The following is a 55866-nucleotide window of genomic DNA, read 5'->3' as shown; positions in this document are numbered from 1 at the left end:
ACCTGGGGTTTTTTCAGCGGCCAGCTGGTTTCTCATGCCCCCTGGTAGCCGTGTAGGAGCCAGCTTGCTGGCCCCTACAGTACGTAGACGAAAACGAACAACCCGATCCACACCACATCCACGAAGTGCCAGTACCAGCTCGCCGCTTCGAAGCCGAACTGGTGCTCGCTGTCGAAGTGCCCGCGCATGACCCGCATCAGCATCACGAACAGGATGATGGTGCCGATGGTCACGTGGGCGCCGTGGAACCCGGTGAGCATGAAGAAGGTCGCGCCGTAGATGCCCGAACCCAGGGTCAGACCCAGTTCGCGGTAGGCGTGCATGTACTCTTCGGCCTGGAAGATGAGGAATGCACAGCCCAACACTACGGTGAGCGCCAGCCAGAGTTTCAGTGCGCCGCGATGGCCCTTTTTCAAGGCGTGGTGGGCGATGGTCACAGTCACACTGGAGCTCACCAGCAACACGGTGTTGAGCAGCGGCAGACCCCAGGGGCTGATGACCTCCTTGGGCGGCGGAAACAGTTTCGAGTCGGGGTTGTCCAGCAGCGGCCAGGTGAACTGGAAGTTCGGCCACAGCATGTGCGTGATGCCTTGGGCGCCTTCACCGCCAAGCGCCGGCCCGGAGATGTGACGCACATAAAACAGTGCGCCGAAAAAGGCGATGAAGAACATCACCTCCGAGAAAATGAACCAGCTCATGCCCCAGCGGAACGAGCGATCCATTTGTGCGCTGTACAAACCGTCGCGACTTTCCTTGATCACCGTGCCGAACCAACCGAACAGCATGTAGGCCAGCAGTAACCCGCCGACGAAAAAGATCAGTGGCCCGTGGGATTCCGGACGCGCCGCTTTCAGATCATTGAACCAGGTGGCCAGACCAAACACTGTGACGAACATGCCGACCGTGGCGATGATTGGCCATTTGCTCTGGGCCGGCACGTAATAATGTTCATGAGTTGCCATTTATTGTTCTCCTTATCGGGCACGCTCAGCCGCCAGTGTTTACAGCTACCGGTGGATGTCGGGCGGTGATATCGAACAGCGTGTAAGACAGCGTCAGGTGCTTCACATCCTTGGGCATGTCACGGTCAACGATGAAACGTACCGGCATCTCGATCCGTTGACCGGGCTGCAGCACTTGCTGGGTAAAGCAGAAACACTCGGTCTTGTGGAAGTACGCCGCCGCGGTGCTTGGCGCGATGCTCGGCACGGCCTGGGCACTCATTGGTTTATCGGTGGGGTTGTGGGCGATGAAGATCATCTCGTTCACCGCCCCCGGGTTAGCGGTCAGTTCGTCATGCTTGGGGTAAAAATCCCACGGCATATCGGCGGTATTGGTCGACAGAAACTGCACACGCACCTGCCGCGAGGTGTCGACCGTCTGCTCCCCCTCGTACTGCCCGGCGGTCTTGCCATTGATGCCGAAGGCCCTGCACATCACGTCGTAGATCGGCACCAGCGCAAACCCGAATACAAACATTGCTCCCACTACCAGCAATAGACGGGTGACCAGTTTCTTCAGCGAAATCGAGTCAGCCATGATTGCAAACCTCTACGCCAACCCCTGTAGGAGCGAGCCCGCTCGCGAAAAACCTGAGAGCGCCGCGGGGTATCAGGCCTCCAGCGTTATCGTTGACGACCATCGCGAGCAAGCTCGCTCCTACAAAGGGGCAGGTATTCATTTCACTTCCGGCGGCGTGGTGAAGGTGTGATACGGCGCCGGCGACGGGATGCTCCACTCCAGGCCTTCAGCCCCATCCCACGGTTTGGCCGGTGCTGGCGCGCCGCCGCGAATGGTCTTGATCACGATGAACAGGAAGAAGATCTGCGTGGCCCCGAACATGAATGCACCGACCGACGACACCATGTTGAAGTCAGCGAACTGCAGGTTGTAGTCCGGAATCCGTCGCGGCATGCCCGCCAGACCCACAAAGTGCATAGGGAAAAAGGCCAGGTTCATGCCGATGAACGACAGCCAGAAATGCAGCTTGCCGAGGGTTTCGTCGTACATGTGACCGGTCCATTTCGGCAACCAGTAGTAGGCCGAGGCGAAGATCCCGAAGATCGCCCCCGGTACCAGCACGTAATGGAAGTGCGCGACCACGAAGTAGGTGTCCTGGTACTGGAAGTCAGCCGGGGCGATGGCCAGCATCAATCCGGAGAAACCGCCGATGGAGAACAGGATCACGAACGCCACGGCAAACAGCATCGGTGTCTCGAACGTCAGCGAGCCCTGCCACATGGTACTGGCCCAGTTGAATACCTTCACACCCGTTGGCACCGCAATCAGCAGAGTGGCGTACATGAAGAACAACTCGCCCACCAGCGGAATGCCGACCACGAACATGTGGTGCGCCCAGACGATGAACGACAGGAACGCGATACTCGCCGTGGCGTAGACCATCGAGGTATAGCCGAACAGCGGCTTGCGCGAGAAGGCCGGAATGATCGAGCTGACGGCACCGAAGGCCGGCAGGATCATGATGTACACCTCGGGGTGGCCGAAGAACCAGAACACGTGCTGGAACAGCACCGGGTCACCGCCACCGGCGGCGCTGAAGAAGCTAGTGCCGAAGTGGATGTCCATCAGCATCATGGTCACGCAGCCCGCCAGCACCGGCATCACCGCGATCAGCAGGAACGCCGTGATCAGCCAGGTCCAGACGAACAGCGGCATTTTCATCAGCGTCATGCCAGGGGCACGCAGGTTGAGGATGGTGGCGATCACGTTGATCGCACCCATGATCGAACTGATCCCCATCAAGTGGATGGCGAAGATGAAGAAGGTCACGCTTTCGGGCGCATAGGTCGTCGACAGCGGCGCGTAGAACGTCCAGCCGAAGTTCGGCCCGCCACCGGGGGTGAACAGGGTCGACACCAGCATCAGGAACGCCGCCGGCAACAGCCAGAAGCTGAAGTTGTTCATCCGCGGCAGGGCCATGTCCGGCGCGCCGATCATCAGCGGGATCATCCAGTTGGCGAGGCCGACGAAGGCGGGCATCACCGCACCGAAGACCATCACCAGACCGTGCATGGTGGTCATCTGGTTGAAGAATTCCGGCTGGACGATCTGCAGCCCCGGCTGGAACAGCTCGGCGCGAATCACCATCGCGAACGAACCGCCGAGCAGGAACATGGAGAACGCAAACCACAGGTACAGGGTGCCGATGTCCTTGTGGTTGGTGGTCAGCACCCAGCGCATCAGGCCTTTGGCGGGGCCGTGGGCGTGGTCGGTGGCGGTATGAACATGTTCATCGATTACAGCAGTCATGTCCTGTCTCCTGCAAACAGATGGGCTGGGCAGGCCGGGGTGCGTAGCCCCGACCGGTTCCTTACGTGCGCAATAGACCGGGTCATTTGCTTTCCGCCTGTTTCAGCTCCAGCACTTCTTTTGGCGTGACCATGTCGCCCTTGTTGTTGCCCCAGGCGTTACGTTCATAGGTCACGACCGCTGCGATATCGACTTCCGAGAGCTGTTTGCCGAATGCGGCCATGGAAGTGCCAGGCTTGCCGTGGAAGACAATGCCCAGGTGATCTTCTTTTGGTCCGGTGGCGATTTTCGAGCCCTTGAGTGCCGGGAACATCGGCGGCAGGCCCTGGCCTTCGGCCTGGTGACAGGCCACGCAGGTAGTGTGATAGACCTTGTCGCCGCGCTCCTTGAGCTCGTCGAGCGTCCATTCCTTGCTGGTCAGCTCTTTGAGCTGCGCGGCCTCGACCTTGCGATCGGCCAGCCATTTTTCGTAATCGGCCTTTTCCTTGACCTCGACCACGGTCGGCATGAAGCCGTGATCCTTGCCGCACAACTCGGCGCATTGGCCACGGTAGATGCCGGGCTTGTCGATGCGGGTCCAGGCTTCATTGACGAACCCGGGTATCGCATCGCGCTTGACCGCGAAAGCCGGCACCCACCAGGAGTGGATCACGTCGGCGGAGGTCACCAGGAAGCGCACTTTGGTGCCGACCGGCAGCACCAATGGCTTGTCGACCTCGAGCAAGTAGTGCTCACTCTTGGCTTCCTTGTTGTGGATTTGATCCTGGGGGGTGGTCAGGTTGCTGAAGAACTCGACGTCCTGGCCCAGGTATTTGTAGTGCCACTTCCACTGGTAGCCGGTGACCTGGATATCGATCTCCGGCTCGCTGGCGTCGTACATCTTGATCAGGGTTGCGGTAGCGGGAACCGCCATGGCCACCAGGATCAGGAAGGGCACGATGGTCCAGAGGATTTCGACGGTGGTGCTTTCATGAAATTTGGCGGCCACCTGCCCGGTCGAGCGGCGGTGGAGAATCATCGACCAGAACATGGCACCAAAAACGATGATGCCGATCACCACACAGATCCAGAAAATGGTCATGTGCAGGTCGAATACTGCGTGACTGATTTCAGTCGCTCCAGGCGCCATATTCACAGTCCAGGCCGCTTGCGCCTGACTGAAAATCGACCACAACAGGAGGCCCATCCAGACATGTGGATGTCGCATCATTGCGGGTTCCCCTTATCGTTCTTGTTATCCCGCCGGCTTTCACCTGCGGCAAGGGAGCGGCTGCATCAGACTACGAACTTGAGCACCGGGCCTTGCTGCATATGCAGTCGGGCGTCATCAGCTAACTCCATTCCAACCCGAGTATAGACAGCACCACTGACCTCGCAATGCGAAGGCGTAAATCATCTGAAACAGCATTAACTTGCGTTGCAGGGCACGAATGGAGAAGGATGCAGACGAGTGGTGGCAAACCGATATAACGGAGCCGTCTCAAGGATGAAATAATTATGACAAATGCGTCTTAGCATTTTTCGTAAGCCAGCTAAGTTATGTCTTCCCTATTTCATTGCCTTGTTTCCTGGAGTTTTCATGAACACCGCCGCATTGCGCGAGCAGATCCAACAAGCCCAACAACACGAAGCCGACACCGGCCTGCTGACGCGTCAGCTGGAAAGCAAACTGCCTCACCTGCACCCGTCGATCCAGTTACCGGAAGCGGATGCCAATGGCGTGCTGACGCGTTTTGTCGCCGCCTATATCGAAGAAGTACCTGATCTGCTGGATGCAGCCAATGAAGTTGCCAGGGAAGCGGGCATCGAGTCACAGATCAAACCGGTGCTGAAAATCGCCGAACAGTACTTCCTCCAGCCGCCGACCGTCCTGAACGGTCACGTCGGGCTCGACAGCCTGCTGGATGAAGCCTACCTGGCGCACAGGTTTGTCGAAGAGGTCAACGACCTGTACATCAAGCATTTCGGCCAGCCACTGATCCCCTTGGACATGACTGTCGCCAACCTGATTGCTCACCAATTGATCGGAGAGGAGTTCGCCAACCAACTGGACGAGGTGGTGCATCACGCGGTGGACGAAATGCTCAACGACGAAAGCTTTGCGCTGGAGTCGGTGGAAGCCTATCGCGAGAAGCTCAGCAGCCCGGACACCGGCGCCGCATGGAAACGCTGGCCGTGCATGTCCCGCCGCCTGGGCGTAGGCCTGGAGCTGGATCAGCCAGCTGCCTGATCCCTGAAACCTGCGGGAGCGGGCTTGCTCGCGAATGCGGCGTGTCAGTCGACATAAACGTTGAATGATTGACCGTATTCGCAGGTCCGCTCCCACACAGGTATCTCAGCCAACCGCACCGATGCCGGTATTCGTCCGCACCCGCCCCTCAAGCCGACGCTTCAATCCCCGCGATTCGATCAACAGTTTCGAACCCTTGCCCGCATTGGCTCGCCCCCATTCCTCCAGTAACTCCAGACACGAGTGATCGATGTAGCTCAGGTTATTGAGCGGCACATGCACCGTCGTACCCACCGGAATGCTGCTCAGTACCTGGGTCAGCGCCGGCACTTTGAGGAAGGTCGCCGCGCCCGTCAGGCGCAACTCCATTTCCCCTTCCCGGGGCAGGTCGATCAGGCTGATCTTCAAGCGCGATGCTTTCAGCGCCAGTTTCACCAGGGTCAGGCCAAAGCCAATCAACACGCCCGTCAGCAGGTCGGTAAAAACGATGGCCAACGCGGTTGCCGCGTATGTGAACATCGGCGCCCGACCATACCGGCCCAAACCCCGAAAGACCTTGAGATCCACCAGTTTGAAACCGGTGTACACCAGCACGCCCGCCAGGCTTGCCACCGGAATGCTTTGCAGGACGCTGGACAGCAACAGCACGAACGCCAGCAGCCACAGGCCGTGGAATATGGTCGAAAACCGTGTGGTTGCTCCGGCCTGAACATTCGCCGAACTACGCACGATAACGCCGGTCATCGGTAGTGCCCCAAGCACACCGCACAGCATGTTGCCGATACCTTGCGCCGTCAGTTCCCGGTCGAAGTCCGAACGCTGACCACTGTGCATCCGATCAACTGCCGCGGCTGAGAGCAAAGTTTCGGCGCTGGCGATAAAGGCCACGGCAAACGCCGCGATCAGCAATGTCGGATCGGCCAGGTTGAGCAGGTCAACCGGCTTTAGCCAGTCGATGGCCTCCGTCAGGTTGGCCGGTACCTCAACCCGTTTGACCTGCAACGCCAGCACCAGGCTGGCCAGCGTGGCCAGACCGACACCCAGTAGCGCCCCGGGAATGAAGCGCAAGGATTGCGGACGGAATTTTTCCCACAGCCACATGACAGCAATCGTCGACAGACCGAGCAAACCGGCTTGCCAGCCAAACGTGGGCAATGCCTGAGCCAACGCCGCCGGGAAGGCTGCCAGGTTATCGAGACCCGAGGGTTTGGGCACCGCATCCAGCATTACATGCACTTGGGACAGGACAATCAGTACACCAATCCCGGCCAGCATGCCGTACACCACCGCAGGCGCCGTCACCCGAAACCAGCATCCCAGCTTCAATCGACCCGCCACCAGTTGCAGCAAACCCGCCAGTAACAGGATGGGCCCAAGCATGGCGATACCGTGTTGGCGGACCAACTCGAAGACCAGAACGGCCAGGCCCGCTGCCGGGCCACTGACTTGCAGCGGCGAGCCGGCCAACCAGCCGACCACCAGACCGCCGATGATGCCGGTGATCAGACCTTTGGCCGGTGGCAGCCCCGAGGCAATGGCAATGCCCATGCACAGGGGCAGGGCGACCAGAAACACGACCACCGAAGCCAACAGCTCCCGTGGCAGAACAGCTTTGAGTCGAGCAGCACGCATGGTGAGTCTCCCGAAGTTTTCTTCAGGCATGGCAAAGCCAGGCTGCCTGAACGGCAGCCTCGGCTAAACCACACAACGATTTAGGAGGATTTAGAAGCGCGCTTTGGGCGTCGCCACGGGAATTGGCAGGCTGCCATTGAGCGGCAGGAAACAGCCTTGATCGGCGTCGTACGCTTTGATTTCGCTGGTTTCGATGTTGTAGACCCAGCCGTGGATAAACAGCTGACCGTTGGCCATGCGCGAGGCAACCGACGGATGGGTACGCAGATGCTGCAATTGGGCGATCACATTCTCCTCGGTGAGGATGTGCATGCTTTCGCTTTCGTTAGAGCAGTTGCAGTTCTCCTGCACCATGGTCTTGGCCACTTCGGCATGACGCAGCCAGGCTTTGACCGTGGGCATTTTCTCCAGACTGTCCGGGTTGAGTACCGCGCGCATGGCGCCGCAGTCGGAATGCCCGCAAATGATGATGTGATGCACCCCAAGAGCCAGTACGGCGTACTCGATGGCCGTGGAGACACCACCGTTCATTTGCCCGTAAGGCGGCACCACGTTGCCGACGTTACGGGTCACGAACAGGTCGCCCGGGGAGCTTTGTGTGATCAGTTCAGGAACGATGCGCGAATCGGCGCAGGCGATGAACATCGCTCGTGGCCGCTGGGCCGTGGCGAGTTTCTTGAAGAGCTCTTCCTGCTGAGGAAAGATCTCATGATGAAAATGCAAAAAGCCGTCAACGATATGCTTCAACGCTGCATCGGCGGTTTCGGCCTCGGGTTGGGCTGAAGCCGACGCAGCCAACGGCTGTTTATCCTTGTCACTCATCAATTCATCCTCATTGGCGGGCTCAGGGAGTCATCCCGTGTGGTCCGGTGTGAAGCCAGTGGCTGGTTAAAAAACATCCAGGCCAAACATCTCGACCCATCAGTCACTCGATGAACAAGGTAGCGGCCGAATCTTAATTGAAACTGAATAAAACGCTCTAGAATGCGTGTTCCAGGTCACAAAAAACGTGACTAGCCTAAGGCGCGAGCGCGATCTTCAGTACTCAACCATAGGCCAATTGTCCTCAAATCAACGACATTTGGCGACCGGGCGGACAAAAGGCATTGCAGTCCAGGTCAAAGCCTTCCCGGTGATTGAGCCCCAGGCGCTTGATGGTTTTGGCAAAGCGCTGTGCAAGCAGGTCGGCGAAGGGACCTTCGCCGCGCATTCGAGCGCCAAAGCGGCTGTCGTAGAGTTCACCGCCACGGCTTTGGCGAATCAGGCTCAGCACATGCGTCGCTCGTTGAGGGTAGTGGGTCGCCAACCATTCCTCGAACAGAGGCGCCACTTCAAGCGGCAAGCGCAGCATCATGTAGGCGGCACTCTGCGCCCCGGCCGCATGGGCCTCAGTGAGCAGACTTTCGAGTTCGCTGTCGTTGATCATCGGGATCATCGGTGAACACAGAACGCCGACCGGGATATCCGCCTCGCGCATGACCCTGATCGCCCGCAGCCGCGCCTTGGGCGCTGCGGCGCGGGGTTCGAGGATGCGCTTGAGTTCGTCGTCCAGCGTGGTCAGGCTGATCATGACCGCCACCAGTCTTTGGCTGGCGAGCTCGGTCAGCAGGTCCAGGTCACGAAGAATCAGCGAGCCCTTGGTCACGATGGTCACCGGGTGCCGGTAGCGCAGAAGTACTTCGAGGGTTCGACGGGTGATCCTGTATTCACGCTCAATCGGCTGATAGGGGTCGGTGTTGGAGCCGAGGTTGATCGGTGCACATTGATAGCCACGTTTGGACAACTGCTCCTCCAGCACGTCCACGGCGTTGGTCTTGGCGATCAGTTTTGTCTCAAAATCCAGTCCGGGCGACATGTCCCAATAGGCATGACTGGGGCGCGCATAGCAATAAATACAACCGTGCTCGCAGCCGCGATAGGGGTTGATCGAGCGATCGAAGGGCAAGTCCGGTGACGTGTTGCGGGTGATGATGGTTTTCGCCGTTTCAATGCGCACCTCGGTGCCATGAGTGAGCGGCACCTCCTGATACCAGCCGTCGTCTTCGGCCACCGAATGACTGGGGGCGAAACGGTTGTGCGGGTTGGTCGCAGTGCCGCGGCCACGGGGAGGAAATGGCGTGTGCATGAGAAACACCCGATTACTGTATGCGCATACAGTACATCGATCAAAACCACTCGACCAGCACCGTTCGGCACTTTCTGATTATTTGTCATGCACGCTTGCGTGAAGCAACCGGGAGAAACATATAAAGCCTGGCTGTTTCGACAAAGCCGCATGTACCATTTTTTTCGCTGCAAAACATAAACACCGATATTCTATAAAAGGATTTATTTATGTCGTTTTTTAATCGCCGCGGTATATTTTTGCAAAAACTTGGACCGACTGTAGTCGACCCCGATGAAGTACTAGTATCAATGCAGTTCGCACTCAAGGAAGAAGGTTGGGATGAAGAAAACTCGGTCGCGACCACCTCTTTGCTGGACTCCACCACACTGATTGCGTCCTCATACGACGGCGGCCAGTCTTTTAGTATCGGCAGTGTCGACAAAGATATTGATGGTAACGGGACCATGAATTCCGAGGATAAGGAAAAACTGCTGGCTCTGGCCAAAGCGTACGCCGGTATTGCGAAACCTTGAATCTAAGATCCAGGAAAATATATTTTTATTAATCAGGTCCGGTCGAAGTTAATAATCGATCGGGTTTGATTTTTTGTCGCCTATAACAATGCACTTTCAATGAGCGAGGCTCGATCCTTGATGAAACATTCATTATCCCGTCAGCTTCACGATTCTTTGACAGCCCTCTTACAGGCCTTTGACCGGGCGTGGCTGATCCTTGCCAGCATCTTCCCGTGCCTTTCAGAACGGTCGCTCAAGCATGCCCTTACCACGATTCATATCTGCAATATGCCTGTCGCTCATTGCACTTGTTAACCTGACACCGGCATTTGCTGACAACAGCGCGATGCACCGTCCGGCAGATTGGGCTCAACCGATCGAGAAGCAATACAACCTCTTTCAAATGTCGCCAACCCTCTACCGCAGCGCCTTGCCGGACAAGGACGCAGTGCCGCTGCTGGAGAAACTCAAGGTCGGTACAGTGATCAACTTTTTGCCTGAAGCGGACTCCAGTTGGTTGTCCACACCAGGCATCACGCAAGTGCAGCTGCCTTATCGCACCAACCATGTGGATGACGCCGATGTGCTCAAGGCCTTGCGCGCCATCCAGTCTGCCGAAGCCAAAGGCCCGGTGCTGATGCACTGCAAACACGGCTCTGACCGTACCGGCCTGATGGCGGCCATGTACCGGGTTGTCATCCAGGGCTGGAGCAAGGAAGAGGCCCTGAACGAAATGACCGAGGGCGACTTTGGTGACAGTACCCACTTCAAGGACGGCATCCGCTACATGATGCAGGTCGATGTCGACAAACTGCGCACGGCCCTGGCCAATGGCGATTGCAGCACCAGCCCGTTCGCCGCGTGCTCGATGAAGAGCTGGTTCAAGTCCGCGCATATCGAATAAAAAAAGCCCCCGTTGCATGGAGCAACGGGGGCTTTTTTCTCACTCAGTGCTGTTCGTCGGGCTTTTTCTTCAGCTTCGGATTCGGGAAGAACTGGACCGCCTGAACCTTGGTGTCCGGGGCTTTGGCCACGGTGGTATTGACCCTCGTGCCGAGCTCCTTGGGCACCGACAGCCCTTGCTCATTGAGTGTGTCGGAATATCCGCAGGCCACGCACTCCCGGTGCGGGACCTGGTCTTCGTTCCACATCATCAACTTGTCCGGCTCGCTGCATGCCGGGCAGACCGCCCCGGCGATAAAGCGTTTTTTCGTAATCACAGGCCCCTCACTCATGCTGCCGCGTCCTCACTCAGGCCGCTGTGGCGCAAGAGTGCGTCAATCGATGGCTCACGGCCACGGAAGTCGACGAACAGCACCATCGGCTCCTGGGAACCGCCACGGGCCAGGATCGCTTCGCGGAAAGCACGACCGGTGTCGGCGTTCAGCACGCCTTCTTCTTCAAACTTCGAGAACGCATCGGCCGAGAGCACTTCAGCCCATTTATAGCTGTAGTACCCCGCGGCATAACCGCCGGCGAAGATGTGCGCAAAGCTGTTGGGGAAGCGGTTGTAGGCCGGCGGACGCATCACCGAGACCTCGTCGCGCACGCCTTCGAGCACTTGCAGCACACTGCGACCATCGCCGTGGGTGGCGTGCAGTTCGAAGTCGAACAGCGAGAATTCCAGTTGGCGGACCATCATCAGGCCGGACTGGAAGTTTTTCGCCGCGAGCATTTTCCCGAGCAAGTCCTGAGGCAGTGGCTCGCCGGTTTCGTAATGACCGGAAATCAGCGCCAGGCCTTCCGGCTCCCAGCACCAGTTCTCCATGAACTGACTTGGCAGTTCGACGGCATCCCAGGCCACACCGTTGATGCCGGACACGCCAGCATGCTCGACGCGGGTCAGCAGGTGATGCAGGCCGTGACCGAATTCATGGAACAGGGTAGTGACTTCATCGTGGGTCAGCAGCGCAGGCTTACCGCTGTCAGCCGGGGTGAAGTTGCACACCAGGTTCGCCACCGGGCTTTGCAGCACGCCACCAGCCGTGCGGCGACGGTCGCGGGCGCCATCCATCCAGGCACCACCGCGCTTGTTGGCGCGAGCGTAGAGGTCGAAAAAGAAGCGGCCGACGTGCTGGCCGTTTTCCTTGATTTCGAACAGGCGCACATCCGGGTGCCAGGTGTCGAAGCCTTTGAGTTCGGCAATCTCGATGCCGTACAGGCGCTGGACGATGGCGAACAGGCCGCTGAGCACCTTGTCGATCGGGAAGTAGGCACGCAGGGCTTCCTGAGCCACGCTGTAACGCTGTTCGCGGAGCTTTTCACCGTAGAAACCGCTGTCCCAGCTTTGCAGGTCCGGGCAACCTTGCTCGGCCGCGTAGGCCTTGAGCTGTTCCAGATCCTGGGCGGCGAACGGCTTGCTGCGCTTGGCCAGGTCGCGCAGGAAGCTCAGCACCTGATCGCTGGACTCAGCCATTTTGGTCGCCAGGCTCAGCTCGGAGAAACTGCTGAACCCCAACAGCTTTGCCAACTCCTGGCGCAGATCGAGGATTTCTTCCATGACCGGGCCGTTGTCGTTCTGGCCGGCATTCGGTCCCTGGTCCGACGCACGGGTGCAGTAAGCCGCGTAGACCTCTTCGCGCAGTGCGCGGTCCTGGGCATAGGTCATCACCGCGTAATAGCTCGGGAATTCCAGGGTGATCAGCCAGCCGTCCAGGTCCTTGGCCTGTGCCGCGGCAGCCATTTGCGCCTTGGCCGAATCGGTCAGGCCGGCGAGGGCGGCTTCATCGGTGACGTGCTTGGTCCACGCCTGAGTGGCATCGAGCAACTGGTTGGAGAAACGGCTGCCCAGTTCCGACAGCTTGCTCTGCACTTCGGCGTAACGTTTCTGTTCGGCTTCCGGCAGGTCGATACCCGACAGACGGAAGTCACGCAGGGAGTGTTCCAGGATGGTTTTCTGCGCCACGTCGAAACCGGCGGCTTCAGGACTGCTGGCCAGGGCTTCGAAGGCCTGGAACAGTTCGCGGTTCTGGCCCATTTCGGTGGAGTAGGCGCTCAAGGCAGGCAGGCACGACTCGTAGGCTTCACGCAGTTCGGCGCTGTTGCACACGGCATTGAGGTGGCTGACCGGGCTCCAGGCGGCACCCAGGCGGTCGTTGAGTTCGTCCATCGCCAGCACCAGGCCGGCCCACGTTGGCTGCTTGGCCTGGGTCTTGAGGATCTCGACGATGGCGGCGCGGTTGTCAGCCAGGATCTGTTCAATGGCCGGTTGTACGTGTTCGGCGCGGATGGCGGAGAACGGCGGCAGGTCATAGGACTGCAAAAGAGGGTTGTTCACGCTCACGGTTGATACCTTGGCTGGAGAAACATGCAGCCATCTTAATTACAATCGACGTTCACCGCAGCTATCAGCAACAGAGAGAAACCCTATCGTGAACCTTCGCAAGTATCAGAACCACACGCCGCTGCTGGGTAAAGGCGCTTTTGTCGATGGCTCGGCCGTGGTGATCGGCGACGTTGAAATCGGCGAAGACAGCTCGGTCTGGCCGCTGACGGTGATCCGTGGCGACATGCACCGCATCCGCATCGGCGCGCGCACCAGCGTGCAGGATGGCTGCGTGTTGCACATCACCCACGCCGGTCCGTTCAACCCTGAAGGCTTTCCGTTGCTGATCGGCGATGACGTGACCATCGCCCACAAGGTCATGCTGCATGGCTGTTCGGTGGGCAGCCGGGTGTTGATCGGCATGGGCAGCATTGTCATGGACGGCGCCGTTGTCGACGATGACGTGATCATCGGTGCCGGCAGCCTGGTGCCACCGGGCAAGCACCTGCAAAGCGGCTTCCTGTATGTGGGCAGCCCGGTAAAGCAGATCCGCCCGCTGACGGACAAGGAGCGCGCCTTTTTCACCTACAGCGCGGCGAACTACGTGAAGCTCAAGGACCTGCATCTGGCCGAAGGCTACGACCAGCTTTGACCTGGCTCCCTTATTCAGGACTCAACATGCATTACCAAACCGTTTTGTTCGACCTCGATGGCACCCTGACCGACCCGCGCGAGGGCATCACCCGTTCGATCCAGTTCGCCTTGGGCAAACTGGGTATCGATGAACCGGATCTGGGCAAACTCGAACACTTCATCGGCCCGCCACTGTTGCAGGCCTTCATGCAGTTCTACGACTTCGATGAAGCCAGGGCGTGGGAGGCGGTGAATTTCTACCGCGAACGCTTCAAGGTCACCGGACTCTACGAGAACCGTGTGTTCGACGGCGTCACGCCGCTACTGGAAACCCTGAGCGAACAAGGCCGGCAGCTGTACATCGCGACCTCGAAACCCTGGGTGTTCGCTCGTGAAATCGCCCGGCATTTCGATTTTGCCAGGCACTTCAAGGTGATTTACGGCAGCGAACTGGATGGCACCCGGACCAACAAGGTCGATCTGATCGCTCACCTGATGGCCGAAGAAAATCTGGACCCGGCCAATACCCTGATGATCGGCGACCGCAAGCACGACCTGATCGGCGCGCGCAGCAATGGCCTGGATGCGGTGGCGGTGGGTTACGGGTTCGGCAGCCACGAAGAACTGAGCGCCGAAGCGCCGGCGTATCACTTTGAAACGCTGGCTGAGTTGCATCAGGCGTTTTTGCGCTGATACGACGTCTCCCTGTAGGAGCGAGCCTGCTCGCGATGGTCGTGAACGATAACGCTGGAAGCCTGACGCCCCGCGGCGCTCTCAGGTTTTTCGCGAGCAAGCTCGCTCCTACAAAGGAATTGCGCAGGCCTTCATGGTCGAGGTGGTGGCGCCAGTCTCTGTCCTTGCTCCACCGCCCAGCTCACCACTTGCGCGGTCAACTGATCATTCGCCTGACCGAACCCGGCCACCACCGCCGGGACCTGCACATTGCTCAACGGCTGGTGCACTTCGAAGCGGCGACTGGCGAGGATTCGCTGGTCGTAACTGCGCACCAGCAATGCATCCAGACGCACGACCACGCTGGCACTCGTACCCAGGTATTCAGTCTGGAAAGCCTGCAGGCTGCCGCCCAATTCAAGATCGGTCTGGAAAATGCTGTCATCGGTGCTCAATAACGACACCCGTCCGTCATGCTGGAAACCTTGCAACAGGCGATTGCGCACCAGCACCGGCGCCGGGTCGCTCCAGCGCGAGCCCTTGTAGTGGCTGATCACGTCGCCCTGAGGAATGACTGCAATGTTCGGACTGTTCAACGCTTCACTGGACTGGAACTTGGTCAGGCGCAGCGACCAATGCTGCGGCGTGCCATGACTGGCCGCCGTGCTGCTCTGGGCTGAGGGCAATCGATAGACCTCGAAAAGCTCTGGCTTGGGTAGGATCGAGCACGAGCCGATCAGCGTGAAGCCAGCGAGGAGGGCAATCCGGATCAGCTTCATGGCGTGAATTCCTTGGTCTTGTCACTGCCCAGCAGGTAACCGCTGGGGTCGGCCTCCAGACGTTTGGTAATGACGCGCAACGACGACAGGGTTTCGCGCATCTCGCGCACGGCCGGGCCCAGGCCATTGAGGCCTTGCATGCCGCTGTTGAGCGACTCCTGATTGGCGCTGATCAGTTTGTTGAGGGTGGCGCTACTCTCCTGTAGCGACTTCATCGCCTGCTCGGCACTGCCCAACGCTTCCTTGCCATGCTCATTGAGCAGCCCGTTGGCGTTACGCATCAGCGTCGTGGTCTGCTCCAGCATGTTGTTGGCCTGTTTGCCCACCGAAGCCAATTGCTGCATGGCCTGGTGGATATCCCCACGCTGATCGGCAATGGTTCCGGTGGTTTGCTCCAGATGCTCCAGGGTGTTGCTGATGCGCGCGATGTTTTCCGTGGAGAACATCAGGTTGGCGTTATGCATCAGCGTGCTCACCCCGGCCATCAGGTCTTCGCTGTCATTGAGCAGGCGGGCGATGGGCGAGGGCGAGGCGACAATGGTCGGCAGTTTGCCGTCCTTGCCCTTGAGCGTCGGGCTCTGTGGCGTGCCGCCGCTGAGCTGGATGATCGAGGTCCCGGTAACGCCGGTCAGGGCCAGTTTGGCCTGGGTGTCTTCCTTGACCGGGGTATCGCCGGCCAGGCGAATTCGCGCCAACACCCGGCGCGGGTCTTTCGGGTCCAGGCGCAGCGAGATCACATCGCCGACCTTGATCCCGCTGTACTGCACCGAGCTGCCCTTGGACAAACCGCTGACCGCCTCGTTGAATACGACCTCGTAGTCCTTGAACTCGGTGTCGACACTGGACTTGGCCAGCCACAAACCGAACAACAGCGCGGCCGTCACCACAATCACGGTGAACAGGCCGATCAATACATGATGGGCTCGGGTTTCCATGTCAGACCTCGTTGAGCTGTTGGGCGGCCGTCAACGCCGCGCGGCCGCGAGGGCCATGGAAGTATTCGTGAATCCACGGATCGTTGGTTTCGGAGACCTTGTCGATGGCGTCCGCCACCAGCACCTTTTTCTGCGCCAGCACCGCCACCCGGTCGGTGATGGTGTAGAGCGTGTCCAGGTCGTGGGTCACCAGAAAGACACTCAGGCCCAGGGCATCGCGCAGGGTCAGGATCAATTGGTCGAACGCGGCAGCACCGATCGGGTCGAGACCGGCGGTGGGCTCGTCGAGAAACAGGATGTCCGGGTCCAGCGCCAATGCCCGGGCCAGTGCGGCACGCTTGATCATGCCGCCGGACAGCGACGCCGGGTACTTCTCTGCTGCCGACAGCGGCAATCCGGCCAGGGCCATTTTCACTGCCGCCAGATGCTCGGCGTCGTTGCGGCTCAGGCCTGCGTGCTCGATCAGTGGCAGGGCGACGTTCTCGGTCACGGTGAGCGAAGAGAACAGCGCGCCTTTCTGGAACAGCACGCCGAATCGCCGTTCCACCAGCGAGCGCTCGTGCTCCGGCAAGGTCGGCAGATTCTTGCCGAAGACTTTCACCACCCCTTCGCTGGGTTGGCGCAGCCCGACAATGCTGCGCAGCAGCACCGATTTGCCGCTGCCGGAGCCGCCGACCACGGCGAGGATTTCACCCTTGTACAAATCCAGGTCGAGGTTTTCGTGCACGCTCTGGCTTCCAAAGCGGTTGCACAGTCCACGGACTTCAATCACCGCCTCGGAGGGCGCTCTGGGGATACGACTCACCAACCCATCTCCATGAAAAACATCGCGGCGACCGCATCCATCACGATCACCACGAAAATCGACTGCACCACACTCGACGTGGTGTGCGCGCCCACAGATTCAGCGCTACCACTGACCTTGAAGCCTTCGAGGCAACCGATGGCGGCGATGAGGAAGGCGAAGATCGGGGCTTTGACGATCCCCACCAGAAAGTGCTGAACGCCGATGTCCGATTGCAACAGCGAGATGAACATCGCCGGCGAGATATCCAGCTTCACCGCACAGACCACCGCGCCGCCGATAATCCCCGACAGCATCGCCAGAAAGGTCAGCATCGGCAGGGCGATCAGCAACGCCAGGACCCGCGGCACCACCAGCAACTCCACGGGGTCGAGGCCCAAAGTGCGGATGGCGTCGATTTCCTCGTTGGCCTTCATCGAACCGATTTGCGCCGTGAACGCACTGGCGGTGCGCCCGGCCATCAGGATTGCCGTCAGCAACACACCGAATTCACGCAGGAAGGCAAATCCCACCAGGTCCACGGTGAAGACCGTGGCGCCGAAGGTGGCCAACACCGTCGACCCGAGGAACGCCACCACGGCGCCCACCAGAAAAGTCAGCAGGGCAACGATGGGCGCGGCGTCGAGACCGGTCTGTTCGATGTGGGCGATCATCGGCGTGACGCGCCAGCGCTTGGGACGGAACAGGCCGCGGGCGATGGTTTCGATGATCAGGCCAACGAAACCCAGCAGTTGCAGGGTGTCCTGCCAGACGGTGTCCACCGCGCGGCCAATGCGGGTCAGCAACTGAATGGAAACGCTGACTTCCGGTTCCTTGATAGGTACGCAGAAATCGGTCAACGAGCAGTAGACGGTTTGCAGCAACGCCCGATCAGCGGCGGAGAGCGTGCAATCAGGATGTTCGGCGGAGCGACCGAGGCGCTCGGAGCCGAGCAACTCAACCAACAGCGAGGCGCCGGCGGTGTCGAGGGCGCCGAGACCATTGAGGTCAATGGGGGTGTTGGTGTCGTACTGGCCGTGGAGTTTTTCGCTCAACAGCTTGAGGTCAGCGTAATGGGCAAGCGTCCAGTCGCCCGTCACCCGCAACCGTGCAGGAGTGAGCGACGTGTCCAACTGGGCATTGCCGGCCATCGTGCTGCTGATCATAAGCTCCGTGCTTGTTCAGTGATTAGGCAGCTCTACGTAATAGCACGAACCGCACTACTTTTCTTTGATCGCTGTGCTGTCCTTGACCTTGAAACGCAGCACGCCGATGACCTGGCCATCTTCGGTCAGCACCCGGACCTGCCATTTGCCGGCCGGGTTGCCCGGGAAATTCTGCTTGTGGGTCCAGGCCCGGTAACCTTCCTTGCGCCCGCCACGAATATCCAGAGGGATACGGTCGACCTCTTTGCCGTTGAACTGCCAGACGTGATAAATCCGCTCGTCCAGGCCACGCGGGGCATTGATCGCGGTGTAGGCGTAAAGCCCGCCGTTGCGAATCTGCTCGGCACTGACTTCGTCGAGGCTGGCGCCAGGCGTGCGGTCCTGCATCTGCGTACTGATGGCCACGTCGGTCATCCACAGCGTCGCCGGTGGCACCCACGAGCGCAACCCCCACCCGACGGCGCCAATGCCCAGAGTGATACTCAAAATCGCCAGTGCACTGCGCAGGGTACGAATCGGGAAGATCGACGCCAGGCTCGGGAACGACAGCAGCACCGAGATACCCAGTGCCCATTTGAAACTTTGCGCTGTGGTCAGGTGCATGATCACCGGCAACGCGGTGAGCAGCGCGGCGAACAGGGTCAGGGTGTGCAGAGCCAGAAATGCCCAGCGTCGTGGCGCCAGCCACTTGTAGTACAGCGGGTCGATGATCGAAATCAGTGCCGCGACGCCCAGCAGCCCGGTGAAAAACAACTGGCCGCTGTTCCACGTCGTGGTGATGAAGAAGAACGGCAGGACAAAAAACAGGCTTTCCTGATGGATCATCTGCGTTGCGTAACGCAGCAAGGGTTCCGGGATTTCGCGCTTGAAAATGCGTGTGAACAACTTGGTCAGGGTGTTCTCCAGCATCAGCCAGATCCAGCTGATCAGCATGATGGTGGTGATCCAGCTCGCCAGGCCTTGCTGGCGATCGACCAGGATGAAACTGCCTACCCCGGAGATGAAACCAGCAAGCGCAATGACCCCGGGGTAGCGCTTCATCAATTCGAGGATGCGCTGTACGAAACGGGGCAGATTTTGCATTCGGCGGTTTCACAGTGGTTGTAGGAAAAAACCTCGACAGGGTACCGCTGGTGCGGCGCTGTGGCGAGAGTTTGCGGTCAGTTGCACCACGCAACCTGTGGGAGCGAGTCTGCTCGCGATGGCGGCGGATCAGTCAACTTTGATGTGAATGACATGGCCTCATCGCGAGCAAGCTCGCTCCCACAGAGGATTGTGTTTCCCACAAGGAGTTTTCTTGCCAAACAGAATAGTTACTTCCTGCGATGCAAACGCCATCCCACCAGCATCAACACGATCAAGCCCACCCCACCAACCACCAACCACATCAACTGGTCATAGCTGAACAACGGCTTCTCGATCCGCAAATACCCCGGCTGCAACAGCAGTTCACGCACGGCCTTGTTCGCCTCTTCCAGCGTCACCCCTTGCAGCTCCCTGGACGGGTTGGCGAAACGGCCGTCCTCGTAGTTTCCGATCGCGCTCCAATAGTAGTCGGCCAACGCACTGTTGCCTTGTGCGGCCCAGGCCTGGCGGGCGATCGCAGCCTGCTTCAGGCGGTTGAAGGTGTCGGCATTGAGGCCGTCCCTGAGCAGTCCGGCCTTCAAGTCGTCGAGCACTTGTTCGGCCTCGGGCACGTCGTCACGCTCAAGGTCGGCATTGAGGCTCATGAAACCCACGCCGCCGAACACTTCGCGCTCCGCCCACGGGCCGTAGGACAAACCATGAGCCAGGCGCAGCTGGCGATAGAGCGCCCAATCCAGATAGTCCTTGAGTAAACCGAAGGTCTGGTCGTGCCCATCTTCCAGCACCGGCTCCGGCACCAGCCAGTGCAACTTGGCGCCGTTGCCGACCAGACCACGGGGCAAGGTGCGCTCATGGGCGGCGCTGGCCTGGATTTGCGGTAGCGGCGGATGCTCGCCGGGGGTGATCGCTTCCAGCGCGCCATAGGCCCGCTCCAGATAGGCTGGCAGCAACTTGTCGAGGTCGCCGACCACGATCAGGGTCATGTTGTTCGGCGCATACCAGTCCTTGCGCACCTGTTCCAGTTGTTCACGGGTCAGGCCATCGACTTGCGCACGCTCCGGGCATTTGAGGCCCAACTCGACGGCCAACTGGTTGCTGGCCGTGTGGCCGAGGTCCTGACGATCGAGCCAGCGTTGCAGGTGCGAGTAGTGGCCGCCATCTTCACGCTCGACCACTTGCTTGGCCGCGTTGATCGCGCTGTCGTCGAAGCGGGTCTGGGTCAGCAGCGCCAGCAACAGGTCGAGTACCTTTCGCTGGTTTTTCGCCGGGGCTTCGATGACGAAAGTCGTATCGGCATTGCTGGTGAAGGCATTCCACTCACCGCCCAAGGCCTGCATGCGCTCCTCCAGGCCACCTTCGCCACTGGCGTCGATGCCGCTGAACAACAGGTGTTCCAGCAGATGCGGCAATTCCTTTTCTTCGCAGCCGAAATCGTCCAGGCCAACGCCGACCACCAGCCGGATTGCCACATGCCCGCGATCAGTGCCGGGTTTGAGCAGCAACTGCAAGCCATTGCGCAGCGTGTAGCCCTCGACCTGAAAGCGATCCAGGGCGAATGACGGGAGTGAACCAAGCAACAGGCAGGCGAACAACAGACAACGCATAACAAGCTTCCATACGACCAGCGTAAGTTCAACAGACTTCAGGCGACTGTGGACGTTCAGGGTGAATGAGTGATGTCGCTCAAATCGTCGACCACCAGCGCACCGGTGTCCGATGTTTCCAGCACCACGTAGGCACTGCTGCAAAACAGCGAATTCAGACGCTTCATGTCGGCGATCAGCTCCAGGTGCAACGAACTGGTTTCGATACTTTGCACGATTTTACGTTGCAAACGGCTGACATGAGCGTGGGCCAGGCGCCGTTCCTGTGCGCGGAAACGACGTTTTTCACGCACCAGTTGGCGCGCACTTTCCGGGTCACCACTGAGAAACACCGACATCCCGAGTCGCAGGCTGGAAATCAACTGAGTGTGCAGTCCGGTCAGTTCCTCCAGCCCGACGTCGGAAAACGACCGGCGCTGCGAGGTTTTCTGCTGCTGAATCTTGCGCAGCATGCGTTCGATCAAGTCACTGGAGAGCTTCAGGTTGATCGCCAGCTCAATGATTTCCGCCCAGCGCCGGCTGTCCTGATCGCTGAGGTCTTCCCGGGGCATTTGCGCCAGGTACAACTTGATCGCGCTGTAGAGCGCTTCGACATCGTCGCTCAGGCGGCGGACTTCCTGGGTGACTGCGGTTTGCTTGCCATGCAACACGTCGAGCATGGCTTCGAGCATGTTGTCGATCAGGTCGCCCATGCGCAAGGTTTCCCGAGCCGCGTTGGCCAGCGCCAGACCGGGCGTGACCAACGCCGTGGGGTCAAGATGCCGGGGCTTGGCCGTGCCGTTGGCCAGCGGGCGCTCCGGCAACACCCAGGCGCAAAACCTGGCCATCGGTTCGAGACTGGGCAGCAGGATCAGGCAACGCACGGTGTTGTAGAGCAGGTGAAAGCCAATGACCATTTCCTGAGGACTGAAATCCAGGCCATCGAGCCAGTGCACCAGAGGGTCGAGCACCGGAATGATCAATAAAAGACCAATCAGTTTGTACAGCAGGCTACCCAACGCCACTTGGCGTCCGGCGGCGTTCTGCATGCTGGTGCTGAGGAAGGCGAGTATGCCGCTGCCTATATTGGCGCCGATCACCAGCCCGATGGCCACCGGCAGGCTGATCACGTTGGCACCCGCCAGGGTCGCGGTCAGCAGCACGGCGGCCAGGCTGGAATAGGAAATCATCGCGAACAGCGCCCCGACCAAGGCGTCGAGCAGGATGTCACCGGTAAGTGAGGCGAAAATCACCTTCACCCCTTTGGCATGGGTAATCGGATGCGCCGCCTCGACAATCAGTTGCAGCGCCAGAATGATCAACCCCAAGCCAATGGCGACACGGCCCAACTGCCCGAGCCGGGTCTGCTTGCGTGACAAAAAGAAAATCACCCCGACAAAAATCAGCAATGGCGACAGCCACGACAGATCGAACGTCAGCACCCGCGCCATCAGCGCCGTACCGACGTCTGCGCCAAGCATGGTGGCCAGCGCCGGGGTCAGCGTCATCAGGCCCTGGCCGACAAAGGAGGTAACGAGCATGGCAGTGGCGTTGCTACTCTGGACCATCGCCGTCACGGCGATCCCGGAGGCGAAAGCCAGCCAGCGGTTGGCCATGTTATGGCTGATGACATGGCGCAAATTGGTGCCGTAGACCCGCAGGATGCCGGTTCGGACGATGTGCGTGCCCCAGATCAGCAGGGCCACGGCGGAAAGCAAATTGAGCAGGGTGAGCATAATGACCCCCTGTGGTGTAGCGCCCCAAAGGAGCAAGTTAACGGTACCGCGCGACGTTCTACGTTCTGTACTTAAGCTGTAGTTGGCTAACGGTCTGCGCGCCAGCATCGCATAGCCAAAGAAGGGTTTGAAACAAAACTGTCATGAAAACGGCGATCTTCCAGCCACTCAAAGCACTGTGGGAGCGAGCTTGCTCGCGATGAGGCCATCAGATCCAACATCGATGTTGACTGACGGACCGCCATCGCGAGCAAGCTCGCTCCCACAGGTTTTGCGTATTTAGCGCTACAGGGTTACTGGCCCGGAATGTCCTTGCGCAGTTTTACCGGATCCTGCTGTTTCTTCTTTTTCGCAATGGCAGTGCGCATCTTGATGTTGATCGCTTCCACCGCCAGCGAGAACGCCATGGCGAAGTAGACGTAGCCTTTTGGCACGTGCACGTCCAGGGATTCGGCAATCAGCACGGTGCCGACGATCAACAGGAACGACAGCGCCAGCATCTTCAGCGACGGGTGCTTGTCGATGAACTCGCTGATGGTGCCGGAAGCCCACATCATCACCAACACCGCCACGATGATCGCCGCGACCATGACCGGTACGTGGGAGACCATGCCGACCGCTGTGATGACCGAGTCCAGGGAGAACACGATGTCGATGATCGCGATCTGGATGATGGTGTAGAGGAAGTTGCCGCCCTTGCCCGAAGGCTCTTCGTTGGTTTCGTCTTCACCTTCCAGGGCGTGGTACATCTCTTGCGAGCTCTTCCACAGCAGGAACAGACCACCGAAGAACAGGATCAGGTCACGTCCGGAGATGCCCTGGCCGAACATGACGAACAGGTCGTCGGTCAGGCGCATGACCCAGGTGATCGACAGCAGGAGCAGAATTCGCGTGATCATGGCCAGCGCCAGACCGAAAATCCGGGTGCGCGCCTGCATGTGTTTGGGCATGCGGCTGACCAGGATCGAAATCATGATGATGTTATCGATGCCCAGGACGATTTCCAGGGCGGTCAGGGTTAAGAAGGCAACCCAGATTTCAGGGTTGGTCAGCCATTCCATGTGTATTCCTTTGAGCGATTGTTAAACCACAAAGGGCCCGGGCTTCAAACAGCGAAGCCTGGACCCGAAGTGGTGAGTCTTGGGCTTATAGGGTGCTGAACATCGGGAAAGTCCCCAACAGCAGTGCAGCAATCAGTATGCAGATACAAACCAGCACTGCCCACTTCAGGGTGAAGCGCTGGTGGTCACCGAAATCGATACCGGCCAGGGCCACCAACAGATAGGTCGATGGAACCAGCGGGCTCAACAGGTGGACGGGCTGACCGACGATCGAGGCACGTGCCATTTCCACTGCGGTTATACCGTAGTGACTGGCGGCTTCGGCAAGTACTGGTAACACGCCGTAATAAAATGCATCGTTCGACATGAAGAAGGTGAACGGCATGCTTACCAGCGCCGTGATCACTGCCAGGTACGGGCCGAGGAAATCCGGAATCACCGACAACAGACTTTTCGACATGGCATCGACCATGCCGGTGCCCGTCAGGATACCTGTGAAGATGCCGGCCGCAAAGATCAGCCCGACCACGGCCAGTACGCTACCGGCGTGAGCCGCAACGCGATCCTTCTGCTGTTGCAGGCAAGGATAGTTGACGATCATGGCGATACTGAACGCCACCATGAACAACACCGGCAACGGCAGCAGGCCGGCGATCAGGGTACACATCAGGCCTAGCGTCAGGGCGCCGTTGAACCATATCAGCTTCGGACGACGGGCATCCGGGAACTGCGAAACACTGATTTCGCTGTGGTCGACTTCATCGCCCACCAGGTGCAGTTCACCCAGGCGCGCACGTTCACGTTTGCCGTAGAAGTAAGCGATGGCCAGGATCGCCACCACACCGGCCAGCATCGCCGGGATCATCGGTACGAAAATAGCCGACGGGTCCACGTGCAGTGCGCTGGCGGCACGGGCGGTCGGACCGCCCCATGGGGTCATGTTCATCACGCCACCGGCGAGGATGATCAGGCCGGCCATGATCCGCGGGCTCATGCCGATACGGCTGTAGAGCGGCAGCATGGCGGCCACACAGATCATGTAAGTGGTCGCGCCGTCACCATCGAGGGAAACGACGAGCGCCAGTACAGCGGTGCCGACCGAAACTTTCAGCGGGTCGCCCTTGACCATTTTGAGGATCTTGCGCACGGCCGGGTCGAACAGGCCGGAGTCGATCATCAGGGCGAAATACAAGATAGCGAACATCAGCATCACGCCGGTCGGCGCGAGCTTGGTGATGCCTTCGAGCATCATCGGGCCGATTTTGGGGCCGAAGCCGCCGAACAGGGCGAAGATGATTGGAATGAGGATCAGGGCGATCAGCGCAGACAGGCGCTTGGTCATGATCAGGAACATGAACGTGATGACCATGGCGAAGCCAAGGAAAGTCAGCATGGGAGTACTCCAGGCGTAGCGCGGCTAGGGAATGGGCGGATCGGGCGGGATCAGCGCAGAACGGGAAGCACGAGATGTACGGACGGAGGCTCAGCGAAGTGGCGGGTAGGAGAGGGCATCAGAATCACCATTGTTGTTGTTAAATGGGCCTTTCGAGCAATCAAACACTCGCATTGGCCACCGGTCTTTTGCCGGTAGTGGCGGCGATCCTAATCGGGGAAGCTTTCAGCCAGCTTTCGCAGTTGAAAGCTTTGACCGGATGCACGACCGGTCGTCGGACGGGGGCAGGGAGGTGAACCGGGTTACGGCCTTCGCGAGCAAGCCCGCTCCCACACTGGATCTGTGTCGTACACAAAGCCAATGTGGGAGCGGGCTTGCTCGCGAAGGCGTCAGTCATTACGCAGCAGGAGGAATCTCATGAACAATGTTCACACCGGCGGTTGCCACTGCGGGCAGCTGCGCTATCAATTCAGCGGGCCACTGCACGATATCGTCCACTGTCATTGTTCGATTTGCCGACGGGTCAGCGGCGGCATCGTGACCACCTGGATCACCGTGCCGGCATCCGCCTTTCAATGGCTGGCCGGGACGCCGTCGCGCTACGACTCTTCATCCACCTGCGCGCGTTATTTCTGCGGTCACTGCGGGGCGCAACTGGCGGTGGTAACTCACCTGAGCCCGGACAGCATCGACCTGACCATCGCCACCCTCGACCACCCCGAGCAGGCACCGGCGCAGCGGCACATCTGGACCGACAGCCGCTTGCCGTGGCTGCATCTGGACGAACACTTGCCCGGCGAGGCTGAAGAAACACTCTGATCAAAAAATAGACAGGTCCAGCGGTCGAATCGCGCCCATCCAGATCGCATGCTCGGTGTGGTCACGCAGATCGTCGCCGGTGTCCGGGTGTAGAAACACCACCAGGCCCTTACGGTTGAGCGCCAGCCACGGCAGCACGTCGCCCAGCACCTGTGGCTCGAACGCCAACTGGCAGCTCCAGTCCGGGTGTGGACCGACCGGGCGCTCGTGCACACGGCCCATTTTCACTGGAAACAATTGCGCCGCCTGCTCACACAGGGCCCGCGCCTGCCCGATCGAGTCGGCATCGAAGTAAACATGGGCGTGATAGCCCGTGATCTGCTGCATTGCAATCCCCCTGAAAGCTGTTCGAACCCTCACCCTTTCCTGCGGGTCAGACGTCATATAGACGCTGGAAAAAGGGTTCAGCCATGAAAAATGCCGAAACCCCCGTTGTGAAAGTGGTGCTTTATGGTGCCATGAGTAGCCTGGGCAGTGCGCTGATGGCTGAAATGCTTCGGCGCCAGCATGAAGTGATCGCGATTCTCGATGACCTCAATGCGTTGGCACCCCGTCCGGGGCTGCGCACCAAGACTGGCGACCTGTTCGACGCGCAACGGGTCAAGCAGAGTGTGGCCGGCAGCTCCGTGGTCATCTGCTTACTGGACGCTCCTGGCTTACCGTTCAACAGCGAACACGTGGAAAAAACCATCGTGCCGGGTCCGGTCGAGCAAGTGCTGGCAGTCGACGCCTTGATTGAAGGCATGCAAGGAGCAGGCGTTGCCCGGCTGTTTCTGGTTGGAGATTTCGCGGTGCTGGACGAGCCGGAGCTCGAGGACAGCCTGCAACGTCACGCCGCAGAGGAAATCCGCGAAGCACTGCAAAGCAGTCCTTTGCAGTGGACGCTGGTTAACGAACCGCGCGGGGTACCGGGGCTGACCATCGAACATTTCGCCAAACCCGGTGGCAACCTCGAACCGGGGCTGGCCGAACCGCTCGGGCGATTGGCTCGCACCGCCGTGGGCATTGCCGATGAATTGCACCTGAAACTGCACATCCGCGAACACGTCAGTTTCATCGCGACCTCGGAACCTTGAATTGGCTGCTCCTGTAGGAGCTGCCGCAGGCTGCGATCTTTTAACGCTCAAACCGCAATCGAAGGAAACGCCAACCCCGTCAACGACTCCGCGCTGCCCGCCTGTTCAGCCATCAACCAATCCACAAACTGCTGGATCAACACCCCACGCCGTTTACGCTGGGGCAAAACCACGTAATAGCCCAGCCGGGACATCACCGTTTCGCCGATCGGTCGACACAACAACCCTTGCGCCAGCAAGTTATCCACAAGGTGGCGCCAGCCGATGGCCACGCCCTGACCACCAATCGCCGCCTGAATCAGCAAGGTGTAATTGTCGAAACGCAGTTGCCCGGGCGCCGGGGGCGAGGTGATGCCCAATTCGCGGAATACGCCGCTCCAGTCGAACCAGTTACTGCTGTTTTCCCCGCGCAGATGCAGCAATGGAAACTCGAGCAATGCCTGGGGGGGCAAAGGCAGAGAACGCTCACTCAGCAACTGCGGGCTGCACACCGGAAACACTTCCTCACTGAACAGCCAATGGCTTTCACCCTGCTTGAAGCGGCCATCGCCGAACAGTACCGCCACGTCGATATCGGTACGTAGCATGTTATGGCTGCGTTCACTGGTGACCAGGCTGACATCCACCTGCGGATTGGCCGCGTGAAAGCGATGCAGACGCGGCATCAACCAATAGGCGGCGAAGGCAAAATCCGTGGCCACCTGCAGCACTTCATGCTGTTGCTGGGCACTGATTGCGCTCAATCCTGCGTCGATATTCTGCAATCCGAGCTGAACCTGCTGAAAAAGTATCAGCCCGGCTTCAGTCAGCTCGATACCGCGATAAATGCGATCGAACAATCGAGTCGCCAGTTGTTCTTCAAGGCGCTTGATCTGCTGACTGATGGCCGGCTGCGTGGTGCCGAGTTCAACCGCCGCCGCGGTAAAGCTGCGCTGACGGGCTGCCGCTTCGAAAGCACGAAGCAGATCCAGTGACAGGTCACCAAGGGCGTCATACATAAGCTGTGCTTATCCTAGTCATTGCCGTGCATGGGCTTTACCGCAAAGAGCTTGGGTTTCATTCTCGAAGCCAGCACTCTCGCATAAACATCCACTATGGAATGCCGCGATCACATGAAGCGCAAGAACATTCTTTTCATCATGGCCGATCAAATGGCCGCGCCAATGTTGCCGTTCTACGGTCCATCGCCCATCAAGCTGCCCAATCTCAGCCGCCTCGCCGCACAAGGCGTGGTGTTCGACTCGGCTTATTGCAACAGCCCCCTGTGTGCGCCGTCGCGTTTCACCCTGGTCAGCGGCCAGTTGCCGAGCAAGATCGGCGCCTACGACAACGCTGCCGATTTCCCCGCCGACGTACCAACTTATGCCCATTATTTACGCCGCCTCGGCTACCGCACCGCCCTGTCGGGCAAGATGCATTTCTGCGGGCCGGACCAGTTGCACGGCTACGAAGAGCGTCTGACCAGTGACATCTACCCGGCCGACTACGGCTGGGCAGTGAACTGGGATGAACCGGACGTGCGGCCGACCTGGTACCACAACATGTCCTCGGTGCTGCAAGCCGGCCCGTGCGTGCGCACCAACCAGCTGGATTTCGACGAAGAGGTGGTATTCAAGGCCCAGCAGTACCTGTTCGACCATATCCGCGAGGATGGTGACCAGCCGTTCTGCCTGACCGTTTCCATGACTCACCCACACGATCCGTACACGATTCCCAAGGCTTTCTGGGATTTGTACGACGATGCCGATATCCCGCTGCCTGCAACCCCGGACCCGCTTGAACTCGATCCGCACTCGCAACGTTTGCTCAAGGTCTATGACCTGTGGGACAAGCCACTGCCTGTGGACAAGATCCGCGATGCCCGCCGCGCCTATTTCGGCGCGTGCAGCTATATCGACAGCAACGTCGGCAAACTCCTGCAAACTTTGGAAGATACCGGGTTGATCGACGACACCATCATCGTGTTTTCCGGTGACCACGGCGACATGCTCGGCGAGCGCGGCCTCTGGTACAAAATGCACTGGTATGAAATGGCCGCACGGGTGCCGCTTTTGATAAGCGCACCGGGGCAGTTCGGTGCCGGCCGGGTCAGCGCCAGTGTTTCCACGGCGGACCTGTTGCCGACATTCGTCGAACTGGCCGGCGGCTCGCTGGAACCGGGCCTGCCGCTGGACGGCCGTTCGCTGGTGCCGCACCTGCAAGGGCAGGGTGGCCACGATGAAGTGTTCGGCGAATATATGGCCGAAGGCACCATCAGCCCGCTGATGATGATCCGCCGCAGTGCCTATAAATTCATCTACAGCGAAGATGACCCTTGTCTGCTCTTCGACGTACACAATGACCCTCGCGAACTGGAAGAACTCAGCCATTCGCCGCAACATCGCCAGCTGTTCGACGATTTTCTCGCTGAGGCGCGGGCGAAGTGGAATATTCCAGCCATCCACCAGCAGGTGCTCGCCAGCCAGCGACGCCGGCGTTTCGTAGCCGAGGCGCTGACCCTCGGCAAGCTGAAGAGCTGGGATCACCAGCCGCTGGTGGACGCCAGTCAGCAATACATGCGCAACCACATCGACCTCGACGATCTGGAACGTAAAGCACGTTATCCACAACCCTGCCAAAACCAATAACGTTAAGGGGAAGTCCATGCAAAGGTTATCCACAGTACTGACGGTCGGGCTCCTGGCTCTGGGCAGTGCATCGGCGTTTGCCGATCAGAGTTGCGAGACGGTGAAGATGGCCGACCCGGGTTGGAGCGACATCGCCGCGACCAACGCCATCACCGGGTTTCTGCTGGACGGCATGGGCTACAAGGTCAAGATCGACACCCTCGCGGTGCCGATCACTTTTGGCGGGCTCAAGGATGGTCAGGTCGATGTGTTCCTGGGTAACTGGATGCCGGCACAGCAGGGCTTCTATGACAAATTCGTCGCCAACGGCGATGTCACGCAACTGGCGAAGAACCTCGACGGCACCGAATTCACCCTCGCTGTTCCGGATTACGTATGGAATGCAGGTGTGCATAACTTTGCCGACCTGAACAAATACGCCGACAAGTTCGACCGCAAGATCTACGGCATCGGCTCCGGTGCACCGGCGAACATCTCGCTGCAAGAGATCATCAAGAAAAACGATTTCGACATGGGCCAGTGGAAGCTGGTGGAGTCCAGCGAGCAAGCCATGCTGGCGGAAGTGTCCCGCGCGGTGAAAAAGCAGAAATTCGTGACCTTCCTCGGCTGGACCCCGCACCCGATGAACGTGCAACTGAAAATGCATTACCTCAAGGGTGGCGAGAAGTACTTCGGTGACACCGGCAGCGTGCACACACTGACCCGCAAAGGTTATGCACAGGCCTGCCCGAACGTCGGCAAGCTGCTGACCAACCTGAGCTTCACCCAGGACATGGAGAACAGCATCATGGCCGAGGTGGTGAACAACAAGGTCAGTAACGCCGACGCAGCCAGGGCGTGGATCAAGGCCTACCCTGCGGTGCTGGACAAGTGGCTTGATGGCGTGAAGACCGTGGATGGCAAGGACGCGCTGCCGGCGGTCAAAGCCAAGTTGTAACCAATACTTGTGGGAGCGGGCTTGCTCGCGAAGGCGGTGGATCAGTCGACATTAATGTTGTCTGACCCACCGCCTTCGCGAGCAAGCCCGCTCCCACAGATCATGTCCTGCTACCCTTGCGCAAAATTCCCGACCGAGAGGCCCCATGGCCCTGCCAAGCCGCCATTCACTCTTTCCCTTCCTCAGTTGGTTGCCCAAGCAAACCCGCGCCAGCGTCGGGCGCGACCTGGTCGTCGGCCTCAGCGGAGCGATTCTGGCGTTGCCGCAATCCATTGCCTACGCGCTCATCGCTGGCCTCCCACCGGAATACGGCCTGTACGCCGCAATCATCCCGGTGCTGATCGCCTGTCTCTGGGGTTCGTCGTGGCATTTGATCTGCGGTCCTACAGCGGCCATCTCGATTGTCCTGTACGCCAGCGTCAGTCCTCTGGCCGTTCCGGCGACGCAGGACTACGTCACCGTGATCCTGTTGCTCACCTTCCTGGCAGGCATCTTTCAATGGCTGCTGGGTTTGCTGCGGTTTGGCGCGCTGGTGAATTTCGTCTCGCACTCGGTGGTGCTCGGCTTCACCCTTGGGGCGGCCGTGGTGATTGCCATCGGTCAATTGCCTAACCTGCTGGGACTGGACTTGCCCAGCCAAGCCACCGCGCTGGATAGTTTCATCACGTTGTTGCGCCATATCGGCGAAATGGACAAACCTTCGCTGGCGCTGGGGCTGGCAACGGTGGTGGTGGGCGTGATCCTCAAACTGTGGTTGCCACGCTGGCCGACGCTACTGATCACCCTGATCCTTGGCGGATTGCTGGTCTGGCTTTGGCCGTCGATGTTCGGCCATGTGCAACTGGTCAGCGCCTTCACCGGCAAGCTGCCGCCTCTCAGTCCGTTGCCGCTGGATCTCGATCTGATCCTGCGCCTGCTGCCCAGCGCCGTAGCGGTTGGCATGCTCGGGCTGGTCACCAGCCTGTCGATTGCCCGCTCGATTTCGGCACGTTCGCAGCAACTACTCGACGCCAACCAGGAAGTTCGCGCCCAGGGCTTATCGAACATGGTCGGCGCGTTTTTTTCCGGATCGCTGTCGGCCGGCTCTTTCACTCGCTCAGGCCTGAGCTATGAAGCGGGCGCCTGTTCGCCATTGGCCGGGATTTTTTCGGCATTGTGGGTTGCGCTGTTCGCGATCTTCGGCGCGAGCCTGATCGCGCACATCCCGATTCCGGCCATGGCCGGCAGCATTCTGTTGATCGCCTGGGGACTGGTGGACCATCGCGGCATTCGCGCATTGTTGCGGGTCAGCCGCGCCGAGTTCGTGGTCATGGCGCTGACCTGCGTCGCTACGCTGCTGCTGGAATTGCAGACAGCGATCTACGCCGGCGTACTGGCCTCGCTTTTTTTCTATCTCAAACGCACATCGCAGCCACGGGTGCAGCATGTACGTGATGGCGAGGAGGACATTCTGCGGGTCGGCGGTTCGATCTTTTTCGGTGCCAGCCACTACCTGCAAGTACGCCTGCAACGCATGCACGGCGCGCGCGTGGTGATCGAGGCGCAGCAGATCAACTTCATCGATTACTCAGGGGTGGAAATGCTGCACCAGGAGGCGCGACGATTGCTGCGCCAGGACCGCAGCCTGACCTTGCGCCGGGCCCGGCCGCAGGTGGTGGAAGAGCTTAAGAAGCTTGAGGGCGCGGAAAAGTGCCCGATTCAGTTTGAGGACTGAGCCGAAATCGGTGTCGCGCCATTCGCGAGCAGGCTCGCTCCCACAGGTTCTTGGTGACCCCCTGTGGGAGCGAGCCTGCTCGCGAAGCTTCTAAAGGGCCAACTGCCGACGCAACTCAGCCAGCACTGGCGCTGTATCCGGTCGCACGCCGCGCCACAGGAAAAACGCTTCCGCGGCCTGCTCGGCCAACATCCCCAAGCCATCCATAGCCACCGCCGCCCCGTGTTCGCTGGCCCAGCGGCAGAACGAGGTCGGCTCCTTGCCGTACATCATGTCGTAGCACACCGTTTTGCCCGGTTCGATCAGGCTCGGCGCAATCGGCGGCACATCGCCCGTGAGGCTCGCGGAAGTCGCGTTGATGATCAGGTCCACCGACTCCTGCAACCAGTCGTAGCCACTGGCCGAGACCGGCCCCAGATCGCAGAACAGCTCCGCCAGCAACTCGGCCTTGTCCACCGTGCGGTTGGCGATGATCACCGAAGCCGGTTGCTCGGCCAGCAGCGGCTCCAGCGCACCGCGCACCGCGCCGCCAGCGCCGAGCAACAGGATGCGTTTGCCCTTGAGGCTGAATCCGGCGTTGACCGTCAGGTCCCGCACCAGCCCGGCACCGTCGGTGTTGTCGCCCAGCAGGCTGCCATCGGCCAGTTTGCTCAAGGTATTGACCGCACCGGCGCGCTGCGCCCGCGCCGTCAGGCTGTTCGCCAGCCGATAGGCTTCTTCCTTGAACGGCACCGTCACATTGGCGCCGCGTCCTTCAAGGAAAAACGTCCGGGCACAGGTGGAAAAGTCGTCCAGTGGCGCCAGCATTGTGTTGTAGTCCAGCTTTTGCGCGGTCTGCTCGGCGAACAGGCGGTGGATCAACGGTGACTTGCTGTGGCCAATCGGGTTACCGAATACGACATAACGGTCCATCAGGATTCCTCGTTCAAGCTTCGGCCAACCAATCGCGGTCCTGCAGGAAGTATTCGGTCAGGCGCGCTTCTTCGCTGCCAGGCTCGGCCTTCCAGTCGTAGCCCCAGCGCACTTGCGGCGGCAGCGACATCAAGATCGACTCGGTACGCCCGCCCGATTGCAGGCCGAACAACGTGCCGCGGTCGTAGACCAGGTTGAATTCAACGTAGCGGCCACGGCGGAACTCCTGGAACTCGCGCTGTTTAGCCGTGAACGCGTCGTTCTTGCGGCGCTGCACGATCGGCAGGTAAGCATCGATGTAGGCGTCACCGATGGCACGCATGAAGGCGAAGCTGGTGTCGAAATCCCACTCGTTCAGGTCGTCGAAAAACAACCCGCCGATGCCACGCGGCTCGTGACGATGCTTGATGTGGAAGTAGCTGTCGCACCAGGCCTTGTAACGCGGGTAGACGTCCGGGCCGAACGGCGCACAGGCCTGCTCGGCGATGCGATGCCAGTGGATGCAGTCTTCTTCGTTGCCGTAATACGGGGTCAGGTCGAAGCCGCCGCCAAACCACCAGACTGGTTCTTCACCTTCTTTTTCAGCGATGAAAAAGCGCACGTTGGCGTGGGAAGTCGGCACATGGGGGTTGTGCGGGTGGATCACCAGCGACACGCCCAAGGCTTCAAAGCCACGGCCCGCCAGTTCCGGCCGGTGGGCGCTGGCTGAGGGTGGGAGACCGCTGCCGAAGACGTGGGAAAAGTTCACGCCACCCTTTTCAATCACCGTGCCGTTTTCAATCACGCGGGTGCGACCGCCACCGCCAGCCGGCCTGGTCCAGGCGTCTTCGACGAATTGCGTGCCACCGTCTTCGGCTTCCAGGGCGGCGCAGATACGGTCTTGCAGGTCGAGCAGGTAGGCTTTTACGGCCTCGGTGCGGGTCGTCATGTCATCACCTTGAATCGGGCAAAACTACGCGGCGCTCCATTGGAGCGGGGGTCAGCGCAAATGGGTCCGTAGCATACCATCGCAAGTCCACCCGTCGCAGTTGACGAAGATCAAGCTTAGGAGTCCGATAGGGCGCTTGGTAAAACGACCTATGGAGAGTTCAGATGGCAAAGCGTATCCAGTTTCGCGCCCATGGCGGCCCCGAAGTGCTCGAGTATGTGGATTACCAACCCGCCGAGCCAAGTCCGAAGGAAGTGCGCGTGACCAACAAGGCCATCGGCCTGAACTTCATCGACACCTATTACCGTAGCGGCCTGTACCCGCCGCCATCCCTGCCATCGGGCCTCGGCTCGGAGGGTGCGGGCGTGGTCGAGGCGGTAGGCAGCGAGGTGTCCCGCTTCAAGATCGGCGATCGCGTGGCCTATGGCAGCGGCCCTCTGGGCGCCTATAGCGAAGTTCATGTGTTGCCCGAGGCCAATCTGGTGAAACTGCCGGACGCCATCAGCTTCGAACAGGCCGCAGGCGTGATGCTCAAGGGCCTGACCGTGCAGTACCTGCTGCGTCAGACTTACGAGCTCAAGGGTGGCGAAACCATCCTGTTCCACGCCGCAGCCGGCGGGGTAGGTTCACTGGCCTGCCAATGGGCAAGGGCCTTGGGCGTGAAGCTGATCGGTACGGTCAGTTCGGCCGAGAAAGCCGCACTGGCCAAGGCCAATGGCGCTTGGGCGACCATCGACTACAGCCATGAAAACGTCGCCCAGCGCGTGCTGGAATTGACCGACGGCAAAAAAGTCCCGGTGGTGTACGACGGCGTTGGCAAGGACACCTGGCTGACGTCACTCGACAGCGCCGCACCGCGTGGCCTGGTGGTGAGTTTCGGCAATGCGTCCGGCGCGGTCGATGGCGTGAACCTGGGGATCCTGGCGGGAAAAGGCTCGCTGTACGTGACCCGGCCAACCCTGGGCACTTATGCGAACAACGCCGAGAATCTGCAACGCATGGCCGACGAGTTGTTCGAGATGATCATCAGCGGCAAGCTGACCGTGGACATCAGTCAGCGTTTTCCACTGACTGACGCGGCGAAGGCGCAGACCGAGTTGTCGGCACGGCGTACGACGGGTTCGGTTGTTCTGTTGCCCTGACTGACGCCATCGCGAGCAGGCTCGCTCCCACAGAAGATTTGTGTTCGACACAGAACCAATGTGGGAGCGAGCCTGCTCGCGAAGGGCGCGCCTCGGTATTAATCCGGGCGCACAACCTTGCCAGTCGCCAGATCGCGAATCACGCTCGGGTTCTTGCGCCCGCCCAGATTGCCACCCAGTACCAGATCCAACTGCCCACGGAAGTACTGCTCGACGCGAAGCCGCGTACGTGCCGCCGGGCGCCCCTGCGGGTTGGCCGACGTCGATACCAGCGGCCCGACCAGCGCGCACAAGTCCCGCACCAGTGGGTGATCACTGACCCGCAGCGCCACGGTTTCATGCACGCCGGTAATCCACTGCGGCAGCAGGTTCTGGTGCGGCACCAGCCAGGTGTTCGGACCTGGCCAGGTACTGGCCATGCGGTCCATCCACAACTCGGGGAAGTCATCGAAGAGGAAATCGAACTGACGGATGTTGTCGGCGACCAGGATCAGTCCTTTATCCTCAGACCGCCCCTTGATCAGCAGCAGTCGCTCCACCGCTTCCTCGTCCCACGGGTCGCAACCCAGGCCCCAGACTGCTTCGGTTGGGTAGGCAATCACCGCCCCGGCGCGAATTGCTTGCGCGGCTTGTTGCACACGCCAACTGTTGACCATGAAAAACTCTCCAGAATAAGGCTCTGCGCAGTTTACCGATCTTGTTTATAAAACCTAGCTCACCCGTGCAAACCAGCGCCCGCTTTCGCAAATGGCGCGACCGTCCATTTCAAGTTCCGTCAACGCCGCCAGTACTTTCGGCAAGGCCCAGCCGCTTGCGTCGGACAACGCTTCACTGGTCAGAGGTGCGGCATGCAGCAACTTCAACAGGGGGTGGGTCGTTTCAGGGGTAGAGGATTCTGTGGATAACGGCAGTCGTTGCCAGCCGCGCAAGGCTTCGAGGATATGTTCGATGGTTTCCACCAGCACCGCACCGTCACGAATCAACTGATGGCAGCCGCGGGCACCGGGATGATGGATCGACCCGGGCATCGCAAACACCTCGCGCCCCTGTTCCGCCGCCAGCCTCGCGGTGATCAGTGAACCGCTGGCGACACTGGCTTCGACCACCAGCACCCCGAGGGACAAACCGCTGATGATCCGGTTGCGCCGGGGGAAGTTGCCGGCGCTGGGGCCTGCATCCAGCGGAAACTCCGAAAGTACCGCGCTGCCCGAGGCGATCATGGCGTCCGCCAGGCGTCTATTGCGCTGTGGATAAAACTTCTCGAGCCCCGTGCCGAGCACACCCACCGTTTGCCCGCCGACGTCGAGCGCGGCCTGGTGTGCGGCAGCGTCAATGCCCAGGGCCAGGCCGCTGGTAATGACAAAACCGGCACCCGCCAGGCTGCGGGAAAACGCAGCAGCGGTGTCCATCCCCGGCCGGGAAGCGCGACGGCTGCCAACCATCGCCAGTTGTGGTTTTTCCAGAATGCCGGGATCGCCGGCGACAAATAACAGCGGTGGTGCATCGCTGATTTGTGCCAGCAGCGCCGGGTAGTCCGGTTGGTCCCACATCAGCAAATGCTGGGCCGGATGCTCCAGCCAGGCCAATGCATGACTAGCGCCGTCACGGATCTCAGTGCTACGCCTGGCCTCGGAACAGGCCAGTGGCAAACCCAGCGCGCGCCAGGCACTGGCCGGTGCACTGAGGGCTTTGGATGCCGAGCCGAAGGCTTCGAGCAATTTCCTGAAACGCGCCGGGCCGAGTTCCGGCAAACGGTGCAGACGTAAACGAGCTTCCAGTTCCGCGGGGGAAACCGGTGTAACGGCAGGCAGCGACATGGATCATCCTTGATCGTTATGAGCACCCGTACAAACGGGAATAAGCTGTGGATAACTCTGTTGGTAACTTGTGAAACACTCTTACGGATTTCGTACCTTATCCATCACCGACAGCGAGCGCGAAGCGCTAAGCACCAGCCCATAACTGAGTTTGTCGTAGGTACGGAAAACCATCAGCAGACCGGCGCGCTCATCAGGAATTTTCAACGGCTGGCCGGTGATCCGGTCCCGCACTGTTTCGCCGGTTTTCATCACTGCCAGCAGATTGCCTTCGGCCAGACCGTCGCGCTGCCCCTTGTTCAGGGTAACCACGTCCAACTCGCCGATCTGCGTGACCCCGCGCGGAACATCGATGATCAACCCGTTGATTTCATGGCTCGGTGCCCTGGGCGTGAAGGTCGAGTTGATCGCGTGCTCTTCACCGCTGAACAAGCGATCGCCGAGGCGGACCTCCTGGGTCGTGCGTTGTAACTCCAGGGTGGCGACGTCACCTTCGATGGCCACGACATCGCCGCCGCCGATGTCGTCGGCGTTGATCCCCAGGATTTCCTTGCTCTGCGGATCGGTGTAGACCTTGCCTTGGCGGAAGATACCGTACGCCGGTTGCGCCGGATCGAAATGGCCGCGGGCAAAGATGCGGTCACCCGCGCCGCTGAGTACCCGTTCGGAATCACCAGCGACGATGTAAGGCGCCTTGGTGAAATCCTCGGCCTTGTCGACGATGCGGTTGCTCAGCAGAAAGCTGTTGATCGATTTCAGTGCAATGCCGGGGATAACCTCGGTCACCGGGCTGCTGCGAACCTGAGGCGACAGCTTTATGGTGGGAATATCTTCCCGAAGTTGCACCTGCCCGTACGCCCAACCTGCCGAAGCCAGGAGCAGCAGGGCGAGTAGTGATTTCCTCATGCGGTGAATCCCTTTATTATGTGCATTCGCGTGAAACGCCAGAGCCGTCAGTGGCTCGCTCCCGGCATGCTTGTCAAAACTTGCTTGTCAACAGAAGGGAGCTACGTTTTACAACGGTAGCCTGCATTTCTTCGGACCCGCCAGGCCATCGACCCGACCTTACTTCACACGTGCACTGATCAAGCTTATGGCCATTTTAAACATCCTCGAATTCCCTGATCCGCGTCTGCGCACTATCGCCAAGCCAGTGGCCGTAGTGGACGACGAAGTGCGTCAGTTGGTCGACGACATGTTTGAAACAATGTATGAAGCGCCTGGCATCGGCCTCGCCGCTACCCAGGTCAACGTGCACAAACGTATCGTCGTGATGGACCTCTCCGAAGACCGCACCGAGCCTCGAGTGTTCATCAACCCCGAGCTCGAACCGCTGACCGACGACATGGGCCAGTACCAGGAAGGCTGCCTGTCGGTGCCGGGCTTCTACGAAAACGTCGATCGCCCGCAACGGGTCAAGGTCAAGGCACTGGACCGCGACGGCAAGCCATACGAACTGATCGCCGAAGATTTGCTCGCGGTGTGCATCCAGCACGAATGCGACCACCTCAATGGCAAATTGTTCGTCGATTACCTGTCCACGCTCAAACGCGACCGCATCAAGAAGAAACTGGAAAAGCTTCATCGCCAGAACGCCTGATGCCCATCTTCAAAGGCTTGCTGCGGCAAGCCTTTTTCTTTTCAAGAGACGTCACCCATGACTGAGCCACTGCGCATTGTCTTTGCCGGCACCCCGGAATTCGCCGCCGAACACCTCAAGGCCCTGCTGAGCAGCCCTTACGAGATCGTCGCGGTCTACACCCAACCGGATCGTCCGGCCGGTCGCGGGCAAAAACTGATGCCGAGCCCGGTCAAGCAGCTTGCTCTGGAGAACAACATCCCGGTACTGCAGCCGCCAACCCTGCGCAACGAAGACGCGCAAGCCGAACTGGCCGCGCTGAAACCGGACTTGATGGTGGTGGTCGCCTACGGCCTGATCCTGCCGCAAGTGGTGCTGGATATTCCGCGCCTGGGTTGCATCAACAGCCACGCCTCGCTGTTGCCGCGCTGGCGCGGTGCGGCGCCGATCCAGCGTGCCGTGCAAGCAGGTGATGCCGAAAGCGGCGTGACCGTGATGCGCATGGAAGCCGGCCTCGACACCGGGCCGATGCTGCTTAAAGTCACCACGCCGATCAGTGCCGAAGACACTGGCGGCAGCCTTCACGACCGTCTGGCCGAAATGGGTCCACCGGCCGTGGTTCAGGCGATTGCCGGCCTCGCCGCGGGTACGCTGGAAGGCGAAGTGCAGGACGACAGCCTGGCCACCTACGCGCACAAATTGAACAAGGACGAAGCTCGCATCGACTGGAGTCGCCCGGCGGTTGAACTGGAGCGTCTGGTCCGTGCCTTCAACCCATGGCCGATCACTCACAGCACCTTGAATGGCGAAGCCCTGAAAGTGCTGGCCGCGAACCTGGCCGAAGGTAAAGGTGCACCCGGTGAAATCCTCAGCGCCAGCAAGGACGGCCTGATCGTCGCGTGCGGCGAGCAAGCGTTGTGCCTGACCCGTCTGCAATTGCCCGGCGGCAAGGCGCTGAACTTCAGCGACCTGTTCAACAGCCGCCGTGAGAAATTCGCCACCGGCACTGTCCTCGGTCAAGCGGCGGACGCTCAATGAATCCGCGTCTGGCCGCCGCCAAGGCACTTGCCGCTGTCCTGAACGGAAAAGCCTCGCTCAACAGTTCGCTGCCGACGCAGTTGGACAAGGTCGAGGACCGTGATCGCGGCTTCACCCAGGACCTGGCGTTCGGCACCGCACGCTGGCAGCCACGTTTGTCGGCGCTGGCGGCCAAGTTGCTGCAAAAGCCGTTCAAGGCTGCCGATGCCGATGTTGAGGCGCTGCTGTTGGTCGGCCTCTATCAGTTGCTCTACACCCGCGTCCCGGCCCATGCCGCGATTGGCGAGACGGTCGGTTGCGCCGACAAGTTGAAAAAGCCGTGGGCCAAGGCCTTGCTCAACGCTGTCCTGCGTAACGCTCAGCGCGAAAGCGAAACGATTTTCGCCGAACTGGAACGCGATCCGGTGGTACGCACCGCCCACCCGCGTTGGCTGCAGAAATCCCTGAAGGCGTTCTGGCCAGAGCAATGGGAAGCCATCTGCGCCGCCAACAACGCGCATCCGCCAATGATCCTGCGGGTCAACCGTCGCCATCACAGCCGGGATGCCTACCTCGGTTTGCTGACCGACGCCGGTATCGCCGCCACACCCTGTGTCTACAGCCGTGACGGTATCGTGCTCGAAGCCGCCGCCGACGTGCGCAGTCTGCCGGGTTTCGCCGAGGGCTGGATCAGCGTGCAGGACGAAGCGGCGCAACTGGCCGCTGATCTGCTCGATCTGGCACCGGGCCAACGGGTACTGGACGCCTGCTGCGCACCCGGCGGCAAGACGTGCCATATTCTCGAAGCCGAGCCAAAACTGGCCGGAGTGGTGGCGGTAGACCTGGAAGCCAAGCGTCTGGTGCGAGTGCGGGAAAACCTCGAACGCCTGAAACTGAGCGCCGAACTGATTGCCGCTGACGGCCGCGACACTCAGGCGTGGTGGGACGGCAAGCCGTTCCAGCGCATCCTGCTGGACGCGCCATGCTCGGCGACGGGCGTGATCCGTCGTCATCCGGACATCAAGCTGACCCGCCAGCCCGACGACATCGCCGCGCTGGCTCTGCTGCAAGGCGAGCTGCTCGACGCCATGTGGAACACCCTGGAAGTCGGCGGCATTCTGCTATATGCCACCTGCTCGACGCTGCCGACCGAGAACACCGAAGTCATCGAAGCGTTCCTCGCCCGCACGCCGGGCGCCCGTGAACTGGACCTCGCCACGGCGGCCGGCATCAAGCAGCCCCATGGCCGCCAGTTGCTCGCCCAGGAAGGCGGCCACGACGGGTTCTACTACGCCAAGCTGATCAAGATCGCCGCCGCGCGCGGTTAAACGGATTCAATGGAGTGACTGGATGAAAATCATCATCCTCGGCGCAGGGCAGGTCGGCGGTTCGCTGGCGGAACACCTGGCCAGCGAAGCCAACGACATAACCGTGGTCGATACCGATGGCGAACGCCTGCGCGACCTCGGCGACCGCCTGGACATCCGCACGGTGCAGGGCCGCGGTTCGTTTCCGACCGTGCTGCGCCAGGCCGGCGCCGACGACGCCGACATGCTGGTTGCCGTGACCAACAGCGACGAAACCAACATGGTCGCCTGCCAGGTCGCCCACACCCTGTTCCACACCCCGACCAAGATCGCCCGGGTTCGTGAGGCCGCGTACCTGACCCGCGAAGAGCAGTTGTTCCAGAATGAAGCGATTCCGGTGGACGTGCTGATCAGCCCGGAACAAGTGGTCACCAACTACATCAAGCGTCTGATCCAGCATCCGGGCGCCTTGCAAGTGATCGACTTCGCTGAAGGCAAGGCACAACTGGTCGCGGTTCGCGCCTATTACGGTGGGCCGCTGGTGGGCCAGCAACTGCGACAGTTGCGTGAACACATGCCGAACGTCGAAACCCGCGTGGCCGCCATTTTCCGCCGCGACCGGCCGATCCTGCCGCAGGGCGATACCGTGATCGAGGCCGACGACGAGGTGTTTTTCATCGCCGCCAAAGCGAACATTCGCGCGGTCATGAGCGAAATGCGCCGTCTCGACGAAACCTATAAACGCATTGTCATCGCCGGTGGCGGGCAGATCGGCGAGCGTCTGGCCGAGGCCATCGAAAGCCGTTATCAGGTAAAGATCATCGAGATGAACCCGGCACGCTGCCGTCACCTCTCGGACCACCTCGACAGCACCGTGGTGTTGCAGGGCAGCGCCTCGGACCGCGACCTGCTGCTGGAAGAGAACATTGCCGACGCGGACCTGTTCCTCGCCCTGACCAACGACGACGAAGCCAATATCATGTCGTCGCTGTTGGCCAAGCGCCTCGGAGCGAAGAAGGTGATGACCATCATCAACAACCCGGCCTATGTCGATCTCATCCAGGGCGGCGACATCGACATCGCCATCAGCCCGCAACTGGCCACCATCGGCACCTTGCTGACCCACGTACGCCGTGGCGACATCGTCAGCGTGCACTCGCTGCGCCGTGGCGCGGCAGAGGCCATCGAGGCGATCGCCCATGGCGATGCGAAATCAAGCAAGGTGATCGGCAAGGCCATCGAGAACATCGGCCTGCCGCCGGGCACCACCATCGGTGCGATTATCCGCGACGAAGAAGTGATCATCGCCCACGACGATACCGTCATCGAAGCGGGCGACCATGTGATTCTGTTTCTTGTGGATAAAAAGCATATTCGCGATGTGGAGAAGTTGTTTCATGTGGGGTTGAGCTTCTTCTAATCCGGATTCTTCGGTGATCAGACTGACCTCATCGCGAGCAAGCTCGCTCCCACAGTGGTTATATGTCGATCACAAAGCCCCTGTGGGAGCGAGCTTGCTCGCGATAGCGGTCGGACTGGCACCAACCTCTAACCGACCTACCTCAAAAAGGAATCCACCGATGATCGAATCCCTGGAAAAAATGCTCGCCAAGGGTGTGGATAACGCTTTGCTGCGCTTCGGCCTGGGCAAGGGTTATCTGGATCTGGGGGAGAACGCCAAGGCGGCGGAGCATTTTCAACGCTGCGTCGAATTCGATCCGAAGTATTCGGCGGCGTGGAAACTGCTGGGCAAGGCCCATCTGGCGCTGGCGGACTTTGCGGCCGCTCGGCAAGCCTGGGAACAAGGCCTGGAAGCCGCTCGCAACCATGGCGACAAGCAGGCAGAAAAGGAAATGACGGTGTTTCTGAAAAAGCTGGATCGCAACATTCAGAGATAGCGCAAGCCAATCCCTTCGGCATCCACCAACACCACTTCCATGCGTACCCGCGGTGCGCCTGTGGGTAAGTCTTGCACCTGCCCATAGACCACCGCGCCCCGGGGCAACGCCGACAGTTTCGGATGCTTGACGTAAACCCCGGTGGTCGACAGGTTGCGCGTCTGGCCCAGGCATTCGCCGATGTTTTCGTGACTGATCTTGATGCGGAATGACTTGCGATGTTCGGACATCTTCTGCGCCCTTTGATGAACGGTTGTGGATAACCCCGAATCCCGGGTTATCCACAGATCATGCCAATTGAATCAATACCAGCGCTCTTCACCCGGTAGCCGCTTCTTGAAGCGCTTCATGCTCCACATGTACTGGCTCGGGTAAGCGCCGACATAACGCTCGACCACTTTACTCATGGCCGCACAGGACTCCGCCGTATCGGTGCTGTACATGGCCTCTGGCGCGGCTTCGAGGATCACTTTGTAGCCTGAACCGTCGGGCAGGCGCAGCGCATGCAGGAACACGCCGACCGCTTTGCCGCCGGCGAGCATGTTCGGCACGAATTTGCTGGTCAGTGCCTGGGTGGCGAAGAACGGCACGAAGATCCCGGCGGATTCGGCCGGTTCCGGGTCGGCGGGAATGCCCACTGCACCACCTTTGCGCACTTCCTTGATGACGCTGAGGATGCCTTCCTTGGTGGAAGCGGCGACTTTGTTACCCAGTTGCACCCGTTGCTTTTGCAGCAACTCGTCCACCGCCTTCAATTTTGGCGGGCGGTAGAAAATGATTGGTTTGCACTGGCTGCAATAGAAATGATTGAGCACTTCCCAATTGCCCAGGTGGCTGGTGATGCCAACCACGCCTTTGCCGGAGGCGAGGGCGTCCTTCAAAATGTCGAGGCCCTCGACCTCGCGCACCAGGTCGATGGAGCGCTGGGCCGGCCAGATCCAGGCACAGGCGCTTTCGGTCAGGGACTTGCCGATGTCCTTAAGGCTCTGTCCGACTAAACGTTCGCGCGCGGCGGGGTCCATGTCCGGAAAGCACTTGGACAGGTTGATCCGTACCACGTCGCGGGAACGGTTCGGGGTTTTCCACATGACCCAGCCAATCGCCGAGCCCACGGCCTGCACGGCCCGCCACGGAAGCAGGGCAAACAGCCGCAGAGCGCCTACCAGCAAGGCGCCTTTCAACTTATCCACAGGTCACTCCTGATCTTGTGCTGTGCGCGAGGCGGCCATTCTAACCGCCGTTCGCCAACTGCGCGTAGCGGTCGCAGTCCCGAGTGTGATCCATGACCATGCCCGAGGCCTGCATCAGCGCGTAGCAAATGGTCGGCCCGACGAAGGTGAAACCGGCTTTTTTCAGGGCTTTGCTCATTTCCACGGCGGTCGGCGTCACGGCCGGGACTTCGCTGCGGTCCTTGAAATGATTGATCACAGGCGTGCCACCGACGAACGACCAGAGAAACACCACCGGGTCCTCCAGCGCCAGCCAGGCCTGGGCATTGCGCCGGGCCGCGTTGAGCTTGAGGCGGTTGCGGATGATGCCCGGATCGAGCATCAGTTCGTCGATTTCGGCATCGCTCATCTGCGCCACGCGCTGGACATCAAAACCAAACATCACCTGACGATAATGCTCGCGTTTGCGCAGCACAGTGATCCAGGAAAGCCCGGCCTGGAACCCTTCGAGCAAAAGCAACTCGAACAATCCCTGCGCATCGCGTAGCGGCGTGCCCCACTCCTGATCGTGATAAGCCATGTACAGCGGATCTTCGGAACACCAAAAGCAGCGTGGCATAAGGCTCCAGGGGGCGTGCGCAGCAATGAATCGGGTATACTCCCGCTCTTTAAATCGCAGCCCAAGAAACAGGTGAATTTCGTGAGCCAGCCTACGCCAGCCGTGCGTACCTTCCAAGACTTGATCCTCGCCCTCCAGCAATACTGGGCCGAGCAAGGTTGTGTGGTACTTCAGCCCTACGATATGGAAGTAGGCGCCGGCACTTTCCACACCGCTACATTCCTGCGCGCCATTGGCCCGGAAACCTGGAACGCCGCCTACGTGCAGCCAAGCCGCCGTCCGACTGACGGCCGCTACGGCGAAAACCCGAACCGTCTGCAGCACTACTACCAGTTCCAGGTGGTCCTGAAGCCGAACCCGGACAACTTCCAGGAACTGTACCTGGGCTCCCTCAAGCACGTCGGCCTGGACCCGCTGGTCCACGACATCCGCTTCGTCGAAGACAACTGGGAATCGCCGACCCTCGGCGCCTGGGGTCTGGGCTGGGAAGTCTGGCTCAACGGCATGGAAGTGACGCAGTTCACCTACTTCCAGCAAGCGGGCGGCATCGAATGCTACCCGGTGACCGGCGAGATCACCTACGGTCTCGAGCGTCTTGCCATGTACCTGCAAGGCGTGGACTCGGTCTACGACCTGGTCTGGGCTGACGGTCCGTTCGGCAAAGTGACCTACGGCGACGTGTTCCATCAGAACGAAGTGGAGCAATCGACCTACAACTTCGAACACGCCAATGTCGACAAGCTGTTCGAACTGTTCGATTTCTACGAAAGCGAAGCCAAGCGCCTGATCGAGCTCGACCAGCCGCTGCCGTTGCCGAGCTACGAAATGGTGTTGAAGGCTTCCCATACCTTCAACCTGCTGGATGCGCGCCGGGCAATCTCGGTGACCGCGCGTCAGCAATACATCCTGCGTGTACGCACCCTGGCGCGTTCCGTTGCGCAAGCCTACCTGCTGGCTCGCGCCAAGCTGGGCTTCCCGATGGCGACCCCGGACCTGCGTGACGAAGTACTGGCCAAGCTGGAGGCTGCACAATGAGTGCTCTGGATTTTCTGGTTGAACTGGGCACTGAAGAACTGCCACCCAAGGCCCTGAACACCTTGGCCGAGGCGTTCCTTGCCGGTATCGACAAGGGCCTGCAAGCTGCCGGCCTGAACTACGAGACCAAAACCGTTTATGCCGCGCCACGCCGCCTAGCCGTGCTGATCACCTCGCTGGCCACCCAGCAGCCGGATCGCAGCATCAACCTCGATGGCCCGCCACGTCAGGCTGCATTCGATGCCGAAGGCAACCCGACCCAGGCAGCACTGGGTTTTGCCAAGAAGTGCGGCGTCGAGCTGAGCGAAATCGATCAGAGCGGCCCGAAACTGCGCTACAGCCAGAGCATCGCCGGCAAGCCGACCGCGAGCCTGCTGCCGACCATCGTCGAAGATTCCCTGAACGACCTGCCGATCCCGAAACGCATGCGTTGGGGTGCGCGCAAGGAAGAGTTCGTGCGTCCGACCCAATGGCTGGTGATGCTGCTCGGTGACCAGGTCATCGACTGCACCATCCTCGCCCAGAAAGCCGGTCGCGATTCCCGTGGTCACCGCTTCCATCACCCGGAAAGCGTGCGTATCGGTTCGCCGTCCAGCTACCTGGCCGACCTGCGTGCCGCCTACGTGCTGGCCGATGCCAACGAGCGTCGCGAGATCATCAGCAAGCGCACCGAAGAGCTGGCCACCCGTCAGGAAGGCACGGCAATCGTTCCGCCGGCCCTGCTCGATGAAGTGACTGCGCTGGTCGAGTGGCCGGTGCCGCTGGTGTGCTCGTTCGAGGAGCGTTTCCTCGACGTGCCGCAGGAAGCCCTGATCACCACCATGCAGGACAACCAGAAGTACTTCTGCCTGCTGGATGCCGACGGCAAGTTGCTGCCACGTTTCATCACCGTGGCCAACATCGAAAGCAAAGACCCGCAGCAGATCATCGCCGGTAACGAGAAAGTGGTTCGCCCACGCCTGACCGACGCCGAGTTCTTCTTCAAGCAAGACAAGAAGCAGAAGCTCGAAGACTTCAACCTGCGCCTGCAGAACGTGGTGTTCCAGGAAAAGCTCGGCAGCGTCTACGACAAGGCCGAGCGTGTTTCCAGGCTCGCCGCGTTCATCGCTCAACGCATCGGCGGCAACGCCGCGTGGGCCGCTCGTGCCGGCCTGCTGTCCAAGTGCGACCTGTCGACCGAAATGGTCGGCGAGTTCCCGGAGATGCAAGGTGTCGCCGGTTACTACTACGCCCTCAACGATGGCGAGCCGGAAGATGTCGCCCTGGCCCTGAACGAGCAGTACATGCCGCGTGGTGCCGGCGCTGAATTGCCGTCCACCCTGACCGGTGCGGCCGTGGCCATCGCCGACAAGCTCGATACGCTGGTCGGTATTTTCGGCATCGGCATGCTGCCAACCGGTAGCAAGGACCCGTATGCCCTGCGCCGAGCGGCACTGGGCGTGTTGCGCATCCTGATCGAGAAACAACTGGACCTGGACCTGACCGAGGCCGTGGCTTTCGCCGTGGATGCGTTCGGTACCAAGGTCAAGGCTGCCGGCCTCAATGACTCGGTGCTGGAGTTCATCTTCGACCGTCTGCGTGCCCGTTACGAAGACGAAGGCGTCGATGTCGCCACCTACCTGTCGGTGCGTGCCCTGAAGCCAGGCTCGGCCCTGGACTTCGACCAGCGCGTGCAAGCGGTAGAGGCCTTCCGCAAATTGCCGGAAGCCGCTGCCCTGGCCGCGGTGAACAAGCGTGTGTCGAACCTGCTGAGCAAGGTCGAAGGTTCGGTGCCTACAGTCGTGGAAGCCAAGTACTTCGACAATGCCAACGAGTTCTCCCTGTACTCGGCGATCCAGCAGGCTGACCAGGCTGTACAGCCAATGGCCGCCTCGCGTCAGTACAGCGAATCCCTGGCACGCCTGGCTGCATTGCGCGAGCCGGTGGATGCGTTCTTCGAAGCCGTGATGGTCAACGCGGAAGACGCAAAAGTCCGCGCCAACCGTTATGCATTGCTGGCGCGTCTGCGTGGGTTGTTCCTCGGCGTCGCCGATATTTCGTTGCTGGGGTAAGACTGTTTGAAACTGCTGATTCTCGATCGGGACGGGGTGATCAATTACGACTCCGACGCTTACATCAAGTCGGTGGAGGAGTGGATTCCACTCCCCGGTTCGATCGAAGCCATCGCGCAGTTGAGCAAGGCCGGCTGGACGGTAGCAGTCGCTACCAACCAGTCGGGCATCGCTCGCGGGTACTACGACCTCGCTACCCTGGATGCGATGCACGAGCGCTTGCGCGCGCTGGTGGCGGAGCAGGGTGGTGAAGTCGGCCTGATCGTCTACTGCCCCCACGGGCCGGACGAAGGCTGCGATTGCCGCAAGCCGAAACCCGGGATGTTGAAAAGCATCGCCGCACATTACAACGTGTCGCTGACTAATCTATGGTTCGTCGGCGATAGCCTTGGTGACCTGGAAGCCGCTAAAGCCGTCGATTCACAGCCAGTTTTGGTAAAGACCGGAAAAGGCGAAAAAACCTTGGGCAAGACCTTACCGGCAGGCACCTTGATTTTTGACGATCTGGCGGCGATTGCCGCAGAACTTATCCACAATTAGAGCGTTTTCGAGACTCCTGACCAGGGAGTGATCGGGAGTGTGCTTTATATAGACGGGCAAAGCCCGCACGGTAACCGTCACCATGTTGATACTGCAGGCCATCAGAACCTTCCTCTTTTACCTGCTGCTGGGCACCAGTTCCTTGCTGTGGTGCAGCCTGAGTTTTTTTATCGCGCCGTTTCTGCCGTTCAAGGCACGTTATCGCTTCATCAACGTTTACTGGTGTCGCTGCGCCTTGTGGCTGAGCAAAGTGTTTCTGGGTATCAGCTACGAAGTGAAGGGTGCCGAGAACGTCCCTGAAAGGCCTTGCGTCATTCAGTCGAACCACCAGAGCACGTGGGAGACGTTCTTTCTCTCTGCCTACTTCTCGCCGCTGAGCCAGGTGCTCAAACGCGAATTGCTCTATGTGCCGTTCTTCGGTTGGGCCATGGCCATGCTGCGACCGATCGCCATCGATCGCGACAACCCGAAAGCCGCACTCAAGCATGTGGCGCAGAAAGGCGATGAGTTGCTCAAGGACAACGTCTGGGTGCTGATCTTCCCCGAAGGCACGCGCGTTCCTTACGGCACCATCGGAAAGTTCTCGCGTGGTGGCAGTGCATTGGCGGTCAACGCCGAATTGCCTGTGCTGCCGATTGCGCACAACGCCGGCAAGTTCTGGCCGAAAACCGGTTGGGCGAAGAAGCAGGGCGTCATCACCGTGATCATTGGCACACCGATGTATGCCGAAGGCACGGGACCACGAGCCATTGCTGAATTGAACGACCGGGTCCAGGCCTGGAACGAGCAGATGCAACGGGAAATGGGCTCACTGCCACCAGCTCCGCAAGCGCCGGTTTCAAACGACCAGATGGCTGTCTGAGATTCTGTGGATAACCTGTGTACCGTTTCATTGAAAACCGTCGTTATTTGTACGTAACTTTATGATTTTTTTACATATTTCTTAGAATGATAAATCCCATAAAAACGTGCATAAGTTTTTTTCGGACGTAAAAAAACCGGCTGATATAGCCGGTTTTTTTATGCCTGTAATGTAGATGCTTCAGGCTGTGTACAAAGCGAGTCGAGAGTGAAACAGGTGGGGAAAAAATCAAAAGATCGCAGCCTTCGGCAGCTCCTGCAGGGATATCAATTTCTGCCTGTAGGAGCTGCCGAAGGCTGCGATCTTTTGACCTCAACAAATAAAAAGGCCAACGCATGAGCGTTGGCCTTTTGTATGGCGGGGCGACCGGAATCAGAAGTCCAGGTTGGACACCGCCAGGGCGTTGCTCTCGATGAAGTCACGGCGAGGTTCGACCGCATCACCCATCAGGGTGTTGAAGATCTGGTCCGCGCCAATGGCGTCTTCGATGGTCACTTTGAGCATGCGGCGCGAGCCCGGGTCCATGGTGGTTTCCCACAGCTGATCCGGGTTCATTTCGCCCAGTCCTTTGTATCGCTGGATGGTATGGCGCTTGGTGCTTTCGGCCATCAACCACTCAAGGGCTTCCTTGAACTCGGTGACTTGCTTCTTGCGTTCGCCACGCTGGATGTACGCGCCGTCGTCCAGCAAGGTGCTCAGTTGAGCGCCCAGGGAAACCACGGTCTTGTAGTCGTTGCTGCCGAAGAAGTCGCGGTTGAAGGTGACGTAGTTGGACAGGCCGTGGGAGATCAGTTCGACCTCTGGCAGCCAGACGTTACGTTCACGATCTTCACGCAGGCTGGCCTTGTAGACCAGGCCCGACTTCTCGACGGTGCGCAGACGCACTTCGTACTGGGCCAGCCAATCCTGCATCGCTGCGTGATCGGACAGTTGATCCATGCTGACCGCCGGCAGGTAGATGAAGTGCTCGGTCAGTTCCTGTGGGTACAGGCGCGACAGACGCTTGAGGGTCTTCATGACCAGACGGAAGTCGTTCACCAGACGCTCAAGGGCTTCGCCGGAGATACCCGGTGCTTCCTCGTTCAGGTGCAGGCTCGCATCTTCCAGGGCCGACTGCGTCATGTACTCTTCCATGGCGTCGTCGTCTTTGATGTATTGCTCTTGCTTGCCTTTCTTCACTTTGTACAGCGGCGGCTGGGCGATGTAGATGTAGCCACGCTCGATCAGCTCCGGCAGTTGACGGAAGAAGAAGGTCAGCAGCAAGGTACGGATGTGCGAACCGTCGACGTCAGCATCGGTCATGATGATGATGTTGTGATAGCGCAGCTTGTCGATGTTGTACTCTTCGCGACCGATGCCACAGCCCAGCGCGGTGATCAAGGTGCCTACTTCCTGGGAAGAGATCATCTTGTCGAAGCGTGCCTTCTCGACGTTCAGGATTTTACCCTTGAGGGGCAGAATTGCCTGGGTCCTGCGGTTACGTCCCTGCTTGGCAGAGCCGCCCGCGGAGTCACCTTCCACGAGGTACAGTTCGGACAGGGCAGGGTCCTTTTCCTGGCAGTCCGCCAGTTTGCCCGGCAGGCCGGCGATGTCCAGTGCGCCTTTGCGGCGGGTCATTTCACGGGCCTTGCGCGCCGCTTCACGGGCACGCGCTGCGTCGATCATCTTGCCGACGACCAGCTTGGCTTCGTTCGGGTTTTCCAGCAGGAAGTCGGAGAAGTACTTGCCCATTTCCTGTTCGACCGCGGTCTTCACTTCGGAAGACACCAGCTTGTCTTTGGTCTGGGAGCTGAACTTCGGATCCGGTACCTTCACCGAAATGATCGCGGTCAGGCCTTCACGGGCATCGTCACCGGTAGTGGCGACCTTGTGCTTCTTCGCCAGGCCCTCGGCTTCGATGTAGGTGTTCAGGTTACGCGTCAGTGCGGAACGGAAACCCACCAGGTGAGTACCGCCGTCGCGCTGTGGAATGTTGTTGGTGAAGCACAACAGGTTCTCGTTGAAACTGTCGTTCCACTGCAGGGCGATTTCCACGCCGATGCCGTCTTCACGCTGGATGTTGAAGTGGAACACCTGGTTGACCGGGGTCTTGTTGGTGTTCAGGTATTCAACGAACGCACGCAGGCCGCCTTCGTACTTGAACAGCTCTTCCTTGCCGCTGCGCTCATCTTTGAGGACGATACCGACACCGGAGTTGAGGAAGGACAGTTCACGAATCCGCTTGGCCAGGATGTCCCAGCTGAAGTGGATGTTCTTGAAGGTTTCGCTGGAAGCCTTGAAGTGGATCTGCGTACCGGTGGTTTCGGAGTCGCCAACGATTTTCATCGGCTCTTGCGGAACACCGTGGACGTAAGTCTGTTCCCAGATCTTGCCACTACGGCGAACGGTCAGGACCAGCTCTTCCGACAGGGCATTAACGACCGACACACCCACGCCGTGCAGACCGCCGGAAACCTTATAGGAGTTGTCGTCGAATTTACCGCCGGCGTGCAGCACGGTCATGATGACCTCGGCTGCCGAAACGCCTTCTTCTTTGTGTACGTCTACCGGGATGCCACGGCCGTTGTCGCGAACGGTGATGGACTCATCCGGGTGGATGATGATGCTGATGTCGTCGCAGTAGCCGGCGAGCGCTTCGTCGATCGAGTTATCGACCACCTCGAACACCATGTGGTGCAGACCGCTGCCATCGTCGGTATCACCAATGTACATACCGGGACGTTTGCGTACGGCATCCAGGCCTTTCAGCACTTTAATGCTCGTTGAGTCGTACGTATTTTCTTCGCTCAATGCCTTCACTCCCGATGGTCGTGGGTCTGGGTGATACGGCCCTGTTCCACGTGGAACAGAGCGACTGGCGTTTCCGTCTGCCAGCCTTCCCTCAATAATTCGTGATCTACACAGGTGATAAATACCTGGCAGCGTAAGTCTTCCAACAAGCGGCAAAGCGCGCGACGGTGGTGCTCGTCCAGCTCGGACGGCAAGTCATCCACCAGATAAATACACTGACCGCGTCGAGCCTGGCTGACCAGGTGCCCTTGGGCAATCCGCAATGCGCAAACCACCAACTTCTGCTGGCCACGGGACAAGATGTCCGCGGCGTTGTGTGCGCCCAGTCTGAGACGCAAATCAGCACGTTGTGGTCCGGCCTGGGTATGCCCCATTTGCTGGTCCCGCTGCAGAGACCCGGCGAGCACAGCACTCAGTTCACGGTCCTTGTCCCAGCCGCGGTAATAGCTGAGCGTCAAGCCTTCAAGCTCAACCAGTTCGCTCAAGGTTTGTTCAAAGACTGGTTTCAAGGCTTTGATATAAGCGCGGCGGTATTCATCAATTTCAGCGCTGGCCTGGCACAGTTCCCTGTCCCAAACCGCTTGCGAAACGGCGTCAAGTGTACCATGCCGCAGCCAAGAGTTTCTCTGGCGCAGGGCCTTCTGCAGGCGCTGCCAGGTTGACATGAAGCGCGGTTCCACGTGGAACACGCCCCAGTCGAGAAACTGTCGGCGAATCTTCGGCGCACCTTCCAGCAATCGAAAGCTGTCAGGATTGATCAGTTGCAGTGGCAGGATTTCCGCCAGTTGCGCGGCGCTGCGGGCGTTCTGCCCATCGATACGGATCTGGAATTCGCCTTGGCGATCCCGCGAAATGCCCAAGGCGCTGTGCCCGCCCTCCGCCAGTTCAACCTGGCCAAAGACGGTGCACGCCAGTTGCTCGTATTGAATGACCGGCAACAGTCGGGTGCTGCGAAACGAACGGGCAAGCCCCAGCAGATGGATGGCTTCCAGAACACTGGTTTTGCCGCTGCCGTTGGCGCCGTAAAGGATATTGATGCGTGGGGAGGGGGAGAAGGTCACCGGGTGCAAATTGCGCACCGCGGTGACCGAGACGCGACTTAAGGACATCTAGCTTCTGCTGGGCATGATTACAGACGCATCGGCATGACAACGTAGGCCGAGTCGTCGTTATCCGATTCCTGCACCAGCGCACTGCTGTTGGAGTCGGACAGGATCAGACGAACCTGCTCAGTGGTCATCACGCCCAGCACGTCGAGCAGGTAGCTCACGTTGAAGCCGATTTCCAGAGAACCACCGTTGTATTCAACGCCCACTTCCTCTTCCGCTTCTTCCTGCTCCGGGTTGTTGGCCTGGATCTTCAACTGACCGCTGGCCAGTTGCAGACGGATACCACGGTACTTCTCGTTGGACAGGATCGCGGTACGGCTGAACGCTTCGCGCAGCGCCTGGCGATCGCCCAGTACCAGCTTGTCGCCGCCTTTTGGCAGAACCCGTTCGTAGTCCGGGAATTTGCCGTCGACCAGTTTCGAGGTGAAGGTGAATTCACCGGTGGTGGCGCGGATGTGGTGCTGACCCAGAACGATGCTGACATTGCCATCCGGCTCGGTGAGCAGGCGTGCCAGTTCGAGGATACCTTTGCGCGGTACGATGACCTGGTGACGATCCGGTTGACCGATATCGGCCTGCATCGAGCACATGGCCAGGCGGTGACCGTCGGTGGCCACGGCGCGGATCACACCAGCGGAAACTTCCAGCAACATGCCGTTGAGGTAGTAACGCACGTCCTGCTGGGCCATGGCGAAGCTGGTGCGCTCGATCAGACGGCGCAGCTTGCTTTGCTCCAGGCTGCAGGTCAGCGAGCCCGGGCCTTCTTCCACGGTTGGGAAGTCGTTGGCCGGCAGCGTCGACAGGGTGAAGCGGCTACGGCCGGCCTTGACCACAAGCTTCTGCTCATCCACCTTGATGTCGATCAGCGCATCGTTTGGCAGGCTCTTGCAGATGTCCATCAGCTTGCGCGCAGGCACGGTGATGGAACCCGGATCCGCCGGCTCTTCGAGTTGAACACGACCAACCAGCTCGACTTCCAGGTCGGTACCGGTCAGCGACAATTGCTGGCCTTCGACAACCAGCAGCACGTTGGAGAGCACCGGCAAGGTCTGGCGGCGTTCGACGACGCCTGCGACCAGTTGCAGGGGTTTCAACAGGGCTTCGCGTTGAATGGTGAAATGCATGGTCTAGTCCCTTGCCTTAATTAGCTGCGCTGGTGTTCATCAAGTGGTCAGTGTACGCAGCAGGTTCTTGTAGTCCTCGCGGATGTCCGCGTCGGATTCCTTAAGTTCGTTGATCTTGCGGCAGGCGTGCAAAACAGTCGTATGGTCGCGGCCGCCAAACACGTCGCCGATTTCCGGCAGGCTGTGGTTAGTCAACTCTTTGGACAAGGCCATTGCAACCTGACGCGGACGTGCGACCGAGCGAGAACGACGCTTGGACAGCAAGTCGGAGATCTTGATCTTGTAGTACTCGGCGACGGTGCGCTGAATGTTATCCACAGAGACCAGTTTATCCTGCAACGCCAACAAGTCCTTCAGGGATTCGCGAATCAACTCGATGGTGATATCGCGCCCCATGAAGTGCGAGTGGGCGATCACGCGTTTGAGCGCGCCTTCCAGCTCACGGACGTTGGAGCGAATACGCTGGGCAATGAAGAACGCGGCGTCATGCGGCAGCTCGACTTTGGCCTGATCGGCCTTTTTCATCAGAATCGCCACGCGGGTTTCCAGCTCCGGTGGCTCGACCGCTACGGTCAGGCCCCAGCCAAAGCGGGATTTGAGGCGTTCTTCAAGGCCTTCGATTTCTTTCGGGTAGCGGTCACTGGTGAGAATGACCTGCTGGCCACCTTCGAGCAGGGCGTTGAAGGTATGGAAAAATTCTTCCTGGGAACGCTCTTTACGGGCGAAGAACTGAATGTCATCGATCAGCAACGCATCCACCGAACGGTAGAAGCGTTTGAATTCGTTGATCGCGTTCAGTTGCAGGGCCTTGACCATGTCCGCCACGAAACGCTCGGAATGCAGGTACACCACCTTGGCATTCGGGTTCTTCTTTAATAGGTGGTTACCCACAGCGTGCATCAAGTGGGTTTTACCCAGGCCGACGCCACCATAAAGGAAGAGCGGGTTGTAACCGTGCTTGGGGTTGTCAGCCACCTGCCAGGCGGCGGCGCGTGCCAACTGGTTGGATTTACCTTCGACGAAATTCTCGAAGGTAAAGGTGCGGTTCAGGTAACTGGTGTGCTTGAGCGCACCTTCGACTTGCACGGTACGTTGCTCGGCACGAACCGGGGCCTGTTGCGAACTGGCGCCGGCCATCGGATCGAAGCTGTCACGGGAAGGTTCTTCCTCGGTGACATCGGCCATTTTTTGCGTGGTGCGCTTGGTCGAAGCCGCAGCAGGTGCTGGCGGCGGCGGACTGGCGGGTGTTTGAGCAGCCTGGGCCTGGGAAGCGGCGGCTGCCAGGGGAGCATTTGGCGCGGCACGCGGTGCCGAACTGCGTTTGCTGCCTATTAATAAGGAAAGCGCAGGCGCCATGCCATTGCCGTGCTCATCGAGCAATTCGAGAACACGCCCCAGGTACTTTTCGTTGACCCAGTCCAGAACAAAACGATTGGGTGCATAGACACGCAACTCGTCGCCTTCGGCTTCGACCTGTAGTGGACGGATCCAAGTGTTGAATTGTTGGGCAGGCAGCTCATCGCGCAGAAGCTCCACGCACTGCTGCCAAAGTTCCACTGACACGGATATCCCCTAAGTTGAAAGCCGGTGAGGCAAAAACAAGCGGCCATTGTAGCGACCAGACGCCGACTTATCCACACGAAGGTGGTTCATCGACCAAGAAGAATCGCCGTTTCATACGCAAAAAAGACGACCAGTGGTCTGTGCATAAGCTCTGTGGATAACCGGGGTTAAGGTCATTGCACAAGTGGGAGCGAAACTCGGTGGATAACCGGCCTGTGGATAAACCGGCTTTCCACACACAGGTTATCCGATAGCGCAGCACAGGCTGAACACGGTTTTCCACTGTAGTTGTCATTCTCTGTACAGCAGGTAAAACAAGGGCTAAAGGCACTTATCCACAGAAGGGTCCGGGCCTAGCTTTTATAAGCTTTACAGAAAAGCTTT

General features: G+C 59.7%; 53 protein-coding genes and 1 pseudogene (1 of these 54 only partly in view). 22 read left to right on the top strand and 32 right to left on the bottom strand.

What is annotated here, in order from left to right; all coding sequences use genetic code 11:
* Window positions 1-48, top strand: the 3' portion of a protein-coding gene (locus PPUTUW4_RS00265) for a twin transmembrane helix small protein (protein WP_015092894.1). It extends 156 nt beyond the left edge of the window; the window shows 48 of its 204 coding nt (coding positions 157-204); the start codon falls outside the window, past its left edge; the stop codon is at window positions 46-48.
* A gap of 26 nt (window positions 49-74) precedes the next feature.
* Here the strand turns inward: PPUTUW4_RS00265 and PPUTUW4_RS00260 are convergent, their stop codons facing one another.
* The 4 genes from PPUTUW4_RS00260 to coxB form a co-directional block, all read right to left on the bottom strand.
* Window positions 75-962: a cytochrome c oxidase subunit 3 gene (locus PPUTUW4_RS00260; RefSeq protein ID WP_015092893.1), complete on the bottom strand. Its 888-nt coding sequence runs from the start codon at window positions 960-962 to the stop codon at window positions 75-77.
* Window positions 963-987: 25 nt separating this feature from the next.
* Window positions 988-1539 carry a cytochrome c oxidase assembly protein gene (locus PPUTUW4_RS00255; RefSeq protein ID WP_015092892.1) on the bottom strand — a complete coding sequence of 184 codons (552 nt, stop codon included), beginning with the start codon at window positions 1537-1539 and terminating at the stop codon, window positions 988-990.
* Window positions 1540-1677: 138 nt separating this feature from the next.
* Entirely contained in the window at window positions 1678-3270 is a 1593-nt protein-coding gene (gene ctaD / locus PPUTUW4_RS00250; protein WP_015092891.1) for a cytochrome c oxidase subunit I, read from the bottom strand.
* 82 nt (window positions 3271-3352) lie between these two features.
* The gene (coxB, locus tag PPUTUW4_RS00245) at window positions 3353-4480 is read right to left on the bottom strand and encodes a cytochrome c oxidase subunit II (protein WP_015092890.1); all 1128 of its coding nucleotides are present in this window, start codon (window positions 4478-4480) and stop codon (window positions 3353-3355) included.
* A 369-nt stretch (window positions 4481-4849) separates the two neighbouring features.
* Between coxB and PPUTUW4_RS00240 the strand changes: the two genes are divergently transcribed.
* The gene (locus tag PPUTUW4_RS00240; protein WP_015092889.1) at window positions 4850-5500 is read left to right on the top strand and encodes a hypothetical protein; all 651 of its coding nucleotides are present in this window, start codon (window positions 4850-4852) and stop codon (window positions 5498-5500) included.
* Between the two features lie 105 nt (window positions 5501-5605).
* On the opposite strand, the gene PPUTUW4_RS00235 is transcribed toward PPUTUW4_RS00240, so the two are convergent.
* The 3 genes from PPUTUW4_RS00235 to PPUTUW4_RS00225 all read right to left on the bottom strand — a co-directional run bounded on the left by PPUTUW4_RS00235 (window position 5606) and on the right by PPUTUW4_RS00225 (window position 9257).
* Complete coding sequence (locus PPUTUW4_RS00235) at window positions 5606-7132, bottom strand: SulP family inorganic anion transporter (RefSeq protein ID WP_015092888.1); 1527 nt, start codon at window positions 7130-7132, stop codon at window positions 5606-5608.
* A gap of 90 nt (window positions 7133-7222) precedes the next feature.
* Complete coding sequence (locus PPUTUW4_RS00230; protein WP_015092887.1) at window positions 7223-7954, bottom strand: carbonic anhydrase; 732 nt, start codon at window positions 7952-7954, stop codon at window positions 7223-7225.
* 244 nt (window positions 7955-8198) lie between these two features.
* Window positions 8199-9257: a PA0069 family radical SAM protein gene (locus tag PPUTUW4_RS00225; protein ID WP_015092886.1), complete on the bottom strand. Its 1059-nt coding sequence runs from the start codon at window positions 9255-9257 to the stop codon at window positions 8199-8201.
* 209 nt (window positions 9258-9466) lie between these two features.
* Between PPUTUW4_RS00225 and PPUTUW4_RS00220 the strand changes: the two genes are divergently transcribed.
* Together PPUTUW4_RS00220 and PPUTUW4_RS00215 are read left to right on the top strand one after the other, a co-directional pair.
* A complete protein-coding gene (locus tag PPUTUW4_RS00220) occupies window positions 9467-9772 on the top strand; it encodes a hypothetical protein (protein ID WP_015092885.1) in 306 nt (101 codons plus the stop codon).
* 241 nt (window positions 9773-10013) lie between these two features.
* Window positions 10014-10658: a dual specificity protein phosphatase family protein gene (locus PPUTUW4_RS00215; RefSeq protein WP_015092884.1), complete on the top strand. Its 645-nt coding sequence runs from the start codon at window positions 10014-10016 to the stop codon at window positions 10656-10658.
* 43 nt (window positions 10659-10701) lie between these two features.
* On the opposite strand, the gene PPUTUW4_RS00210 is transcribed toward PPUTUW4_RS00215, so the two are convergent.
* Both PPUTUW4_RS00210 and prlC read right to left on the bottom strand, forming a co-directional pair.
* Window positions 10702-10989 (bottom strand): YheV family putative zinc ribbon protein, encoded by a 288-nt coding sequence (locus tag PPUTUW4_RS00210; protein ID WP_015092883.1) that lies wholly within the window; start codon window positions 10987-10989, stop codon window positions 10702-10704.
* Window positions 10986-13037: an oligopeptidase A gene (gene prlC, locus PPUTUW4_RS00205; RefSeq protein WP_007969832.1), complete on the bottom strand. Its 2052-nt coding sequence runs from the start codon at window positions 13035-13037 to the stop codon at window positions 10986-10988. The genes PPUTUW4_RS00210 and prlC overlap by 4 nt, the downstream gene beginning before the upstream one ends.
* A gap of 88 nt (window positions 13038-13125) precedes the next feature.
* Between prlC and PPUTUW4_RS00200 the strand changes: the two genes are divergently transcribed.
* From PPUTUW4_RS00200 to PPUTUW4_RS30090, 3 genes and pseudogenes are all read left to right on the top strand, one after another.
* Window positions 13126-13671, top strand: coding sequence for a gamma carbonic anhydrase family protein (locus tag PPUTUW4_RS00200; protein WP_015092882.1), 546 nt, complete (start codon window positions 13126-13128; stop codon window positions 13669-13671).
* A gap of 26 nt (window positions 13672-13697) precedes the next feature.
* A complete protein-coding gene (locus PPUTUW4_RS00195) occupies window positions 13698-14345 on the top strand; it encodes an HAD family hydrolase (RefSeq protein ID WP_015092881.1) in 648 nt (215 codons plus the stop codon).
* 35 nt (window positions 14346-14380) lie between these two features.
* Window positions 14381-14458: pseudogene (locus PPUTUW4_RS30090) on the top strand (outer membrane lipoprotein carrier protein LolA); the annotation flags it as partial.
* 18 nt (window positions 14459-14476) lie between these two features.
* On the opposite strand, the gene PPUTUW4_RS00190 reads toward PPUTUW4_RS30090, so the two are convergent.
* The 9 genes from PPUTUW4_RS00190 to PPUTUW4_RS00150 form a co-directional block, all read right to left on the bottom strand.
* The gene (locus PPUTUW4_RS00190) at window positions 14477-15103 is read right to left on the bottom strand and encodes an ABC-type transport auxiliary lipoprotein family protein (protein WP_015092880.1); all 627 of its coding nucleotides are present in this window, start codon (window positions 15101-15103) and stop codon (window positions 14477-14479) included.
* The gene (locus tag PPUTUW4_RS00185) at window positions 15100-16038 is read right to left on the bottom strand and encodes an MlaD family protein (protein WP_015092879.1); all 939 of its coding nucleotides are present in this window, start codon (window positions 16036-16038) and stop codon (window positions 15100-15102) included. The genes PPUTUW4_RS00190 and PPUTUW4_RS00185 overlap by 4 nt, the downstream gene beginning before the upstream one ends.
* A 1-nt stretch (window position 16039) precedes the next feature.
* The gene (locus PPUTUW4_RS00180; protein WP_015092878.1) at window positions 16040-16843 is read right to left on the bottom strand and encodes an ATP-binding cassette domain-containing protein; all 804 of its coding nucleotides are present in this window, start codon (window positions 16841-16843) and stop codon (window positions 16040-16042) included.
* Entirely contained in the window at window positions 16840-17988 is a 1149-nt protein-coding gene (locus PPUTUW4_RS00175) for an ABC transporter permease (RefSeq protein ID WP_015092877.1), read from the bottom strand. The genes PPUTUW4_RS00180 and PPUTUW4_RS00175 overlap by 4 nt, the downstream gene beginning before the upstream one ends.
* Window positions 17989-18042: 54 nt before the next feature.
* Window positions 18043-19071 (bottom strand): DUF5924 family protein, encoded by a 1029-nt coding sequence (locus tag PPUTUW4_RS00170; protein ID WP_015092876.1) that lies wholly within the window; start codon window positions 19069-19071, stop codon window positions 18043-18045.
* A gap of 230 nt (window positions 19072-19301) precedes the next feature.
* The gene (locus PPUTUW4_RS00165) at window positions 19302-20678 is read right to left on the bottom strand and encodes an insulinase family protein (protein ID WP_015092875.1); all 1377 of its coding nucleotides are present in this window, start codon (window positions 20676-20678) and stop codon (window positions 19302-19304) included.
* 56 nt (window positions 20679-20734) lie between these two features.
* Window positions 20735-22393: a Na/Pi cotransporter family protein gene (locus PPUTUW4_RS00160; protein ID WP_015092874.1), complete on the bottom strand. Its 1659-nt coding sequence runs from the start codon at window positions 22391-22393 to the stop codon at window positions 20735-20737.
* Between the two features lie 293 nt (window positions 22394-22686).
* Window positions 22687-23454: a TerC family protein gene (locus PPUTUW4_RS00155; RefSeq protein ID WP_015092873.1), complete on the bottom strand. Its 768-nt coding sequence runs from the start codon at window positions 23452-23454 to the stop codon at window positions 22687-22689.
* 85 nt (window positions 23455-23539) lie between these two features.
* Window positions 23540-24847, bottom strand: a complete 1308-nt coding sequence (locus tag PPUTUW4_RS00150; protein WP_015092872.1) for a CitMHS family transporter — start codon at window positions 24845-24847, stop codon at window positions 23540-23542.
* Window positions 24848-25264: 417 nt separating this feature from the next.
* On the opposite strand from PPUTUW4_RS00150, the gene PPUTUW4_RS00145 reads away from it, so the two are divergent.
* Complete coding sequence (locus PPUTUW4_RS00145; protein ID WP_015092871.1) at window positions 25265-25666, top strand: GFA family protein; 402 nt, start codon at window positions 25265-25267, stop codon at window positions 25664-25666.
* Here the strand turns inward: PPUTUW4_RS00145 and PPUTUW4_RS00140 are convergent, their stop codons facing one another.
* Window positions 25667-25993 carry a DOPA 4,5-dioxygenase family protein gene (locus tag PPUTUW4_RS00140; RefSeq protein WP_015092870.1) on the bottom strand — a complete coding sequence of 109 codons (327 nt, stop codon included), beginning with the start codon at window positions 25991-25993 and terminating at the stop codon, window positions 25667-25669. It lies immediately after the preceding gene.
* A gap of 83 nt (window positions 25994-26076) precedes the next feature.
* Between PPUTUW4_RS00140 and PPUTUW4_RS00135 the strand changes: the two genes are divergently transcribed.
* Window positions 26077-26742 (top strand): NAD(P)H-binding protein, encoded by a 666-nt coding sequence (locus PPUTUW4_RS00135; protein WP_015092869.1) that lies wholly within the window; start codon window positions 26077-26079, stop codon window positions 26740-26742.
* Window positions 26743-26789: 47 nt separating this feature from the next.
* Here the strand turns inward: PPUTUW4_RS00135 and PPUTUW4_RS00130 are convergent, their stop codons facing one another.
* Window positions 26790-27740 (bottom strand): LysR family transcriptional regulator, encoded by a 951-nt coding sequence (locus PPUTUW4_RS00130; protein WP_015092868.1) that lies wholly within the window; start codon window positions 27738-27740, stop codon window positions 26790-26792.
* A 114-nt stretch (window positions 27741-27854) separates the two neighbouring features.
* Between PPUTUW4_RS00130 and betC the strand changes: the two genes are divergently transcribed.
* The 3 genes from betC to PPUTUW4_RS00115 all read left to right on the top strand — a co-directional run bounded on the left by betC (window position 27855) and on the right by PPUTUW4_RS00115 (window position 32020).
* Window positions 27855-29369, top strand: a complete 1515-nt coding sequence (gene betC / locus PPUTUW4_RS00125) for a choline-sulfatase (protein WP_015092867.1) — start codon at window positions 27855-27857, stop codon at window positions 29367-29369.
* Between the two features lie 16 nt (window positions 29370-29385).
* Window positions 29386-30306, top strand: coding sequence for a choline ABC transporter substrate-binding protein (gene choX, locus PPUTUW4_RS00120; RefSeq protein ID WP_015092866.1), 921 nt, complete (start codon window positions 29386-29388; stop codon window positions 30304-30306).
* A 145-nt stretch (window positions 30307-30451) separates the two neighbouring features.
* Complete coding sequence (locus PPUTUW4_RS00115; RefSeq protein WP_015092865.1) at window positions 30452-32020, top strand: SulP family inorganic anion transporter; 1569 nt, start codon at window positions 30452-30454, stop codon at window positions 32018-32020.
* Window positions 32021-32110: 90 nt separating this feature from the next.
* On the opposite strand, the gene aroE is transcribed toward PPUTUW4_RS00115, so the two are convergent.
* On the bottom strand, window positions 32111-32932 hold the full coding sequence (aroE, locus tag PPUTUW4_RS00110; RefSeq protein WP_015092864.1) for a shikimate dehydrogenase: 822 nt from the start codon (window positions 32930-32932) through the stop codon (window positions 32111-32113).
* A 13-nt stretch (window positions 32933-32945) separates the two neighbouring features.
* Window positions 32946-33860, bottom strand: a complete 915-nt coding sequence (gene hemF, locus PPUTUW4_RS00105; protein ID WP_015092863.1) for an oxygen-dependent coproporphyrinogen oxidase — start codon at window positions 33858-33860, stop codon at window positions 32946-32948.
* A 164-nt stretch (window positions 33861-34024) separates the two neighbouring features.
* Here hemF and PPUTUW4_RS00100 point away from each other — a divergent pair, with 164 nt between their 5' ends.
* Complete coding sequence (locus PPUTUW4_RS00100; protein ID WP_015092862.1) at window positions 34025-35002, top strand: NADPH:quinone reductase; 978 nt, start codon at window positions 34025-34027, stop codon at window positions 35000-35002.
* Window positions 35003-35100: 98 nt separating this feature from the next.
* On the opposite strand, the gene PPUTUW4_RS00095 is transcribed toward PPUTUW4_RS00100, so the two are convergent.
* From PPUTUW4_RS00095 to PPUTUW4_RS00085, 3 genes are all read right to left on the bottom strand, one after another.
* Window positions 35101-35658: an L-threonylcarbamoyladenylate synthase gene (locus tag PPUTUW4_RS00095; protein ID WP_007969864.1), complete on the bottom strand. Its 558-nt coding sequence runs from the start codon at window positions 35656-35658 to the stop codon at window positions 35101-35103.
* 54 nt (window positions 35659-35712) lie between these two features.
* Entirely contained in the window at window positions 35713-36819 is a 1107-nt protein-coding gene (dprA, locus tag PPUTUW4_RS00090) for a DNA-processing protein DprA (protein ID WP_015092861.1), read from the bottom strand.
* 81 nt (window positions 36820-36900) lie between these two features.
* A complete protein-coding gene (locus PPUTUW4_RS00085) occupies window positions 36901-37725 on the bottom strand; it encodes a hypothetical protein (protein ID WP_015092860.1) in 825 nt (274 codons plus the stop codon).
* Window positions 37726-37912: 187 nt separating this feature from the next.
* Between PPUTUW4_RS00085 and def the strand changes: the two genes are divergently transcribed.
* The 5 genes from def (at window position 37913) to PPUTUW4_RS00060 (ending at window position 42620) form a co-directional block, all read left to right on the top strand.
* Complete coding sequence (gene def, locus PPUTUW4_RS00080) at window positions 37913-38419, top strand: peptide deformylase (RefSeq protein ID WP_007969867.1); 507 nt, start codon at window positions 37913-37915, stop codon at window positions 38417-38419.
* Window positions 38420-38476: 57 nt separating this feature from the next.
* On the top strand, window positions 38477-39436 hold the full coding sequence (gene fmt / locus PPUTUW4_RS00075; RefSeq protein WP_015092859.1) for a methionyl-tRNA formyltransferase: 960 nt from the start codon (window positions 38477-38479) through the stop codon (window positions 39434-39436).
* The gene (gene rsmB / locus PPUTUW4_RS00070; RefSeq protein ID WP_015092858.1) at window positions 39433-40743 is read left to right on the top strand and encodes a 16S rRNA (cytosine(967)-C(5))-methyltransferase RsmB; all 1311 of its coding nucleotides are present in this window, start codon (window positions 39433-39435) and stop codon (window positions 40741-40743) included. Before fmt ends, rsmB begins: the two co-directional genes overlap by 4 nt.
* A 22-nt stretch (window positions 40744-40765) precedes the next feature.
* A complete protein-coding gene (gene trkA / locus PPUTUW4_RS00065) occupies window positions 40766-42142 on the top strand; it encodes a Trk system potassium transporter TrkA (RefSeq protein ID WP_015092857.1) in 1377 nt (458 codons plus the stop codon).
* A gap of 160 nt (window positions 42143-42302) precedes the next feature.
* Window positions 42303-42620, top strand: a complete 318-nt coding sequence (locus PPUTUW4_RS00060; RefSeq protein ID WP_015092856.1) for a tetratricopeptide repeat protein — start codon at window positions 42303-42305, stop codon at window positions 42618-42620.
* Here the strand turns inward: PPUTUW4_RS00060 and PPUTUW4_RS00055 are convergent.
* The 3 genes from PPUTUW4_RS00055 to tag all read right to left on the bottom strand — a co-directional run bounded on the left by PPUTUW4_RS00055 (window position 42611) and on the right by tag (window position 44408).
* Entirely contained in the window at window positions 42611-42850 is a 240-nt protein-coding gene (locus tag PPUTUW4_RS00055) for a PilZ domain-containing protein (protein ID WP_015092855.1), read from the bottom strand. The two genes, PPUTUW4_RS00060 and PPUTUW4_RS00055, sit on opposite strands and share 10 nt — an antisense overlap.
* 72 nt (window positions 42851-42922) lie before the next feature.
* Window positions 42923-43810 carry a lysophospholipid acyltransferase gene (locus PPUTUW4_RS00050; RefSeq protein ID WP_015092854.1) on the bottom strand — a complete coding sequence of 296 codons (888 nt, stop codon included), beginning with the start codon at window positions 43808-43810 and terminating at the stop codon, window positions 42923-42925.
* Between the two features lie 40 nt (window positions 43811-43850).
* The gene (gene tag / locus PPUTUW4_RS00045; protein ID WP_015092853.1) at window positions 43851-44408 is read right to left on the bottom strand and encodes a DNA-3-methyladenine glycosylase I; all 558 of its coding nucleotides are present in this window, start codon (window positions 44406-44408) and stop codon (window positions 43851-43853) included.
* A gap of 81 nt (window positions 44409-44489) precedes the next feature.
* Here tag and glyQ point away from each other — a divergent pair, with 81 nt between their 5' ends.
* The 4 genes from glyQ to PPUTUW4_RS00025 all read left to right on the top strand — a co-directional run bounded on the left by glyQ (window position 44490) and on the right by PPUTUW4_RS00025 (window position 48896).
* On the top strand, window positions 44490-45443 hold the full coding sequence (gene glyQ, locus PPUTUW4_RS00040; RefSeq protein WP_003187265.1) for a glycine--tRNA ligase subunit alpha: 954 nt from the start codon (window positions 44490-44492) through the stop codon (window positions 45441-45443).
* Window positions 45440-47494, top strand: coding sequence for a glycine--tRNA ligase subunit beta (gene glyS, locus PPUTUW4_RS00035; RefSeq protein ID WP_015092852.1), 2055 nt, complete (start codon window positions 45440-45442; stop codon window positions 47492-47494). Before glyQ ends, glyS begins: the two co-directional genes overlap by 4 nt.
* A 6-nt stretch (window positions 47495-47500) precedes the next feature.
* Window positions 47501-48034 carry a D-glycero-beta-D-manno-heptose 1,7-bisphosphate 7-phosphatase gene (gene gmhB, locus PPUTUW4_RS00030; RefSeq protein ID WP_008002304.1) on the top strand — a complete coding sequence of 178 codons (534 nt, stop codon included), beginning with the start codon at window positions 47501-47503 and terminating at the stop codon, window positions 48032-48034.
* Between the two features lie 82 nt (window positions 48035-48116).
* Entirely contained in the window at window positions 48117-48896 is a 780-nt protein-coding gene (locus PPUTUW4_RS00025) for a lysophospholipid acyltransferase family protein (RefSeq protein WP_015092851.1), read from the top strand.
* 372 nt (window positions 48897-49268) lie between these two features.
* On the opposite strand, the gene gyrB is transcribed toward PPUTUW4_RS00025, so the two are convergent.
* From gyrB to dnaA, 4 genes are read right to left on the bottom strand one after another with little or no spacing between them, the layout of a single operon-like run.
* On the bottom strand, window positions 49269-51686 hold the full coding sequence (gene gyrB, locus PPUTUW4_RS00020; RefSeq protein ID WP_007969881.1) for a DNA topoisomerase (ATP-hydrolyzing) subunit B: 2418 nt from the start codon (window positions 51684-51686) through the stop codon (window positions 49269-49271).
* 5 nt (window positions 51687-51691) lie between these two features.
* Window positions 51692-52795, bottom strand: a complete 1104-nt coding sequence (gene recF, locus PPUTUW4_RS00015) for a DNA replication/repair protein RecF (RefSeq protein WP_007969883.1) — start codon at window positions 52793-52795, stop codon at window positions 51692-51694.
* 20 nt (window positions 52796-52815) lie between these two features.
* Window positions 52816-53919, bottom strand: coding sequence for a DNA polymerase III subunit beta (dnaN, locus tag PPUTUW4_RS00010; RefSeq protein ID WP_007969885.1), 1104 nt, complete (start codon window positions 53917-53919; stop codon window positions 52816-52818).
* A 39-nt stretch (window positions 53920-53958) separates the two neighbouring features.
* Window positions 53959-55482: a chromosomal replication initiator protein DnaA gene (dnaA, locus tag PPUTUW4_RS00005; protein ID WP_015092850.1), complete on the bottom strand. Its 1524-nt coding sequence runs from the start codon at window positions 55480-55482 to the stop codon at window positions 53959-53961.
* Between the last annotated feature and the right edge of the window lie 384 nt (window positions 55483-55866).

The sequence above is a fragment of the Pseudomonas sp. UW4 genome, assembly GCF_000316175.1.
In the GTDB taxonomy this organism is placed as follows: domain Bacteria; phylum Pseudomonadota; class Gammaproteobacteria; order Pseudomonadales; family Pseudomonadaceae; genus Aquipseudomonas; species Aquipseudomonas laurylsulfatiphila.
The sequence above is the reverse complement of the archived record's forward strand: the minus strand, read 5'-3'. Positions and strand labels throughout refer to the sequence as shown.

What these genes read in the sequence shown, in the direction of transcription:
- glyS (WP_015092852.1), top strand. Translation starts at nt 45,440, where the DNA reads ATGAGTGCTCTGGATTTTCTGGTTGAACTGGGCACTGAAGAACTGCCA.
- choX (WP_015092866.1), top strand. Translation starts at nt 29,386, where the DNA reads ATGCAAAGGTTATCCACAGTACTGACGGTCGGGCTCCTGGCTCTGGGC.
- PPUTUW4_RS00210 (WP_015092883.1), bottom strand. Translation starts at nt 10,989, where the DNA reads ATGAGTGAGGGGCCTGTGATTACGAAAAAACGCTTTATCGCCGGGGCG.
- tag (WP_015092853.1), bottom strand. Translation starts at nt 44,408, where the DNA reads ATGCCACGCTGCTTTTGGTGTTCCGAAGATCCGCTGTACATGGCTTAT.
- PPUTUW4_RS00100 (WP_015092862.1), top strand. Translation starts at nt 34,025, where the DNA reads ATGGCAAAGCGTATCCAGTTTCGCGCCCATGGCGGCCCCGAAGTGCTC.
- betC (WP_015092867.1), top strand. Translation starts at nt 27,855, where the DNA reads ATGAAGCGCAAGAACATTCTTTTCATCATGGCCGATCAAATGGCCGCG.
- PPUTUW4_RS00140 (WP_015092870.1), bottom strand. Translation starts at nt 25,993, where the DNA reads ATGCAGCAGATCACGGGCTATCACGCCCATGTTTACTTCGATGCCGAC.
- PPUTUW4_RS00025 (WP_015092851.1), top strand. Translation starts at nt 48,117, where the DNA reads ATGTTGATACTGCAGGCCATCAGAACCTTCCTCTTTTACCTGCTGCTG.
- PPUTUW4_RS00130 (WP_015092868.1), bottom strand. Translation starts at nt 27,740, where the DNA reads ATGTATGACGCCCTTGGTGACCTGTCACTGGATCTGCTTCGTGCTTTC.
- PPUTUW4_RS00055 (WP_015092855.1), bottom strand. Translation starts at nt 42,850, where the DNA reads ATGTCCGAACATCGCAAGTCATTCCGCATCAAGATCAGTCACGAAAAC.
- PPUTUW4_RS00195 (WP_015092881.1), top strand. Translation starts at nt 13,698, where the DNA reads ATGCATTACCAAACCGTTTTGTTCGACCTCGATGGCACCCTGACCGAC.
- PPUTUW4_RS00215 (WP_015092884.1), top strand. Translation starts at nt 10,014, where the DNA reads ATGCCCTTACCACGATTCATATCTGCAATATGCCTGTCGCTCATTGCA.
- ctaD (WP_015092891.1), bottom strand. Translation starts at nt 3,270, where the DNA reads ATGACTGCTGTAATCGATGAACATGTTCATACCGCCACCGACCACGCC.
- PPUTUW4_RS00235 (WP_015092888.1), bottom strand. Translation starts at nt 7,132, where the DNA reads ATGCGTGCTGCTCGACTCAAAGCTGTTCTGCCACGGGAGCTGTTGGCT.
- trkA (WP_015092857.1), top strand. Translation starts at nt 40,766, where the DNA reads ATGAAAATCATCATCCTCGGCGCAGGGCAGGTCGGCGGTTCGCTGGCG.
- dprA (WP_015092861.1), bottom strand. Translation starts at nt 36,819, where the DNA reads ATGTCGCTGCCTGCCGTTACACCGGTTTCCCCCGCGGAACTGGAAGCT.
- dnaN (WP_007969885.1), bottom strand. Translation starts at nt 53,919, where the DNA reads ATGCATTTCACCATTCAACGCGAAGCCCTGTTGAAACCCCTGCAACTG.
- PPUTUW4_RS00240 (WP_015092889.1), top strand. Translation starts at nt 4,850, where the DNA reads ATGAACACCGCCGCATTGCGCGAGCAGATCCAACAAGCCCAACAACAC.
- coxB (WP_015092890.1), bottom strand. Translation starts at nt 4,480, where the DNA reads ATGATGCGACATCCACATGTCTGGATGGGCCTCCTGTTGTGGTCGATT.
- PPUTUW4_RS00150 (WP_015092872.1), bottom strand. Translation starts at nt 24,847, where the DNA reads ATGCTGACTTTCCTTGGCTTCGCCATGGTCATCACGTTCATGTTCCTG.
- PPUTUW4_RS00175 (WP_015092877.1), bottom strand. Translation starts at nt 17,988, where the DNA reads ATGATCAGCAGCACGATGGCCGGCAATGCCCAGTTGGACACGTCGCTC.
- PPUTUW4_RS00185 (WP_015092879.1), bottom strand. Translation starts at nt 16,038, where the DNA reads ATGGAAACCCGAGCCCATCATGTATTGATCGGCCTGTTCACCGTGATT.
- PPUTUW4_RS00220 (WP_015092885.1), top strand. Translation starts at nt 9,467, where the DNA reads ATGTCGTTTTTTAATCGCCGCGGTATATTTTTGCAAAAACTTGGACCG.
- PPUTUW4_RS00190 (WP_015092880.1), bottom strand. Translation starts at nt 15,103, where the DNA reads ATGAAGCTGATCCGGATTGCCCTCCTCGCTGGCTTCACGCTGATCGGC.
- PPUTUW4_RS00255 (WP_015092892.1), bottom strand. Translation starts at nt 1,539, where the DNA reads ATGGCTGACTCGATTTCGCTGAAGAAACTGGTCACCCGTCTATTGCTG.
- hemF (WP_015092863.1), bottom strand. Translation starts at nt 33,860, where the DNA reads ATGACGACCCGCACCGAGGCCGTAAAAGCCTACCTGCTCGACCTGCAA.
- PPUTUW4_RS00095 (WP_007969864.1), bottom strand. Translation starts at nt 35,658, where the DNA reads ATGGTCAACAGTTGGCGTGTGCAACAAGCCGCGCAAGCAATTCGCGCC.
- PPUTUW4_RS00160 (WP_015092874.1), bottom strand. Translation starts at nt 22,393, where the DNA reads ATGCTCACCCTGCTCAATTTGCTTTCCGCCGTGGCCCTGCTGATCTGG.
- def (WP_007969867.1), top strand. Translation starts at nt 37,913, where the DNA reads ATGGCCATTTTAAACATCCTCGAATTCCCTGATCCGCGTCTGCGCACT.
- fmt (WP_015092859.1), top strand. Translation starts at nt 38,477, where the DNA reads ATGACTGAGCCACTGCGCATTGTCTTTGCCGGCACCCCGGAATTCGCC.
- rsmB (WP_015092858.1), top strand. Translation starts at nt 39,433, where the DNA reads ATGAATCCGCGTCTGGCCGCCGCCAAGGCACTTGCCGCTGTCCTGAAC.
- PPUTUW4_RS00145 (WP_015092871.1), top strand. Translation starts at nt 25,265, where the DNA reads ATGAACAATGTTCACACCGGCGGTTGCCACTGCGGGCAGCTGCGCTAT.
- PPUTUW4_RS00230 (WP_015092887.1), bottom strand. Translation starts at nt 7,954, where the DNA reads ATGAGTGACAAGGATAAACAGCCGTTGGCTGCGTCGGCTTCAGCCCAA.
- PPUTUW4_RS00170 (WP_015092876.1), bottom strand. Translation starts at nt 19,071, where the DNA reads ATGCAAAATCTGCCCCGTTTCGTACAGCGCATCCTCGAATTGATGAAG.
- PPUTUW4_RS00135 (WP_015092869.1), top strand. Translation starts at nt 26,077, where the DNA reads ATGAAAAATGCCGAAACCCCCGTTGTGAAAGTGGTGCTTTATGGTGCC.
- PPUTUW4_RS00260 (WP_015092893.1), bottom strand. Translation starts at nt 962, where the DNA reads ATGGCAACTCATGAACATTATTACGTGCCGGCCCAGAGCAAATGGCCA.
- PPUTUW4_RS00155 (WP_015092873.1), bottom strand. Translation starts at nt 23,454, where the DNA reads ATGGAATGGCTGACCAACCCTGAAATCTGGGTTGCCTTCTTAACCCTG.
- PPUTUW4_RS00060 (WP_015092856.1), top strand. Translation starts at nt 42,303, where the DNA reads ATGATCGAATCCCTGGAAAAAATGCTCGCCAAGGGTGTGGATAACGCT.
- PPUTUW4_RS00165 (WP_015092875.1), bottom strand. Translation starts at nt 20,678, where the DNA reads ATGCGTTGTCTGTTGTTCGCCTGCCTGTTGCTTGGTTCACTCCCGTCA.
- aroE (WP_015092864.1), bottom strand. Translation starts at nt 32,932, where the DNA reads ATGGACCGTTATGTCGTATTCGGTAACCCGATTGGCCACAGCAAGTCA.
- recF (WP_007969883.1), bottom strand. Translation starts at nt 52,795, where the DNA reads ATGTCCTTAAGTCGCGTCTCGGTCACCGCGGTGCGCAATTTGCACCCG.
- PPUTUW4_RS00115 (WP_015092865.1), top strand. Translation starts at nt 30,452, where the DNA reads ATGGCCCTGCCAAGCCGCCATTCACTCTTTCCCTTCCTCAGTTGGTTG.
- PPUTUW4_RS00225 (WP_015092886.1), bottom strand. Translation starts at nt 9,257, where the DNA reads ATGCACACGCCATTTCCTCCCCGTGGCCGCGGCACTGCGACCAACCCG.
- PPUTUW4_RS00085 (WP_015092860.1), bottom strand. Translation starts at nt 37,725, where the DNA reads ATGAGGAAATCACTACTCGCCCTGCTGCTCCTGGCTTCGGCAGGTTGG.